Here is a 53,312-nt window from a genome sequence, read left to right as displayed (position 1 = left end):
AGCTACCATAATCAAATCATTTAACATTTTCAAACTTTTTCATCAAATGACTTGAATTTTATATAGTTAGCTCCTTTTTAGCTAAACATAATCGTTTTCGAACACATCACCTCCTTTTACATATCAAAAAAGACAGGTCATCATCCTGTCTTAAAACATCTTCCTTATTTTCCATCACCATAAAATATCATGAATCAATTAAAAAATTCCATCTAAAATGGAATCAGTATGTGCGCAATGAAACTGCATATAACGGTCACACAGGCAACAAAAACCAGGCCTTTTTGACGATAAGCGAAGTAAATACCCGCCAGTCCTCCAACCAAAGCACTGCCCATATGTCCAGTTGCATATAGAATGCTTGGAAATGTCAATGCCGATAAAACAGCATAAGGCACATAATATAGAAGCGAACGTATAAAACGTGAGTGGATTTCTTTTTTAAAAAACGTCAGTGGCAACATTCTTGGCAAATAGGTCATAACGGCCATCACAAAAACAGTCAGTAATAAATAGCTTGACATTAGACATTCTCCTCAATAGGGTAACGTAAAGCCCCATAGAAAGCTCCCAGTATTGTAGCCACAATCAATTGAAATCCACTAGATAATCCTTGAAACAAAGGCACTTCATACATGATTGTTGAAAGAATTGCTGCTATGACTACAACTTCTAATATAGCACGTGATTTGGCAGATGCTGGAACAATAATCGCTAAAAACATGCCATATAAAGCCAGCCCCATTGCATTTTGTAAAACAGGTGGCAAAATATTTGTCAGCGTTTCACCAACAAGTGTACCACTCGTCCATCCAATAATAGGTACCAAAATAAATCCTGCCATAAAAGAAAAAGATAATGTTCCATGTTCTAAAGATGCCAAACTAAATGTTTCATCAGTAATTCCAAAAGAAATCACCATTCTTTCCAGCGTTGACATCTTTTGATCAATCTTTTGACTTAAAGATAAAGACATTAAAAAATATCTTGCATTAATCATCAATAGTGTTAATGCAGTTTCCATATACGAAGCTTGAGCCAGCATCAAAGATACTCCTGCAAATTGCCCCGATGATGTTAAATTAGTCAATGAAATCAATGTTGCTAAACCAAATGGTAAACCACTTGAAGCAACAAAAACCCCAAAAGAAAAAGAAACTGGAAAATACCCCAAAGCAATCGGCAGAGATCTTCTACAGCCTCTTAAAAATTCCTCCATCAAATCCCCTCCATATATTCCTATGATACATGAATCAAAATTACTTATCAAACAAATTTTTTTCAATAAATTCGATAATGTCTTCTCTTGATGTTAATACCTGATAAAAAGATTTTCTTAAATCTAATCTTTGGATATCAACTGAACGAATATCACTCAATTGAATACGACAATGTGTTATATGTGTATCTGTTTTTATTTTAATATCCTTTTCAAATATAGGATTAGCAGGGGTTGAATCTTTTTTGATAGATGTACATGGAACAACAAGCATTTTATATCCCATATCTTTTAAAACATAGCACCAATGTCCATCCATAAGTTCTTTAGGGAAGCCTCGTCCAATATTGAAATATGCCAATTCATGAATATGTGGTCTTTTATGTACATGATAGAACGTCTGATTACAGTCGCCATCCTTAACCAAATGACAGTAAAAATACTCTAACTGACTGGTCTGATGTAATAATGCATAGCTATATTTTTCTACATCATAAACACCGGATTCTTCTAGTTTTTTTAATGATTTATTCATTTCCAGTAAATTATTACGTATACTCATAATAACCCTCCTATTATATATATACGCATATTTTTCTCATTTTTCTTTTTTTTAAACAAACTTTTTTTATTTCACATCAAATTTTTATATTTCATATATTATAATGGAAACATTTTTAAAATATGAAAACTATTCGATGATGTTTCATGTATAATAATATCTATTATTGATGAAGTTACAAAAGAAAAGCGCCAGGACTTTATACATATAAAGTTGACGAGGACCAGATTTATCGAAAGATTCGGCGGATGATCTGGAGGTATGATGCTACCTGAACAATGAGCAAAACTAATGAGTGATCATTAAACAAATATCATTAGGCATCACTTCATTCAATAATAAAAAATGAAATTGATGGAGGAAATTTTTTATGTGTGGAATTACTGCTTATTGTGGAAAAGGTGAAGCTTTGCCTTTTTTAATGCAAGGTTTATCTAAATTGGAGTATCGTGGTTATGACAGTGCAGGTGTCACAACACTTGAAAACAATCAGCTTATCACTGTCAAATGTAAAGGACGATTAGAAAATTTAGAAAACAAACTAAAAAATCAGCATCTAAGTGGACATGTGGGGATTGGACATACAAGATGGGCAACTCATGGTGTTCCTTCTAATCTTAATTCTCATCCTCATACCAATCAGGATGAAACAATTGCTTTAGTGCATAATGGGATTATTGAAAATTATCGTGAATTAAAAGATGAATTATTAAAAAAAGGATATCAGTTTCAATCTGATACAGATAGTGAAGTTGTTGTTCAACTTCTTGATAGTCTTTATGATGGCAATCTATTAGAAGCAACACAAAAAGTATTGGCTCAAATCAAAGGAAGCTATGCTTTGTGTATTCTTTCAACATTAGAACCAGAACACATCATTGTTGCAAAAAAGGACAGCCCTTTAATTATTGGGAAAACAAAAGATGGTTATGTTGGTGCTAGTGATATTCCAGCCTTATTAGAATATACAAAAGAAGTTTATTTTTTAGAAGATTATGAAATGGCTGTTTTATCAACTGATCATATTTCATTTTATGATCAACACGGACATCCGATTGAAAAACAAACAACAACTATTCCTTATGATTTAGAAGCAGCTAAAAAAGATGGTTATGATACTTTTATGTTGAAAGAAATTCATGAACAGCCTCATGTCATTGCTGAAACATTAAGAGGTCGTATCAATCACAATCACATTATTTTAGATGAATTAAAAGATATTGATTTTTCTCAGTTCAATAAAATCTATCTGGTTGCTTGTGGAACAGCTTATCATGCATCTATGTGTGGTGCTCATATTCTTAAAAAAGTATTAGACATTCCTGTTTTAAGCGAAGTTGCCAGTGAATTTCGTTATGATGATCCTTTTGTAGATGAAAAGACTTTAGCAATCTTTGTTTCTCAATCTGGAGAAACAGCTGATACCCTAGCCGCTTTACGTCTGGCAAAAGAAAAAAAGGCAACAACAATTGCTATTGCAAATGTATTAGGAAGTACAATTTCTCGTGATAGTGACTATGTTTTATATACATGTGCAGGTCCTGAGATTGCGGTAGCATCAACGAAGGCTTATACAACACAATTGGTTTTATTGATTCTGTTAGCTTATTATATTGCTCAACAACTTGGCAAGGACATCAACAAAGAAGTTATTCAACAATTAATGTCTATTCCTCAACATGTAGATACTATTTTAAAGGATGAAAATCTTTTTGCCCAGTATGCAAAAATGCTGGAAAATCAACATGATGCCTACTTTATTGGTAGAAATTTAGATTATGCCAGTGTCTTAGAAGGTGCTTTAAAATTAAAAGAAGTGTCATATGTCCATGCTGATGCTTATGTAGCCGGTGAATTAAAACATGGTCCTATTGCTTTAATAGAAAACGATTCTGTTGTTATTGCAGTAGCTACTCAACCACATATTGCACAAAAAACAATCAGCAATATTCAAGAAACAATGGCCAGAGGAGCACGTGTTATATTACTGACAACTCAAAATATGGAAGTGAAAAATGTTCAAAACGTATATGAACTTCCTGATATTGACCCTACTCTTCAGACAATATTGGTTGCTGTTCCTTTACAGCTTATTGCCTACTACACAGCATGCATTAAAGGTTGTGATGTTGATAAACCACGTAATCTTGCAAAATCTGTAACTGTCGAATAAAAAAACATCAGATTCAAATGAACCTTGTTATTTGGACATCCTCATAACAGAGGTTCATTTTTATGATTGATTTTGAAAAATAAATCTTTATTCTTCACAAGAAGTTATGAAATTGATATAATAATAATCGAGGTGATGAATCGTGGAAAAACGTGAACCAAAAGATTTAACAAATTATGATAAACGTTTTGAAGAAGATCCAAGCTCATTTAATGATTTTCAAGCTATGGATTATGTAAAAGAATTGAAAAATCAAGGTCGTACTGATGATGCAATTGAAGTAGGTAAGACTTTCTTGCAAGTTGGAGAAGGATTAAGTGGTTTTATTAATCATTATGGTTATGCACTTTATAATAAATACATTAATATTGATGACGATAAAATCAAAGAAAAAGAAGATTTATTTTTCTCTATTGTTGATGAAATCACAAACTTATGTAAACAAGAAAAATATTCTCCTTTAGAAGCGACAATCAATAAAGCTATGAAGTATGTCATGAATCAAAAACCTGTTCGTTATCAAAAATTATCTGAACTTTTAGATAAACTTGATGTTCAGACACTTAGCATTGAACCTTTTGTTAATAGTGCAGGTAAAGAATATGAATCAAAGAAAGAAAAATGGTATCGTTTAAAAGTTAGATGTTCTTATGAAATGGAAGATTATAAATCTTGTGTAGAATATGCAAACATGGCTTTTACACAACCTATTAAATGGCATTATAACAATTTAAATTGGGTTAAATACTATCGTGCATCTTCACTTGTACATTTAAAAAGATATGAAGAAGCTGAAAATGAATTCTTATCATTAGGAAACAAGATTCCAAACGTTGATTCATTCCAAGTGCTTTATGATTTATATATGAATACTGGTAAAGTGAAAGAAGCTTATACAAATCTTGTTTATAAATTCTTTAAAGCTGGATATAATCTTGATGAATTGGGATTATATGAAATGATTTTAGATATGGTGAAAACTGGTCAAAATCAGGAAGTAATTGATTTAGCAAATGCTTTTGTTTATCAGCTTAAAGCTGAAAATCAAAAAGATGTTTCTCAAAATTCAATTTCTGAACAATATCAAGATACGGATAGCAGCTCTTTATATGATCGCTTATATAATCAGTTAATGGAACATCTTGATGAATATATTGATCGTTTTGAAGGAAAAGTTGTTTATTACAATAAAGATAAAGAATTTGGTAGTATCGATCAAGATAATGATAGTGATGATCATTTATTCTTTAGACAATCTGATTATATTTATGATGAAATGGTTGAAAAATATGATGTTGTTGAATATAGCTTAATGAAAACATTTGATTTCAAAAAACAACAACCATCTTCAAAAGCCATTTTAATTAAAACTTTATATGAAGATATTCAATACTAAGCTATGCCCTGCATAGCTTTTTTTGTCACACAAAACTGTCTTTTTCATACTCTATAATGAGGTGAAAATGTGTTATCAATATTACAAGAAATGCCTGTTCTTATTTTTATCGGAGCTATTATTTTTAATTGGTTTTCTACCTTTTTAGGTGCTTCTTTGGTTTATTTCACAAATAAAGAAAATAAACATCTGGTCTCTATTGCTTTAGGAAGCAGTGCGGGTATTATGATTGCTGCTTCATTTTTTTCCTTAATTTTACCTGCAATGAACCTTTTAGAAAATATGAATAAATGGTATCTTATGATTATTCCATTTGGTTTTTTATGTGGTGTTGCATTTTTAGCTTTATGTGATCATTTCTTGCCACATAAACATATGATATCAGGTGAAATAGAAGGTGTTCAATCACGTTTTTCTAAGAATCAATTATTAATGCTTGCTATGACATTGCACAATATTCCTGAAGGCTTGGCTGTTGGCGTCGCTTTTGCCAGTGCGCATCAACAGTTTATTCCAGCATTGGTTCTTTCCATTGGAATAGGTATTCAGAATTTTCCTGAAGGGACTGCCATTGCACTCCCTATGCACCAATATGGAAAAAGTAAATTCATATCTATGATGTACGGACAATTTTCAGGGATTATTGAAATTCCTTCAGCCATCCTTGGATATATCTTTGCTTCTTTGATTCAAAATATTCTTCCATTTGCCTTAAGTTTTGCAGCTGGTGCTATGCTGTTTGTCTGTGTGGAAGATATGATCCCAGAAGCCTGTTGCCAACATCAGATTGATATAGGTGCTCTGTCTTGCATGATTGGCTTTGCAGTGATGATGATTTTAGATATGATGTTATCTTAATCACTCTATTTTTTACTATTTTAACAAATTTTATAAAAATAATTCGTTAAATACTTATTTTTATTTTATTTTTAAAAAAATGATTGACAAACAATTTTCATTTATTTATGATAAGTGATATATAAAACAAAAAGCAATGATGTGACGAAGTAAAAATTTCTGTGACATAAGAGATATGATGGCTGGTGCGAATCATACGAAAAGAAATTTTGAATACACCACGGAGCTATTACTTTGATAAGGGGTAATCGGGGACATAACGTTATTTATGTAAAGTTATTCAACTTATAAAGGTTATAATTGTGAGATTATAATAAATTGAGGTGGTACCGCGTTCACTCGCCCTCTTGGGACGGGTTTTTTTGTTTTATAATCTTAAAAATGAGGAGGAATAAAATATGATCAAAAAACTATCTGTATTATTATTGACAATGGGGTTGCTTTTAACAGGATGTGCCAGTGAAACAACTGGAACAAAAGAATTATCTGAAGTCAAGATTGGGGCTATACAGTTTGCACAACATCCTGCACTAGATAAAGCATATGAAGGATTTAAAGATACTTTAATCGAAGCTGGTGTCAAAGAAGAAAACATTGATTTTCAAAATGCCAGTGGTGATCCTTCCAACTGTCAGACAATTGCTGAAAAATTTGTCAATGATGGTGATGACTTGATTTATGCTATCGCAACTGATGCCTTACAGGCTGCTGCTAATAAAACAACTGATATTCCTATTGTAGGAGCTGCTGTTACTGATTTTGAAACAGCAGGTGTTGTCAAATCCAATGAAAAACCAGAAACAAATGTCACTGGAGCTAGTGATTTAAATCCAATCAAGGAACAATTAGAACTCTTAAAGACATTGATTCCTGATGCTAAGAAAATCGCAATTTTCTATTGTAGCGATGAAGCAAACTCCGTATATCAAGGAGAAATTGCTTTACAGGCTGCAAAAGATTTAGGACTAGAAGCCAGTGAAGTGACAGTATCTAATGATTCGAGTGCTATTCAACAGGTTGCACAATCTATGATTGGTCATTATGATGCTGTTTATATTCCAACTGACAATCTTCTTGCTTCTAATATGGCAACTGTTGCACAAGTAACAAATGAAAACAATCTGCCAGTGATCGTTGGTGAAGAAAGTATGTGTGAAAATGGTGGTCTTGCAACTTTGAGTTTAGATTACTATACTGTTGGTCAAAATGCTGGAAAACAGGCTTTAGCTATTCTTAATGGTGAAGCTCAAGTAGAAGAAACACCTATTACTTTTGTTGAAGGAAAAGACTGTCAATATTTTATTAATCAAAAAGTAGCTACTCAATTAGGTATTGATATTCCTACTGAACTGAATGCAACTATGATTGGAGAATAATTATGGCGATATTATTATCTTTACAGGGAGCCATTGGTCAAGGTATTTTATGGGGAATTATGGCTCTAGGTATTTATTTAACTTTTCGCATTTTAGATATTGCTGATTTATCAGTTGATGGCAGTTTTGCGACCGGAGGAGCCGTTTGTGCTGTTGCACTGGTCGCTGGTGTACATCCCTTAGTTGCCATCATTTTAGCAACACTGGCTGGTTTTTTAGCAGGATTTATAACAGGATTTTTGCATACCAAATGTCAAATGCCTGCCATTTTAGCTGGGATATTAACACAGCTTGCACTCTATTCTATTAATTTAAGAATCATGGGAAAAAGTAATATTCCATTATTACAGTCTTCGACGCTTTTTAAAGATTTAGCTAATGTCATTCCATTAACATCACAATGGACTACAATCTGTATCGGTCTTGTCTTTAGTTTCATTGTGGTGGCTGGTATTTACTGGTTTTTAGGAACCGAATTTGGTTCATGTTTAAGAGCAACTGGAAATAATGAAAATATGGTGAGAGCCAATGGTGTCAATACTGATACGATGAAACTTTTTGGTTTAATGTTAAGTAATGGACTTGTCGCTATGAGTGGTGCTTTGGTCACTCAACAACAAAGTGTAGCTGATGTCAAAATGGGAACAGGTGCCATTGTCATTGGTTTGGCTTCCATTGTCATTGGTGAAGTGATTTTTGGTAAAAAAGCTGGTTTTAAATTACGTTTAACATCTATTGTTGTGGGTTCTATTATCTATCGTATGATTGTAGCAATTGTTTTACAGATGGGATTAAATACAGATGATTTAAAGCTTTTAACGGCTTTGATTGTTGCCATTGCACTGACTGTTCCTGTCATTATTGATAAAAAGAAACGTTTAACAATGTATAAAAAATTAACAGGAAAGGAATTTGAAAATCATGCTTAAATTAGAAAAAGTTTCTAAATCTTTCCATGTTGGAACTCCAAATGAAAAATGTGTCATTAACAAACTAGATTTAGAACTCAAACAGGGAGATTTTGTGACTGTGATAGGTGGCAATGGTGCTGGGAAAAGTACCCTTTTAAACCTTATTGCTGGGGTTTATCCTATTGATTGTGGAATCATGACTTTAGATGGTCAAGATATATCTTTATCGCCTGAATATCAGCGTGCCAAATTCATTGGGCGTGTTTTTCAAGATCCTATGATGGGTACGGCTTCTGATATGCAAATTATTGAAAATCTGGCGATGGCTGCACGTCGTGGTCAAAAACGTAGTTTACACTGGGGTGTAACAAAAAAAGAAAAAGAAGAATACTATGAAATTGTTAAAGCATTAGGGTTAGGCTTAGAAGACCGTTTAACAACGAAAGTTGGCTTATTATCAGGTGGACAGCGTCAAGCCTTAACACTTTTAATGGCTACGCTCAATAAACCTAAGCTGTTATTACTGGATGAGCATACTGCGGCATTAGATCCTGCTACCAGTACAAAAGTTTTAACTCTGACAAAGCAGATCGTGACTGAGCAACATTTAACTGCCATGATGGTTACACATAATATGAAAGATGCCATAGATATTGGAAATCGTCTTATTATGATGTATGATGGTCGTATTATTTATGATGTTCAGGGTGAAGAGAAAAAACAATTAACTGTGAATGATTTGCTTAAGAAATTTGAAGAAGCCATTGGTGAAGAATTTGTCAATGATAGAATGTTATTAGGCTAGTTATCTAGCCTTTTTTTAATGACAAATAAACGTTCTTTTTCCACAACACAATAAAAAACCTCATGATAATCATGAATTCCAGCTTCTTTCAACTTTTTAATCAACCAATTTTCATCACGATTCATTAACTGCAAGATTTCATAATTAATTTGACCATCACTAATAATGGCTGCTGGTGCTTTCACTTCACTGTTTTTCGTTTCAATCACAGATAACTGACCATCTGTTTCTAACACTGCAAAGTCAACTTCTGATAAAGAGCCAATCCCCTGCTCTCTTAAATGATGACAAAGATCATCAACACTATATTTTAATGAAGCCATTTTCTTTTGATTCAGTTTTCCTTGAAAGACAATAAAGGTTGGATGTCCTTCTACCATTTTTTTAAAAAATGGACTCTTTAATGAAATCAGCGTAAATAGCTTATCCATAAAAACAATGACTAAAACTGCAAGTGCTGCCTGTAAAAAGTTAACATTTTCATTTCCAATTGAAATTGTCATCAATTCACTAATAATTAAAAATACAATTAAATCTGAAACACTGAGTTTACTCATTTCTTTTTTACCTAAAAAACGAATCATCAAGACAAGTAAAATATACGTTCCAAAACTTTCTATAAAGATTTCTATATATTTCATAAAAGAAAACTCCTTTGCATACAGTATATTAGGAGGAAACCATGAAACAAACACTACGTACTTATATTTATACATGTTTAATTTTTCTTATTCCTTTTATACTTATCTCTCTTATTCTTTCCCTTTTATCTTATTTCATGCAAATCAATCATTTATTTATTCAAATCATTCTGCAAGTATTCGCTTATATGACACTTATTATTGCAGCGTTATATTTGACATCACATTTACCTGATCATCGCATGAAACACTGTTTATTCTTTTCTCTCTTGTATTTTTTAATAAGCTTATGCCTTCATCTTGATGATATTCAATATGTTCATTTGATTTTCAAGTCATGCATATTTTTATTGATTGGCTTTTTTAAAGAAATCAAAACACGTACGATTGCATAAAAAAAGGAACTTATCTGAAATGAATCCAAATTCAATCATAAAGATTCACTTCAGGACAGTTCCTTTTTAAAATAATAATAAGCATGAAAAGAATACTGCTACTACTATTAATATGACATAAGGTATACGTACTAAACAAGCCAACGCTGTATTTTTCTTTAAATCATTAACCATAGAATCTTCTAATACTCCTACAAACAATGTTGCTGCAGCAATATTAAAGAAATTTAATGGTCCCAAATAAAGTTCCAGTGTACTCATAGGAAGAATAAAAGCATAGATGCCGTTGACAACAACAACAATGATTAAAAAGACAACCCACAATGTTAACACTGTTCGATTAAATTGACGACTTTCTTGCATATGATCACCACCTACTTCTTTGCCATAATTATTATATACTATTTTCATAAAAATAACAAACATACAAACGTTTCACTATAAAATTATTGGATTTTTTATTAAATTCCCCTATAATATAAGAAAGAAATATGAAAAATTGAAAGTGAGGGGTTGTCAATGATACATATTGTCTTATGCTGTGCAGCTGCCATGTCAACAAGCTTATTGGTAGAAAAAATGAAAAGAGAAGCGGATTACCAAGGAATTCGTGTTGATATAAGAGCTGTTGGAGTTCATGATGTTCATCAGGCTACAGATGCCAATATCATTTTATTAGCTCCACAAGTGAAATATATTAAAAAACAATTACAAAAAGCTTTACCAGATATACCAATTATGGATATTTCTATGCGTGATTATGGAACAATGAATGGTAAAAACGTATTCCAAAATGCTATGGCAATGATTGAACAAAATAAATCGGATGAGATGGGATAACCATCTTTTTTTATTGAAATAAAAAAAAGATGATGTCAGTACATCATCTAAGCCATATATTCAATCTTTAAAATTTTGACTTCATATGGTTCAGCCACCCCGACTGAAACAATTTCATTGACACCATGATCAAGAATAGCTTTTGCTAGAGGTGATTCATTTGAAATTTTACCATTTAATGGATCTGTTTCAAATGTCCCAACAATTGTAAAAGTTTCTTCTTGAGCATCTGCTTCAGATAAATCTAAAATTGTAACAGTAGCACCAGGTTTCGCAACTGTGCTATCTAATTGTGATTCATCAATAATTTGCACATGTAGTAACATTTGATCAATTTCTTTGATTCTCGCTTCAATATGTGCCTGTTTATCTCTAGCCGCATCATAATCAGCATTTTCTGACAAGTCACCTTGAGAACGTGCTAATTGCAACTCTTCAATAACTTTTGGTCTTTCAACATTAATTAATTGTTCTTTTTCCTGTTTTAATTTTTCAACCCCACTTTGGGTTAATAAAACTGCATCATGATCCATATCTATTCACCTCGCAGACTATACTATAACATAAATACCTTGAAAATACTAGCATTTCTCATGTAAATTTTCATTATTCATCGACAATACTTTTAATCTTTGTCATCAATAAATCAACAGCAACATGATTACTTCCACCCTCTGGAATGATAATATGTGCATATTTTTTAGATGGCTCTATAAACTGTTCATGCATTGGTCTAACAGTCTTTAAATACTGTTGACATACTGAGTCCAAACTTCTTCCTCTTTCTTCAATATCACGTCTTAAACGTCGAATAAAGCGAATATCACTATCAGTATCTACATAAACCAAAATATCACAAAGTTCCCTTACAGTCGGTTCAGCCAAAACAAAGATTCCTTCCAAAATAATAACATCGCGACCTTCAATCACTTCTGTGACTTGACTACGTGTATGTAAAGTATAATCATATGTTGGTTTTTCTATACGTTCTTTATTCTTCAACTTCTTTAAATGCATGACTAATAAATCTGTATCAAAAGCCAGTGGATGATCATAATTTGTTTTTACACGTTGTTCAAAAGTGAGATGACTCTGATCTTTATAATAGTCATCTTGTCTGATAATTTTGACTTTGTGATGTCCTTTAAAATAATCATAAAGCTGCTTTGCGATAGACGTCTTCCCCGATGCACTTCCTCCTGCTATTCCAATAATAACGGCTTGCTCTCTCATACATTTCTCACCTTTCTTCCCATATCATTGCTTAAAACCTGATAAGGTATTTCTACATAAAGAATTTCCATTGGATGATTAGCTACATCAATCTCTTCCATATCTTCATTATAAAGTTTTTTGACAGTAAAGCAAAGATTATCATGATGAGGTGAGAAAACTTCAATCTGATCACCGATTTTAAAATAGTTTCTCTGTTCAATCTTAGCCAGCTTTGTTTCTTTATCATAATCTACAATACGCATAACAAATTCCTGTGTTGGATGTTCATCACGCATATTAAACAACTGTTCATTGACAGTAGGATGTTCATAATAAAAACCATGACAGAAAGCACGATTGGCTGCTTTCAACAATTCTTTTTCAAAATAATCACTTTGTTGGAAATGATCAGGATCTTCACAATAGGTATCTATTAATTTACGATAAGTCGATACGACTGTCGCAATATAATGAACTGATTTCATTCTTCCTTCAATCTTAAATGAATCTACTCCCAGCTCAATAAGCTCTCCAATATGTGCAACAAGTGACATATCTTTGCTGGACATACTAAATGGCATATCATTTTCCTGATTAACCAATTCACCATCCTGATACAAGTCATAATACCAGCGACAAGACTGTGAACAACCGCCACGATTGGCATCACGTCGACTTAAATAATTAGAAAGCATACATCTTCCTGAATAATGGATACACATGGCTCCATGAATAAAATATTCGATATCCACATCAACTTTATCCATAATACGTTTTAAATCATCATACGTCACTTCACGCCCTAAGACAACACGATCCATTCCCATATTCTGATAAAAAGAAATCGCCTGACTATTTAAAGTCGAAAGCTGTGTAGACACATGAACTTCCAAACCAAGTTTCATATCTTTAGCTATTTTCATGATATATGGGTCTGCCACAATAATAGCTGTTACCCCTATCTCATCTAATTTTTTTAAATAATCTTTTAACCCCTCTAAATTATCCTGATGTAAAATAATATTACAAGTGACATGAATATGCGCTCCATACTTTTTCGCAAATTCTACACCTTCTTGAATATCTTCTAACGAAAAGTTTGAAGCCTGAGAACGTAACGAAAATTCTTTTCCACCTACAAATACAGCATCAGCCCCATACATAATAGCCACCTTTAATTTTTCTAAGTTTCCTGCTGGCGCAAGCAACTCTGGCTTTTTTATAATTTTTCTTTTTCCATTAATGATTTGACTGATTTTTCTCATGATCCATCTTCCTTACATCTTCTAATTTATAAACTGTCTGGTCAAATAAAAAGCCACGATCAATAGGTGTTTTTAACTGATAAAGAAGTTGCATATAAGCTTTGACATCTCTATCATAAGTCTGTTTTTCAAAGCTCTTTAAAGCATCACTATATAACGAAACAACTTCAATAGCCTCTTCATCACTCATCATCAAAGTTTCAATGTATAAATATTCAAAACTTTGAATTTGATTCAATAAATCTAACATATATAATCTTGTCTTTGAAAAAATATGTGTTCCTCTTTCATTTTCATAAATATGAAAAACATAATCTGAATTTCGTGGTTGAATAGTTAAACGTGTCTGACTCTTATGATCAAAAGCCAATCCTGATGCTTCCTGATAATTTGTCAATAAAGCACGTTTACTCGCTGCAATATATTCTACACCATGAACTTGTAGCATCAATGGCATGTGAACTTGCTGATGAATTGATAACTGCTCTTCTAATGGAATGACACGTGCCAGTTGAGCACTTGTCACACCTTGTTGCTTTAAGACATTTAATGTCATAGCATTGGTATTTAATGTTTCTGGGGCATACATCATATCAAAGTGATATCCCTTATTTTTCACAATCTGTAAAACACCAAAATCTTGGAATAAAATGCCATGTATTGCCATCTTTGATAAAGCATCTATATAAGCTTCAACTGCTTCAATTTCATGTTCATCATATAAAGCATTCACTGCCACATAAAATGAGCACTGTGGGTATTGTTTCACCATTTGAGATATATCATCTAATGAAAAATAAGAGGGAGCATAGAAAGAATATTGGCCACCTAATATAAAACAATCAATACCCATAGATACATAGTCATAAAGTCTTTCTTTATGATTGAGTGATATTATTAATTTCATTGTTCATCCTTTCTTCGAATTACACAGATTCCATCACCAACTGCATAATATTCAACATCATATGCATCATGTTGAAAAATCCAGTCCTTGAATCTTTTGATTTTTTTAACTAACTGTCGTGTATTACGATTTTTAATATGATCAATATCAAAAATCATACCATGAAAATCTAAATTATCAACAATAATGATTCCATTTTTTTTCACAAAAGGAACATATTTTTCAAAAAACTTCTGATACTGAGCCTTAGCAGCATCAATAAACAAACAATCATAAGGAGCGAATTGAAGTTTATCTGTTTGAAAAGTTAAAGCATCATCATGATGAATTGTAATTCTTTTTTCTAATCCATGTTCATGAATATGCCTTACAGCTTCTAAATAACGCTGTTCATCAAGTTCAATGGTTTCTACACATAAATGTTCAACATGTGTTGTCATCATCATCGCTGAATAACCAATAGCAGAACCTATTTCCAGACATGATGTTGCTTTTCTTTCTTGAAGTTGTTCAATCAAAAAGAGGATTCCCTCTTTTTGCATAACTGGTATATTTCTTTTTAATGCATCCTGTTCTAATTCTTCTAATGTCATCATATTAATACCATCTATTCTCCTCTACTATTTTCTGGTGCTCCTTATAAGTACGACTATAAATCACTGTACCATCTTCTTTTGCAAAGAAGTAATAGTAATCATGATGTTCATATTGAATACATGCTTCTATTGTGACTTTAGAGATTGTACTAATAGGTCCTACTGGTAATCCAGTATATTTATATGTATTATATCGAGAGTCAATTTGTGTATGTGAAACACTCACATCAACTCCAGTTCTTTGCCATGCATAATTCACTGTAATGTCACTTTGTAATAACATATCTTTATTTAAACGATTGATAAAAACACCTGCAATTTTAGGACGATCTTCATCAAATAATGATTCTCTTTCTACAATAGAAGCAAATGTTAAAAACTGATGTGGTGTCCAACCTAATTTTTCAATATCATCCTTATATTCAGATAAACGCTCATCCATCATATCTAATGCGAGTTTTGTCATACTTTTTAAATCAGGTTCCTGTTCTGTAATATAATAAGTTTCAGGATAGAGATAACCTTCCAATGGATATAAAATATCTTTATCTAAAATACTTTCATCTAGAAACCAGTATTCTTCAATTAATGACTGTAAATATTCCTGATCATCCCACTGCTTAATCACTTCATCAGCAGATATATTTAAAATTTCAGCAAAACTTTCAGCAACTTCTGGAATCGTTGTTCCTTCCTTAATTGTCAATTTAGACGACAATATATACTTAAAGTCTGGATTTTCAATAATAGAGAAAATCTCAGATAATGACATATTTTTATTGAGTACATATGTATTGGCCTGTAAACGATCATAGTGATTTAATTTGAGAAAAATCTGACCACATAATTTATTGTTCACAAGTCCAGCATCTTCTAAAGTATTAAGCATCTGTGAAGCTGTTGAACCTTGTTCAATGGTTACAATCACTTCTTCATCTTTTGATGAAGATGCAGAAATACCCCAATTATAGAAAACAATTATACCAATCATACAAGCAATAATGATGCCACCAACAATATAAATGATTTTTTTATTCTTCATAAAATATCCTCCATCATTTATTTATTATAGGTTATTTGACAGGATTTATCAACTTTCCTTCTTTTTTTATCATCATAGATAAAAAAAGAGCATAAAATGCTCTTATACACCTCTTCCTTCAATTAAGCAAACAGGCTCACTCACCATATAACTAAAATGTGTTTCAAAAAGAACACCTTTTGATTCACCACGTCTGACTTCAAACGATTCAATTGAACCACCTTTTTGAGAAGCCACAACAATATATTTATCAATCACAAGAATCATACTTACAGGTTTTTCATCTGTATCAGTGTTATCTACAGCTGTCAACATTCCTGTAGCCAGATCCACTTCAAAAGTTGTCACAGAGTCATGTCCACAGTTTGATACAAATAAGTAATCACCTTTTTCATTAATGAGAATATCACCAGCAGTATTTTGACCAATATATTCATCTGTTGGGTAAGTCTTGACTGTCTGAACAAAAGTAAATACGCCATCTTCATAACGATAAACATGAATTTCACTTGTTAATTCACTTAGAACATATGCAAATTGTCCATCTGGTGAAAAAATAATTTTCTTTGGTCCTGAACCAGGTTTCACTTTAAATGTTAATTCATCATTACGCTGAAGTCTTCCTTTTTCACCAATATCATAAAGAACAATTTCATCTGTTCCTAAATCACAAACAACTATCCATTTTTGATCAGGTGTAGCCTCAATAAAACAAGGATGGGCTTCATTTTGACGTTTCTCATCTACGCTACTTCCCTGATGTTTAATTGTTTGTACAACTTTGACAATTTTTTGTTTCAATATTGGAATCACAACAACTTCACTGTTGTAGTAATCCACAGCATAGGCACATGTACGATCTTCATTAACATAACTGTCTACATATGTCTTTCCATGATCTGTTGATTTACCAGCTAAACCAAATTGTAGATCCATTGAAGCATATTGCCATAAACCGCCATCAGTTGGTCTCCCTGTATTATTTTTATAACATACATAGATAAAACGTTCACGTTTAGAAATGGCTATTGGATTCGCTAATGATTTATAAAATTTCTTTTTTAAAATCTCACCATTATCAATATCTATATGAAAAACATAAATTCCTCTAGTTAAATCATTACCATAACTTCCTACAAAAATTGGCTTTACTTTTCGTTTCTTAAAAAACAATCCCATTTTTATCCTCCTTAATAAAGAAAGGTAACTTTCGTTACCTCCTGATACTAATCCATGTCTTGAGAGTTCTCATCTTCTTCATCTTCAGCCATAAAGCTATTGAAGACTTCTTCAATCATATCCCATTCATCAGGTGTTTCAATTGGATATAAATTCCCATCATCATCATAAATAGATGAATAGACTTGAGCATCCTCATCATTTGCATCATAATATAAAACATATTTTTTTCCTGTATCTTCACTATCAAAAGTAAAGAGTACATCAAATTCTAATTCATTACCGTCATCATCAATGACTTGTATTTTATTAACGTCCATGACTATCTCCTTTGACCATCTAAGTATCCTTGTAAAATTTGTACAGCTGCCATTTTATCAATAACTTTTTTTCTTTTTTTGCGTGAAACATCAGCAAAAATCAATTGATTCTGTGCCATAACAGTTGTTAATCTTTCATCAACCAAAACAACCTCGACATCCATCATCTTTTCCAGCCTCTGTTTAAAAGCCATTGAAATTTGTGCTCTTTCCCCTAAATCCCCATTCATATGTTTGGGTAGACCAAGCACAATTGTATGAATATGATGTTCTTCAACAATCTGTTGAATATGTTTGGCAGCATCCTTATAGTTATTTTCTTCAAAACGATAGGTTTCTACACCATGGGCAAGCATACCAAGAGCATCACTCATCGCAATGCCGCAAGTTCTCGAACCTAAATCTAATCCTAATATTTTTTCCACTATTTAGACTCCAAATAAAATTTAACAAGTTCTTCAATAATTTCATCACGATCAATCTGTTGAATAATTGAACGAGCCCCTTTATGACTTGAAATATATGCAGGATCATTAGAAATCAAGTATCCTGCAATTTGATGAACTGCATTATATCCTCTTTCATCTAAAGCATTAGCAACTGTCATTAAATGAGAATGGATAACTTCTCTTTTAATTTCTTCAGAATTAAATAGACGTGTTTGAGTAAAATCTTTTCCCATTTATACGACCTCCCATCTATATAATCTATATTACACTAAATCATTGCAAATTGCTAGTAAAACTTAGAATTGCGCTTTGATTTGTGAGATAGCTTCATCCATATGTGAGCGATCAGCACATCCTCCTTGAGCAAAGTCTGGTTTTCCACCACCACGACCAGCAGTCACCTGATTGATTGTCTTGATCATCTCTCCTGCTTTATATCCAGCTTGAACCATAGATTTTGTTAATCCTACAAAATAAGATATCTTACCTTCATATTCATTGACCATAATCACAAAACCATGCTGTAACTGATCACGAAGGTCAAAAGCCATTTGTTTAGCTAAAGCAACTTCTTTAGATTCTTGAACATATAAGAATTGTACACCATTTAAATCAACAATATTTTTAGATTGTTCCTTTGCAGATAAAGCATTGATCTGATCTAAATATTGATCTCTTTCTTTTTTGATTTCATTAGTTTCTTCAATGAAATGTGTGACTTTTTCAATAGTTTCATTCTTATTTTTAATCTTTAATAAGTCTTGAACTTGATTTAAAAGTGTTTCACTATTTTTAAATGCCTGATAAGCCTGTAATGATGTAACAGCTTCAATACGTCTTACACCAGAACCTACACTTTCTTCACTGACAATTTTAAAGATTCCAATTTCAATACTATTAGAAACATGACATCCACCACATAATTCCTTAGAATAATCACCAACACTGACAACACGCACTTCATCACCATATTTTTCATCAAATAAAGCCATAGCACCTGATTGCATTGCATCATCTTTACTCATTAACTGAATATCAACATTCAATCCATTGAAGATTTGTTCATTAACCTGATCTTCAACTTGTTGTAATTGTTCTAAAGTCATTTTTTGAGGATGAGTAAAGTCAAAACGTAATCTTTGATCATCTACATATGATCCAGCCTGTGAAACATGTTCTCCTAATACATTCTTTAAAGCTTTTTGTAAAAGATGTGTTGCTGTATGATTATGAGTAATAAATGCACGTTTTCTTGTATCAACATATAAAGTTAATACATCTCCAACACGAATTTCACCGTTTTTAACGTTAACTATGTGTAAATGTTGTTGATGAGGTGCTTTATGAACATCTTTAACTTCAATTTCTGTAGAATCATTAGACATGATTCCTGTATCAGCACATTGTCCACCCATTTCAGCATAGAAAGTTGTCTGATCTAAAATGATTTCACCTTGGCTATCAATCACATCACATTTCACACCCTCTTGGAATGTTGCAATGACTTTCGCCTGAATTGGTGTTGGATTATAAATGAATGTAGATGGGGCATCAAATGCCATTAAATCAGGCTTTTGTGATGACATAGATTCTAAATCACCACGGGCATTACGTGCACGTTCCTGTTGTGCTTTCATTTCTGCTTTGAAACCTTCTTCGTCCACTTCAAAACCAGACTCTTCAGCAATTTCCACAGTTAATTCTAATGGGAAACCATATGTATCATATAATTTAAAAGCATCTTGACCATTTAATAAATGATTTTGGCTTTTTTGTAACATCTGATTTAATAGTTTTTCTCCATTAGATAATGTCTTATGAAAAGCTTCTTCTTCTTTTTTAACTAAACCACTTACATATTCCACTTTAGCAGGTAGATAATCATAGAAATCTTTCATGATATCCGCAACCACACCAACAAGTTCATACATAAATGAATGATCAATACCAATCTTTTTACCATAACGTACTGCACGTCTTAAAATTCTTCTTAACACATAACCACGTCCAGCATTATCAAATAATGCACCATCGCTTAATGCAAAAGTCACAGTACGAATATGATCGGCAATCACACGATAAGCCATTTTATTTTCTTGATATGGAACCTTTGCAAGCTTTTCAGTCGCATGGATAATTGGTAAGAATAAATCAGTATCAAAGTTTGTTTCTCCCTCTTGAATAATGCTGACTAATCTTTCTAATCCCATTCCTGTATCAATATTTTTTTGTGGTAATTCTTTATATTCTTTACGATCAATAGCTGGATTGCAGTCATATTGTGAAAAGACAACATTCCATACTTCAATGTAACGATCATTTTCCATTTCATCAAAGAATAGTTTTTCTCCTAATCCTTCTGGATCATATTTTTCTCCACGATCATAGAAAATTTCTGAATCTGGTCCCCCTGGACCTTCTCCGATTTCCCAGAAATTATCATCTGTTTTTAAAATATGACTTGGATCAACATGACAAACTTCTGTCCAGATACGATAAGCTTCTTCATCATCAGTATAAACACTGATATAAAGTTTATCCTTATCAAAACCAATCCATTCAGGACTTGTTAAAAACTCCCATGCAAAAGGAATCGCTTCTGCCTTAAAGTAATCTCCAATTGAGAAGTTTCCTAACATTTCAAAGAAAGTATGGTGTCTTGCTGTTTTCCCAACATTTTCAATATCATTTGTACGAATTGATTTTTGTGCATTCGCAATACGATTACATGCTGGCTTTTCTGTTCCATCAAAATATTTTTTTAATGCTGCAACCCCTGCATTGATCCATAATAATGTTGGATCATTATGTGGGATTAATGATGCTCCAGGTTCAATCATATGTCCTTTTGATTTAAAAAAATCCAAAAACATTTGTCTGACCTGATTACCTGTTAATTGTTTCATGATTTTCCTCCTTTTAATAAAAAAAGTCATTCCTGAAAAGGAACGACTATCATCGCGGTACCATCCTCATTCATAATGAATACTCATTATGCTCTTTGATCGTTAACGCCGATTTACGTTGATGTTTGCATCACTCTTAGAAGGTAGCTTTCTTTACAAGTATCCAGGAATTTTCACCAGCCATTCCCTCTCTTCAAGATCACTTATAAATACTTTTCTTCTTCAACGATTTGACTTTGATATTATACTTAATTTTTAATGAAAAATCAATCATTTTTAAAAATAAGGTGAATCCTCGATTCACCTTATCTCAATTACATATCACGACGTCTTCTTATAACCATATATGCGATTGCTACAAGAGAAATTCCTGCACCTAATGCATAAATCATGATTGGAGAAGAATCCCCAGTCTTCACTTCTGTAGATTCTGTTGTCTTATCAGGTGTTGTTTCTGTTGGTTTATCAGGTTTTACATCCACAACAATATCTGGACCCTTAAAATCATCAGTTGGTTTATTATTATCATTATCACCAGGATTCACAGGATCTGTTGGATTAGTTGGATCTGTCGGATCAGTTGGGTCTGTTGGATCACTATCATCTAAAACCGTTACTTTTATAGTCTTTGTTGTTGTTTTAGTACCACGATTATCAACAGTACAATCAGTAATTGAATATGTCACTGTATATACACCAGCTTTATTAACATCAACATTACTTTCAACTTTTAAACGATCAATGATATTTCCCCAATCATTGACATTCCATTCTCTATCAGAAACTTCAACATAGTCATAAGGATCAAATTCATCTCCAACATGAATAGTCACATCTTCAGCTTTAATAACTGGAGCATCATTTTTATACCATACAGTTATTGTTACATCACCTTGCATAGTACCTACTTCATTTTCAATACCTTCAACTCTATCAATATGGTATCCCTTAAGTCCTAATTTAGAAGCTGATTGGCTTACGTCATAATCTTCACCTATTGTAAATTCATGAATACGTGCTTCTCTTAATTCTTCACCAGTATCTGCATCTTTATAGTTAATAGTTACTGTACCTGTACCAGTTTGTTCAGACCATACTAATGCAAATGGACTGAATCCAGAGCGATCAACTGTAAATTTAATACCATATTCAGTTTTGTCAATTTCCATTGGTTCAAGTTCACAATCCTTAATAGCCTGTTCAACGTCTTCCTGACCAGTAATACCATATTCACGATGTAAATCTTTGTAGTGAACTAATTTAAAGTCTGTATCTTTATTAGTTCCTTCAGGATATGGTAAATACACTGTTGTTCCATTACTTGCAGAAACCCAAGCATTTCCATTATAAGCATCAACTAAATCTAAGTAATGGAAATCAAAATGAACTAATGTACCTAATTCATCTTCCATTTCTAAGAATTCTTTTGCTTTATTTTCCATCAATTCTTGACGATTATCGCCTTCTTCTGTCAATAGAGAATCATCTAATAATTGAATACCAGCAGCTTCAACTTGACGATTTTCATCATTATTTGTATAGAATTTTGGATTTGTACCATTTGCAATAGCTGCTGCATGTTCTACTTCTGAAGTTATTTCATTTTCCTGTACCAATGGATGAGTAGTTGTCCCTGAAATTGCTCCTCTTTTATCAGAAGTATGACGTACAATTAAAGAACCACCTTCATCACTAAGATTTACTATATTACCATTAACAAGTACATCTTCGTCTTTAAGATCATTCTTCCAAGAAAGTGTAGCAGTGTATTCTCCTGCTTTTCTATCATGTGTAACTACTTTACCATCTTCATCAGTATATGTAACTTCAAGATTATCCATCAACTGATCAATTAATCGTCCATTGTCAGTAGACATTTCTTGTCCTTTGATTGTCAAAGATTTAAGTTCACCACTATAATTAACATCAACAGAATTAATTATTGTGAAATCAGGGAATCCACCATTATCATATGCTTCATCACCTTGTCCACCACCAGTATAAACAGTAATATCATCTGGATTTAAAGTGTATTCATTATTATTGAAAAGCATGACTGCATAGGCTTGATTTGCTGTAAGATTCTTAAGAGTAATAGGAATCTGATCAACATTTTCAACTTCTTCAATTGTCACATCAGCATTTTCTTGAGGAGTACCATCATCATTGACAGGCATATATACTACATATAATCCTGTTTTCTTTGGTGTTGATGTTGGATCAAGTTCAAAAGAAAATTCCGTTGTTGATGGTTGAACCCAAAGAACATTAGATCCTACTTGAGACCATCCAACATATCGTTCATTAACTTCCGCTGCAAGTGCATTTTGCGCTTCTGATGTAGCACGTCCTAAATTGACATCTGCATATCCTTCTGGAAGAATCACAGTTCCGGCACTTACACTAATTCCTCGTTTTTCACCAAGAACATTCGAACTGATATGCGTATATTCATAGCCTGCTTCTCCATCTCGTTCTGCTACTGCGTAACCACCTGATGCAGAGATTTGAGAACTACCTGAACCATTTCCAGTGATTGTTCCGCCATTCAATTCAACAAGTGATTTACCTTCAACCGTATAAGAAATACCATAGCTACCATTATCGGCAATGGTTCCACCATTCATAATAAATGTAACGCTTCTCCAGTCAGTTTTACCACTCACTTGTACACCATAACTTGAATTACGTGCAATTTCTCCACCATTCATAACAACTAATGAACTGTTATTTACACGGATTCCTAAACCAGTATTGTCAACAATATGAGCCGTTGATTCAATCATACATTCTGGTCGTCCACCACCTTGGTTTGCCATATAAATCATACCTTTAGATGCTTTATTATTTCGAATCGTACCACGAATGACATAATGTGAACCATTATTTGAATAGATCAATCCACCGGCATTAGTTGTTTGACAATTTTCAATAACACCATTTTCACCCAATTCAATTAAACCATACCAAGAACGATATAACCAAGATTCACCAGAATTACAATCAGAGATAATACCATCTAATAAAATTTTATGTGTATAACGTTCATCATTAGTTAAATCATCAAAATGTACAACTGGGATACCATCAACCTTTGAAATATGTGATCCTTTATCTGCAGTAAAATTACAATATTGTGACCAAATGGCACTATTGTTACCAGCAAATTCACCTGTAACATTATTGATTTTACTTGTACTTGTTAATGTGGCTTCACCACCAGAACGCAAATGAACAGCAATACCATTTTGTCCGTGCCATGCAGCATCAGTTCCAGCAATATTTTGAATCGTTCCACCGATATTAGCTATACCACTATCAACAAAGACAGCTCGACCATTCATGGTTGCATCATTAATTCCACCAATGATACCACCCTTCATATTAAGTGTACCACCTTGTAACCATATAGCTCCACCAGGCCCAAAACTTCCAGTTTTACCTTTTTCTCGAGTGATAGTTGTGTCATCTATAATCTGACTACCTTCTTCCATAACTAGCACACCACTAGCTAAACGTACAGCAGACATACCACCATAGTTTTTAAGTACTGCACCATTACCTAATGTAATAGTTCCAACACCATTATAAGTTGCTATGATACCATCTTGAACGATGTCTGTATTTTGAACTTCTTTACTACCAACTGTAGTATGTCCATCACCTTCTGAATCTGCTTGAATAAAATAACTACCTTCTTTTTTACCAGCATCATCAAGAACAATATTCGTTAATGTTAATGATGCTGTACCTGTTCCATCTGTACTATCTACTTCTATTAATGCAGGATTATATGTAGAACGTGCTGCATCTTGAATCTGACCAAAATCATCTCCACGTGTTAAAGTATATGGTCCCCCATTACCACTTGTAATCGTAAGATCTTTACCATAATAACGTGCACTACTGTACATAGTTAAATCAGACATAACATAAATAGTTCCACCATCTTTAGCCACATCTACAGCCTTTGCTAAAGTTGCGACCGGAGATTCTTGTGTCCCAGCACCTGTTTCATCATTTCCATTTTTTGAAACATAAACAACATCTAAAGAATCTTTATCGGCAGCTTTAGAAGTAACATCTGCTTTTTGAGTAGGTGTTGTTTTTTCAACTGTTGGCTGTTGTTGAGTTGTTGTTTCCGGAGCTGTTGGTTGTTGCTGAACTGTTGTTTCTGAGGCAGATGCTTCTTGATCATCTACTTCTGATTCAACAATTTCAGTAACTTCAACAGTCACTTTTTCTTCTTTGACTTCCTGTGTTTCACTATCAGTATATGAAATAGTGAAAACATAAGTATTATTTCGATCAACACTATATGTATATTGTGTTAAATCTTCAACCGTTATAGATTCATCAGGATAAACAACTTGATTGACAACAATATCTTCATCAACATTGAGTTGAATCTGAACATTTGATGAATCTTCATTTGCTATTTTTTCTACACTATAAAAGCTTTCTCCCACTTCAGCATAAACTTTATTTGGAAGTGCTTGTGTAGAATAACCAAATATCATAAATAATACTAATATAAAGCATAGTAATTTCTTTTGCATAATAGCTTTTCAACTCCTTTTACTCAAAATAAAATTTCAATAAATGGATCTATTATTTTTTCATATACTTATTTGATAGAAAGAAGATTGACTTAGTCCATATATTCTTTCAATATCATCATAGATATCATAAACATAAAGTACAGATAGATACATTCGTATCAAGAAAGTTTGACAAGGATCATAAAAACTTTTTTAAAATACGATCATCCATTTATTGTTTGACAAATAAGATACAATTGATTTATAACCAATATTTATCACCCCAACAAATATATCTAACATTGACTATATTCTTCATTCATTCGCTTTTAGAAAGAAGCACTATTGATCAACTTCATCCATAATAGGATAAAGAATATGTAAAAACTCCAATGCACTTCTAAACATTTTTGTTTTATTCTTTTGAATCCAGGTAATTTCCCCTTGCCAAGAATAATTTTGTCTATACATGATTTTAACCAAAAAATTATTTTTCGTATTTTCCAAATTCATAAAAGATGTTTTCAAGTTTTCTTCCATGATTTGAGAATCTATAGTTTTATATTCTAATTGATTCATCATCTTTCGATGTCTTATATTAAATGTTCTATATTTGACATTACACTTTGGCACATGACAATCTTGCATAATTTGATCCATTGTCAAAATTAATTCTGTCAAACCATGAAATCCAACACTATTCTTTAAATAAGGGCAATAAAGATAACCTATGATATTTTCATTTTCACAAGGTGATAGTGATATTGTAAAATAGATATATCGTTCCTTATAACTCATAGACAAATTCACACCCCCTTCTCACTAAAGAACGAAAAAGTAGACAAAAAGTTCGCAAGAAAAAGACTGTTTTTCCCACGGATTCTTCCTTGTTTTTATTATAAATAAAAAGAATGAAAAAGCCTACTTTTTTAATCAAATGTTTAAAAAACACTGCACCGTGTGACCAACAATGTGACCAAATCATAAAAAAAATGGAATATAAGTTCTATATTTCAAACATTAACAAGAAAAATATCACTTCAATCAATCAGATTAAACATAATAAAAAGAAAGGTTCATTGAGTTTTTACCTTTCTTTATTATTGATGAAATAATCTGTTAATATATTTTCTTCTTATATTCAATATCCACTATACCATTATAAACATAAGTTTTTATCAATGATAATCTTGTTTCCTGATCAAAATCTTCAAATAAGCGTGTTCCTTTTCCAATTAATGTTGGAATCATAGAAATATGATATTCATCAATCATATTAGCCTGAATTAAAGGTGTAATCAATTGTTGACCACCACAAATCCAAATATCTTTTCCAGAATCCTGTTTTTTTGAACTAATGAACAAATATCTTCAGATGTGACAATGACATGATCTGATGATAACTGAGTCAAAGATGATAAAACATAAATCTTTAATCCTTGACGAATCCAATATTGATTGACTTTCTTTTCTATCATACGACAAGCTGTTTCACTCATAATGACACTATCAACATGTTTTAATAAACGATGATAACTTTCTGTTTTTTCATCTGTAGGATTATCACCATGTAACCAATCTATACGTCCATGTTGATCTGTGATATATCCATCTCAACTCATTGCGATATACAAAATGACTTTTCTCACTATCATCCCTACTTTCTTTTTATTTTTTATGGTGATATGGGTAAATCCATTGAATAGTTTGAATCAGATAAGGTTCACATAGTAAGACAATAAATGTTGTCGTCATATTATAAAATGTATGCATATTGGCTATTTGATGGAGGGGTGATAATGGTGTCCATCCTGCAATCCAATCGGCGAGAGGAATCATTTGTGAAATAATTAAAAAACTGATAGCTCCTACAACATTAAAAAGAAAATGAAACAATGCTAGACGTTTCCCATTACGCGATCCTTTTAAAGAAGCAAGAAAACCTGTTATACATGTTCCTAAATCAAAACCTAGAATCAGATAAACAGCCTGATGAAAAGAAATCAACTGTTTAGAAGCGAGAATTTGTAAAATACCAATAGACGCTGATGAACTTTGAATTAAAGCTGTAAACAACATACCGATACAAACACCCCATATTGGATTTTGAATATGCATTAAAGCACTCACAAATGTGGATGAGTGTTGTAGGGGCAACATGGATTGAGCCATCATTTCAAGTCCCATAAATAATAGTCCTAAAGCCATCATCACTTGTCCACATAAATGCTTAATGCCATGACTTATCAGATATAAACATACGCCTACAAAGGCTAACAATGGCGCAAACATGCCAATATCTAAAGCAATCATCTGTCCTGTTATGGTTGTCCCAATATTAGCTCCCATCATAACCCAGATAGTTCTTTTTAATGACATAATATGGGCATTTAAAAAACCAATGAGAATAACACTCATAGCAGATGAACTTTGAATCAGGCATGTCAACAAAGTCCCTACACCAATAGCTTTCCACTTATGATTGGTCAGTTTTAATAAAAAGATTTCTAATCTTTCTCCCAGTCCTTCTGTTAATCCTTCTGATAACAGTTCCATGCCAAACAGAAATAATGCCAATCCTCCTAACAGTCCTAAATAATGAGAAATCGTCATGGCTTCACACCCCTTTATTATCATATATGATAACAAAGAAAAAATTTGTAAAATCTTTATCGGTTTTCATGCTGCATAATTCTCTTAATATCATCACCAATACGTAAATTCTTGAAAAGTTCCCCAATAAAAACGACATATGACAATAATAGTGGCGAAAAAATCATACCAATCAGACCAAAAAGATCTCCAAAGAAAGTCAATGCTATTAAAAGAAGAATAGGATGTAAATGAATGCCTTTAGAAAATAAATAAGGTTGTAAATAAGAAGATTCTAAATATTGTAAAACCATAATCACAATAAGAGATGCATAACCAAGATGCTGGTCAATAAAGAATTCATAAATAACAACTGGTATGCCACCAATATAAGGTCCTACATAAGGAATGAGATTTGTAAGTGATAAAAATAATGCAATCCAAACTGCAAAATTCTGATTTATAAAAAAGAAAGGAATAAAGCACATCAAAAAGAAGAAGAAAAAATCTAAAATCATTGATTTCATAAACTGATATGTTGTGAGTTTTAATTTTTTTAATGTCTGCATACATATACCTTGTTTTTCAAAAGGAAGATAGACAATGGCTTTTTCAATTAAATGAAGATTATCATAAGATAAATAAAATGAAATGCCTAATGCTATAAAAATATTTCCAACCCAGTAAATGACTGTCTGTGTCCAACCATTAAACATATCTATAAAATAATCAATGACCTGATATTCTTCTAAAAAACGAATAAAAGTAGAAAAAATAGGATTGACCATAATCTGACTATCACAGATACGATGATAAAAAATAAGACACTGATCTAATAAATAAGGGATTAAAAAATAACAGCTTAAAATAAAAAACAATGAAAAAGATAAATATAAGTGTGTTACAACAACTTTTCTAGAAAGGCGATCACTGGTAAAATAATCAATCAGGGGATCAATAAGAAAATGAAAAAACAATGCAATAATAACAGGAAAAATCAATTGAAAAATATAAATTAATAATGATCCTATACGAAATAAAGTATAAACATAATAAAGTAAAATAGCACAAATACAAAAAATGATGAGAGAACGTGCGATATTGTTTCTTTTCATTTCAACCTCCACGACAAGAAAAGGACTACAATGAGTCCTTTTGTACTTCTTAAAGTTGTTCCTTAATCGCTTTTTTGGCTTTATGAACAGTATGTTCGATGTTATCGGCACATGGCATATCACTCATCATAATCATTGCCGCAGCAACAATTCCTGCCGAGAAAAAAGCAACAGCTAATTTTGACATGATTATTCACTCCTTTAAAAGTACAATCTTAGTATGTCCTGATTATTCAAAATCATACAAAGAAATTTCCGGAGTTTCGTTCATTCTTGAAATCAATGTCGTTTTCCTTCGATCATCTTGTTCTCGACCAATTCCATATTGAAAAGCCTGATGATTTCCTAAAAACCATAAAGATTGTTTTGCTCGTGTTAATCCTGTATAAATCAGATTCTTTTTCAACATAATATAATAGTCTTTTAAAACAGGCATAATGACAATTTTAAATTCATTTCCCTGTGATTTATGTACACTCATGCAATAAGCATGTGTCAATGTATAAAATTCCTGTGGCGTATATTCAACAATAGTTCCATCAAAATCAACAATCATCATATCTGATAAATATTCAAAATTATCTTTATAACAGATTTCTACCAATGTTCCTATATCGCCATTAAAAACATTATCTTCAATACGATTTTTTAACTGTAAAATCTTATCGCCTTCTCTAAATAAACGTTTACCCACACGCAGTTCATTTTTAAATCCATCTTGAGGATTAAATAATTCCTGTAGACAATCATTTAAAGCATCAATACCAGCAACACCATTATACATTGGTGCTAAAACTTGTATATCATGCACATCATAGCCATCTTCTAATGCTTTTGTGACTAATACACGTACATACTTGACAACATCATAGGCGGCACATGTTTGAAAATGAATATCCTGATACTTTGAAAATAAAGTTTCATCATATTGATTATTGCGAATACTATGGGCTAATTGAACAATACCACTCTCTTTGGATTGACGATATATATGATGTAAAGCAATGGTTGGGATACGCTGACAACTGATGAGATCATTTAAAACACGACCAGGTGCCACAGATGGCAATTGCTGATCATCTCCAATCAAAAGAATCTGACTGACTTTTTGACAAGCTAACAAAAGATGTGAAAACAATAAAGAATCGACCATTGAAAACTCATCAATGATCAATAAATCCACATCTAATGGATTTTTCTCATTAATCGCAAAAGTATTTGTATGTAAATCCCATTTCAATAAACGATGAATGGTACAAGCTTCCACTCCTGTCACTTCAGTCAAACGTTTAGCTGCTCTACCAGTTGGTGCAACAACAGCTAATTTTTGATCAGGATTTAAACGCTGATAGATTTTAATCATAGCATTGACAATCGTTGTTTTTCCAGTTCCTGGTCCTCCGGTAATAATCATAGCTGACTGTTTTAAAAAGAGTGTCATCGCTTCTTTTTGAAAATGATCATATTGAATAGATAACTCTGTTTCTAAATCTGCAATAATGGTATCAATTTCCTGCTGATCATATTCATACAAAGGCGCATGAAGCCATTTTTGAAAGATTTTTGATATTTGTATTTCACTTTGATATAAATCATAAGGATAATAGCGTTCATCTTCCTGAATAATTTTACGTTGTTCAAGAACATCCTGCAAAGCTGTTTCAAAACTTTCATCATCAATTTGAGGAATATAGCGATGAAATCTTTTCACGATAGCCTCAAAGTTATGATATGTACTTCCATCTTGAAAACAGGCTTCTTTTAAAGCATAAACAATAGCTGCCTGAATACGATGATGATCATGTTGATCAACACCTATTTTCAATGCCAGATCATCTGCCGTTTTAAAACCAATTCCATCAATATCATCAATTAACTGATAAGGATTATTCTGTAAGATATCCAATGTTTTTTCCTGATAGACAGCTTGAATTAAAGCCAGATGACGTGTCGAAATACCATGTCCCATGAAAAACATCAAAACTTCCTGATCGAAATCCTGGGAATTTAACACACTCGCAATCGTTTCACGTTTGGTTTCATTCATACCACGAACACGATCTAAAACATGCTTATCTTCTTTAATCTTACTTAATGCATCTTGACCTAAAGCTTCCACAATAGCACTGGCTTGTTTTTCACCAATTCCTTTAAATAAAGGACTAGATAAATAGCGAATGATTTCACTTTCCTCATTCGCTAAAACAATCTCATAAGATTGAATCTGAAATTGTTTCCCATATTTAGGATGAATGACATAATCACCCTGAAAATGATATTTATCCTGTAGATTTACATAACTCATATAACCCGTTGCTAGAATTGGTTTATCTTCCTGTTCACTATCAATCAGACAGACAATAAACTTTGTATCCTCACTATAAAACCTAATACGTTTAATAATTCCCGTATATTCTAACATTATAAGTATGTAATCTCCTTATCATCTTTATACACTTTATCAATCGTTCCTCCACCAAGACAAACATCACCCTGATAAAAGACTGCTGCCTGACCAGGCGTTACAGCTTTGACAGGTTGTTTGAATGTCACATAAAGTGTTGTTTCATCAACAAAATGAATCGAAACTTCATTATCTTTTTGACGATATCTAAATTTGGCTGTGCAATCATATTCTCCCGATGGTTTTTGACTACCGATCCAATTGACATCCGTAATCAAAGCACCTTCGCTCATTAACCATTGATTCTGATCTCCTTGGCACACATATAAAATATTATCATCATACTTTTTACCCACAACAAACCAGGCATCACCTGGACCACCAATACCTAAACCCTTACGTTGTCCAATTGTATAATACATAATGCCCTGATGTTCACCGACAACTTGACCAGTTTCAATATCTACCATCTTTCCAGCTTTGGCTGGAATATAATTTTTCAAGAACTCTCTAAAATCTCTTTCTCCAATAAAACAGATTCCTGTACTGTCTTTTTTATGAGCCACTGGCAAGTTTAAATCTTCTGCCAATTGTCTGACTTCTGGTTTGGTCATATTTCCAATCGGAAATAATGAAGACTGTAGTTGAGATTGATTTAACTGACATAAAAAATATGTCTGATCTTTATTAGAATCAATGCCTCTTAACATGATAGAATCTTGTCCATCATGATGTTCCACACGTGCATAATGTCCTGTCGCAATATAATCGGCCTCAATAGATTTGGCATAATCTAAAAAAGCTTTAAATTTAATATGTTTATTGCATAAAATATCAGGATTAGGCGTTCTCCCTTTGGCATACTCTTCTAAAAAATATGTAAAAACATGATCCCAATATTCCTTAATAAAATCAACACGTCTTAATTCTATTCCTAAATGCTCAGCGACCTTTTTTGCATCATTATAATCTTTTTCCTGTGGACAGATATCATCGTCATTTGTCGGATTTCCTAAAATATCATTATTTAATGATGAATCCCAGTTACGCATAAAAACGCCAATAACTTCATAACCTTGTTGCTTTAAAACATAAGCTGCAACTGCACTATCTACACCACCACTTAAACCTAATACAACTCTTTGTTTCATAGACGCCTCCTTCTTGCATATTCTATCATTTTCTTCAACAATTATAAAGTAAAAATAATGGAATACTCATATAAAAATAAAACTGATAAAGAGCACCTCACTCTTTATCAGTTGTCATATTATTTTAATTTTGACATTGGAAGCATGGCTGCACCAATAGCACCACAATCTTCTAATTCTCTTTCTAAAATAGGAATATGTCCTCTCATACCAACATGAATTTTCGCATTGAATTGTTCAACAAGTTGATCATAGAAGTATTTTTTAGATTTCATAACCCCTCCACCTAATACAAAACAATGTGGATCAACAGTATGAGCAATATCTGCTAACATAGTAGCAAGTTCACTGACACATTCATCAACGATACCTTTTGCTTTGATATCACCTTCATCAGCTAATCTGAAAACATCTCCAGCATGATTGACACGATCTTCACCTAAGATTTCTTTTCCTTTACGTGTAATAGCTGTACCACTAGCTTCACCTTCTACAGCTCCAGGGTTTAAACCACCGAATTTATATCCGTTGTTTTTCACAATAATATTTCCAACTTCTCCAGCATGTCCTCTTCCACCAGAAACAAGTTGACCATTCACAACAAAAGCCCCACCAATTCCAGTTGAAATTGTCACATAATAACATGTTGGTTTCCCTTTACCAGCACCTAATAAAGCTTCTGCTAATCCAGCAACATTAGCATCATTATCAATAAATACAGGTAAGTTAAAACGACTTGAAAGTTTTTCACAAATAGGATAATTTTCAAATCCAGGTAAATTTGTTGCCATAATCATGACACCACGTTCAGTATCTACAGGTCCAGGAACACCAATTCCAATCCCCTGAACATTATTGATACCACCACAAATTGAATAATCTAAACTTTCAATTTGTCTTATAATTTTTGAACAAACATAATCTGGTCCATTTTCTCTTTCTGTTGCATCTTTGACTTCACTATATGATTGTCCATTTTCATCAACCAAAAGAGTACGTACGTTTGTTCCACCTAAATCAATCCCAATATAATATTTCATCTTAGTTCTCCTTCCTTGATTTATATTTATTATACAATAAAATCAACTGTTTTCATAGATTCTTTTCATGAAACAATGCATTTTTCAAAACTTCTAAGTTTTGTGGTAATGGACATGTTATGACATAATCCTGTAAGTATTTTAAAGAACCTATCGGTTTAACAAAACAGATGGAATAGGCATGTAAAAATTGATTTTGAAAATGATAAGTCTTTTTCAAATAACGATTCAATTCAAAATCTCCATATTTACTATCTCCAATCACTGGATGTCCAACACTTGATAAATGCAGACGAATCTGATGGGTTCTTCCTGTAATGATTTTAACTTTCAATAAAGAATATTTTTGATTAGATTTAATGTTTTCAACAAGCGTATGCATCTTTAAAGCCCCTTCAGTTGAAGGTGATACCATTCTTGCAAGTGAGCGATCGCTATCTTTTTTCATATATCCAATCAACTCACCACTAGGCATATAACCTTTACAGATTGTCAGATATGTCTTGTCAATGCAATGACGTTTTTTCATCATCTCATTTAAATCCTGCAAAGCACGCATCGTTTTTCCAAAAATCACAATGCCACTGGTATTGCGATCGAGACGATGGACTGGTCCAGGAGTAAATCCTAATGTCTGTTGAGGATCATATTCTCCTTTTTGATGTAAATAAGTTAAAACCTGATTTGATAATGTATTGACATCTTCATGAATATCTTCATGAACCAGCAAGCCAGCTGGTTTATTGACAATCAATACATTGTCATCTTCATATAAAACATCAAAAGTAATTGGTAAATCAAAGATACTTTGAGGTTTTGTGAGCTCTAAAAAGCGATCTTCATATAAAAATAATTCTACCTGATCCCCTTTTTTTAAAATATAGTTTTCTTTCACCCTGACACCATTAACTTTCACATCTTTTTTTCTTAACATTTTATAAATCAGCTGTGGCGGTGCCTGACATAATAATTTCTTTAAATATTTATCTATTCTTTGGTTTTCATAATTTTCATCTATCATTAAAGTTTTCATTTCATCACCATTTTCATTCTATCAAAATTTCTTAAAAAAATACACAATTTTATTTGAAAGCCTTTACATCTCTTAAAACTCTGTTATAATTATTTATGTTAAGTGGTTGTCACTTAAACATACCCCCCCTATTATCACCCTAACGTGTAAATAATAGAGATAGAAGAAAGTATGCTCCCCCGCATACTTTCTTTTTCTATTTTATGTTATAATATGGAGGAGGTGAAAAATCATGGAAAAAGAGATTCAAAGAACACTTATTTATGATGGTAAAATTATGCAAGTCACAAGAGAAGAAGTCGAATTAGAAAATGGTGAACATGCCTATCGTGAAGTTGTTTATCATCATGGTGGTGTTTGTATCTTAGCTGTTAAAGATCATCAAATCATTCTTGTGAAACAATTTAGATATCCTAATCGTATTCAAACTATTGAAGTGCCTGCTGGAAAGTTAGAAAAAGATGAAGATCCACAAGATTGTGCCTTTCGTGAATTAGAAGAAGAAACAAACAATCGTGCTCGTGATATGAAATTTATTATGAAGGTTTTACCTTCTCCAGGCTATACAAGCGAATGGCTTTATCTTTATGAAGCGATTGATTTTGAAGAAGTCAATGATGCTTTAGCTGGTGATGATGATGAGTTTATTGATATTATCAAGCTGGATATTGATGAAGCTTATCAAAAAGTATTAGACGGTGAAATCGTTGATGCAAAAACAGTCATTGCGATTATGTATGCCTATCAAAAAGATCATCAATGATAAAGTGGTAAAGCCACTTTTTTCTTTTATAAACAAAAAAACTATTCCTTGATGGAATAGTTATCATTTTATATTGGCGGTCTGGACGGGGCTCGAACCCGCGACCTCCGCCGTGACAGGGCGGCATTCTAACCAACTGAACTACCAGACCAATATAACAACTGCCAAGGGTTTACATAAATGGCGGAGACAGAGGGATTTGAACCCTCGCGCCAGTTTCCCGACCTACACCCTTAGCAGGGGCGCCTCTTCAGCCTCTTGAGTATGTCTCCTTCAGTTGCCTAACTATAATAACATACCTTTTTAAAGATTTCAATACTAAAATGAAAAAACTTTATACAAAAAAAGAGTTAGCGAACTAACTCTATTTATTAAAGAATTGTGGTAAATAATCTTTATGTGCTTCTAATAATTCATCAATCACAATATTAGCAATTTCATCACTTGGACATAATGGATTCATATTTAAAGCTGTCACTGCTAAATCACGATCACCTTTGATGGCTGCTTCAATAACTAAACGTTCAAATGTTTTCATCATATGAACATATCCACTAATTGGTAATCTTAAATCTCCTGTTGCGATAGGTTGTGGACCATCTGCAGTAATACGACAAGCCACTTCTACTGCACTATCCATTGGTAAATCAGCAATAGCGCCATTGTTTCTGACATCTACATATTGAATATCACCTTTATTTGTATAGATAGAAGCAATTAAATTACATGCTGCATCAGAATATTTAGCACCTCCACGCATTGCTAATTGTTCTGGTTTTTCCTGAAGTTCTTCATGACTATATAATTCAAATAATTCTTCTTCAGTCTTGCTGACAACTTCTCCACGAACTGTTCCTGTTTTCAATTGTTCTAATTCTTCTTCTAATTGTTCTTTTGTATAGAAATAGTAATTATGATATGGACAAGGAATGGCTTTTAATCCTTTGATAAATGATGGAGAGTATGGTAAAGATACGAAGTTTTTCATTTGAATTGTATCTTCAGGTTTCAAATATGCATATTTATGCAATAATTCATCAAAACGTGAAACCCCATCAACAAAAACATCAGTTGCAAAAATAAAGTGGTTAACCCCTTGAACTTCCATTGTCACTTGACTTTCATCAACATTTAACATTTTTGCAAAACCAGCAACCATATTCACTGGAACATTACAAAGTCCAATGGCTTTTTTAAAGTTTGTATAGCGTAAAATAGCTTCAGTCACCATTCCAGCTGGATTTGTAAAGTTGATTAACCATGCATTTGGACATAACTCTTCAATATCTTTAACAATATCTAAAATCACAGGAATTGTACGGAAAGCTTTGAACATTCCTCCAGCTCCATTTGTTTCTTGTCCAATTAAACCATGGCTTAATGGAATTCTTTCATCTAACACACGCGCTGGTAAACGTCCAATACGCATTTGTGTTGTGACAAAGTCTGCATCTTTCAAAGCTTCACGACGATCATAACTTAAAATGACTTTCATTGGTAAGCCTGCTTTTTTAACCATACGCTTTGCCAACGCGCCTACTGTTTCTAATTTTTCACGTCCTGCTTCAATATCTACTAACCATAATTCTCTTACTGGTAAATGATCATATCTTTTAATAAATCCTTCTACTAATTCTGGAGTATAACTGCTTCCTCCACCAATTGTTACAATTTTAACACCATCTTTATTCATTTTGAGCACCTCTTTCTTCTTGATGATTTCATTATAAAATAATTATTTAAAAAAGCAATGCAATGAATTGTTAACTATACCGGTATAATTTAGAATGTGATATACTCTCTTTAAGGAGTTGATCAATATGACCAAATATGAACGTTTAGCTCAATCATTAGAACAAGATATCATGCAACAGATTTATAAACAGGGAGAACGTCTGCCTTCGATTGGAACTATGGCTAAAAAACAAGGATGTAGTAAAGAAACAGTGATCAAAGCTTATCAATTATTAATTCATCAACATTTGATTTATGCCAAAGCACAAAGTGGCTATTATGTACTTGGTTCCCCTATCTTACCAATATCCAATACAAAAGAATTTTCACTAGAAACAGGGAATCCTGCAATCAAAGCAACATCTTTAGAAGATGCCAAACATTGCTTATCTTTAGCTATTGAAGAATATAGGGAATCTTCATTGAACCTGTCTTTACAAGGTGTTCAATCTTTACGCCAGACTTTAGCCGACTTCTTTTTTGACATGGGCATTTATACTCAAGAAAGTTCTATCTATCTGATTCAAGGTGTCACACAAATGTTATCTTTTTTATCGGCTATTGATTTTCCTAATCAGCATACATATATTCTGATTGAAGAGCCAACATATAGTTATTATGTTCAATTTTTAAAATCTCAATCATTGCCTGTTTTGACAATTGCCCGTGATGAAAATGGTATTGATTTAACTCAATTACAATATCTCTTTCAACATTATGACATTAAATTCTTTTATACCATTCCACGTAATCACAACCCCTTTAGGAACAACTTATTCTACCTCTATGCGTCAAAAAATTGCGCAACTGGCTTTAAAGTATAACGTCTATATTATTGAAGATGATTACTTTGGACATTGTTCATCAACATCACATTATTTACCACTCTATTATTATATGGAAGGACAAAACTGTATTTATCTAACAAGCTTTTCAAAAACAATTCCTTATTTACGTATTGGTGCTGCGATTATTCATAAAGACTTTAAAAACACATTTGAAAAATTGAGTCATCAATCCTACTATTATTCTTATCAATTACCATCATTAATTTCTCAAGCCACTTTAGAATCCTACATTAAAAGCTCACTTTATAAAAAACAAACTCAGCAACTACAAAATCATTTAAAAAAAGATTATCAGATTATCAAAAAAGTCACTCAAAACTGGGATTCACAACTGATTCAAGTGATTTCCAGCTATTCTGGTTACTATTTAACCATTCAATGTCTTGTTGATATCAATCTTGATTTATTTCAAACCAGACTCCAACAAAAACATATCAAAATTGCCCGTAATGAAAGATGTTTTTATGATCCTTCCCATTTTCATCCTTCGATTCGTTTAAGTCTGGCAAGAATTGATAGTCATGATTTAAAAGAAGCTTTACAAATCTTTTATCAAGTTTTTTTAGACATGTTATAAAAATTTCTTTTTCTTAAATAAAACAATCAATCCAATCACAACAATACAGCTTAATACAATCACAGCTGGATAACCATATATACTTTTTAATTCAGGCATATTTTCAAAATTCATCCCATACCATCCTGCAATTAAAGTCAATGGCATAAAGATCGTTGTGACAACAGTAAAAAATTGCATTGTTTTATTCAGTTTATAGTCTTCTCTAGACTGATGAGCACTATGAGCCTGATTCAAGATTTCTCTTAACATTTCTACATTTTTTGATAAACGCTCAATACGACGTGTAAAGATTTCAAAATATCTTGAATCATCATCTTCAAAAATATGATGATGATTCATTTCTAAATCTTCACCTATCGTCATGAAGTTTTCATAATAATTTTGTAATAACAGCAATTCTTTATTTAACTGTCTTAACTGATTTGTAAAATGCATGGAATCTTCTTCTTGTGTTTCTAGTTCCTCAATTTCATTTTGAAGTTCTTCAAGATACTGATAATCAGCAGCGAGAAGATCACTTAAAAAATAATAAACAAGTCTTGTAATAGAAGCTTCTTTTTGTAAAACATAATCACTGGATGATTGAAAAACCTGATTGATGTGATGATCTTCATCATCAATCACAACAACCAAAAATATATTTTTAAAGATAAATAACGCCAATGAATCTTTCTTTACAAAAATATCTCTTGCATTAATCAAATGAACCAAACCAAAATAATAATGATATGCTGGAATAATCATATTTTGATGAAATAATGAAGGATCTTCTAAACGTTGAATAGCAGCTTCATCAATGCCAAACTCCTGATAACAGGACTTGAGTTCTTCTAAATCCATCATCGCAATATAACGATGTTCCTCTTGAATATCATGAATATTAACAATTTCTTTTTGATGATCAACCTGATAAATCATAACTTTCCTCCTAACAAAAAAGAAATAGAGTTTCCCCCCCTATTTCTTTGTATCAATTAAATCTAATAAATCTTGTACTGTTGTAATTTTCAACAATTCATCATCTTGAAACTCAACACCAATTTCTTCTTCTAATTCAAAGACTAAATCAACCAAATCCAATGAATCAATACCTAAATCTTTAAAAGAAGATTCTTTTGTTAATTCCTGACCTTTTAATTTAGATGATAATCTCTCTTTTATTTTATCAAAATAATCCATTCCTTATTCACCTCATTTTCATTATAATCATATCTTTTAGAAAACACAATCTCTTTTCTTACATAAAAGCTTCTTTATGATTCAAAACATAATTCAAACTCAACATTTCTAAATCTTCTTTTAACTGCAAAAATTCCTGATCCAATAAATCAAACAACCATGAAACTTCACTATAATCCAAGTTTTTCAATTCTTCTATTCTTAATTGTTGATTCTCGGGTACAATTCCTTCATGAAAAATACCATTGCCTCTATCCAAAATCAAAGCAGTACGTTTGGCATTCATTTCTAGTAATGCTTCCACTGTTTCATTAGCATAATTTCCTGATGGCTCTTTGTAATAGGTTTCTATACCACCACTACCCATCATCAAAACAAAAGTCTGACAGAGATAGAAAACTCTTTCGATTCCATTCAATTCATTTAATAAATCCCCGTTTTCACACTTTTGAGAAATCACATTATATAAATCTATGACAATTTGACTATCATCTTCTCTAGATACAATCTCACTGGCCTGTAAAGTCAAATCATCTAATACATCTTCTACTGTTGGCATATTCACACCTCCTATCTCTATTTTATACTTTTTGAGTGAAAAAGTATATAATATCCCTTTATCTTTCCTATAAACATAAGCTATAATAAATGCATGGAAAAAGAAATCTTAAAAATATTAAAACAACACCAAAATGAATATATTTCTGGACAAGATATTTGTGAAAGTTTAAATGTGTCACGTATGACAATATCAACATGTATAAAAAAATTAAAAGAGAAAGGATATCATATTTTATCATCGACAAAAAAAGGATATTGTTTAACTGACGATAATGATGTGATCTTGATTGATCATATCAAAGCACGGCTTCCTGATTTTTTTAAGAACATTGAGTATTTTGATGATATTGATTCAACCAATGATTATTTAAAAAGATCACCTCATCAACAGGGAGATATTGTCATTGCCCAATCACAGACAAAAGGAAAAGGAAGAAATGGAAAAAGCTTTCATTCCCCTCAACAAAAAGGGATTTATTTATCTTTTGTCTTAAAACCAGATCTAACCATTTATGATTCTTTAAAAATCACTGCATGCCTAGCTGTATCGCTAGTCAAAACGATTGAAAAAAATTATCCTGTTTATCCTCAAATCAAATGGGTTAATGATATTATGATTCAGGATTTAAAGGTTGCAGGAATTTTATGTGAAGCGAGTCTTGAAATGAATACAGCTCGTATTGAAAATATGATTGTCGGTATTGGTATCAATGTTCATTCTTATACAATGCCTGATGAACTACAAAATATTGCAGGCTGTATTGAAGACTTTTGTACAACAAAAGTTTCTCGTGAACAGCTCATTATAGATTTTTTTCATATTTTCTATCAAGATTATCAAAACTTACAGACATCTTCATTTCTTGATTTTTATCGTCAGCATTCTTATATTTTACATCAAAATATTACCGTCTATGAAAATAATCAGACCTATACAGCTTATGTTTTAGATATTCATGATGATGCATCATTAAAGATTCAAACTGAAAAAGGCATCAGTCAGCTTTGTTCTGGAGAAGTTTCTATACGAAAAAAAACATCGTCGTAACGATGTTTTTTTATGGCTTTAAATAAGTTTCAATATGTTCCTGATTCAAATCTTCTCCAATGACAATCACAATATCCTGTCCATCAGATATAGGTTGTAAAGAGATATGATCTTGAGTGGCATTCAATTCCATCCATTGTTGATTTTCAGATATAAATCCTTTGATACGAAAAACATGTCCACATGACAAATCATGAAAAATAGAATCAATAGCTTTCTTGAATTCTGTCTGATTCAAACGATTATTCATAAAATATAATGATGTATATGCTTTTTGATAATCAATCTCATGTTTCATATAATCACTCAACACATAACTTTTATTCATAAAACTTTGGAAATCTTCGTCCGTCCATTGCATCCAATGTGTATCAAAATCCGTTTCTTGAAGCACTCTTTGACATTGTACATCATAAAGAGATTGTTGAATGAAATGAATTGTCTGCTTCACTTCTTCCAAACTGGCTTCCTGATAATGACTCAATAAAATACATCCTGCATGAGCAACTTGAGAAGCTAATAAAAAACGTGAAGTCTTTGATAAATGCTGTTCAATTTGAGCATTGACAACAGCAAAAACATTTCCTATTTCATACCAGTTTTCTAAAGGTTCTTCATGTAAGACATCAAAGAATTCATCAACATCATATATACCAGATGGTTCAACCAAAAGATAATCATATTTTAACATGCCCATTGAAATGAGTTTAGTCTTGAAACGTCTTTGATGCGTTTGGCGATCACAACCACCCGCAATCATTTCTAAATCACATTGTGTACCTAATGATTCCTGTAAAAGCATCATATCCACATTGACAGCGCCAAAGTCATTTTCAATGATACCCACTTTATATCCCTGCTTCACCAGATAACTGGCATAATGTTTAATAAATGTAGTCTTTCCTGAACCTAAAAAACCAGTAATTAAATCTACCTTTGTCAAATTACCATCTCCCTTCATTTATGGAATTATCTTTTATAAACATGTTCAAATGAGTGTCATAAAAAGAAGCTCATTAATTATTGATTCTATCTGTATTTAATCAGTTTAATGAATATCTCCATCAAAAATCATAATACCACTTTTCATGAATCTATTGAATTATAATCATACTTAAACATTGATAAGTTGAATAACTTGTCTATAACATCATATAGACTTGTGATTATATGGCGTATTTTAACATATTTTTTAATATTCTACTACTTTCATGATCATGAAAAAAGAGGGAATGGACATGTTCCCTCTATACGTTTATTCATTTGTTCCCATACTCATCGTTTCAGGCAATGTACTTCCACCATCAATAACAAACTGTGAACCAGTGATATAACTTGACTCATCACTACCTAAAAATGCAAATAATTCTCCAACTTCTATTGGTTTGGCAAGTCTTCCCATTGGAACGCCTTTGGCAATATCAGCAATTGCACTTTCTGGATCATCTGGATTTGATTCTACTGCCATCTTTTCAACCATTGGTGTTCTGGCATAACCAAGTTGTGAACAGTTCACACGAATATGACGGCTGGCATATTCAACCGCTAGACATTTTGTTAAACCAACCAAAGCAGCTTTTGTCATAGCATAAGCTGCTTCTCCTGCATCAGCCACAATATCTCCAGTCACGGAAGAAGCAATCACAATACTTCCTTTCCCTTGTTTTAACATATAAGGAATGACTGCCTGACAAGTATTCCATACACCTTTGATATTGACATCAATATGAAAATCTCTCATTTCATCACTCATTTGTTCAAATGGTGCTAAGCGACAAACTCCAGCATTACAGCAGGCAATATTCACTTCTCCAAATGTATCCACTGTCGTTTGAACTGCTTCTTTCATTTGATTTTTATCAGCAACATTACCCACATAAGTGATGATATCACCATGATATTGATCACGTAGCTTTTGAGCTGTCTGTTCAACATCTTTTGATAAATCAACCATACAGATTTTAGCTCCATATTTCACATAGGCTTCTGCAATACCTTCACCCAATCCAGCAGCAGCTCCTGTAATGATTGCAACTTTTCCATCTCATTTTCCCATAAATTCATGTCTCCTTTATTATTATCTATATCTTTATTGTAATCCTTTTGAACATAACACTCAAACATTTCATGTCTGATTTATATTTTCTATATCCAGTCGCTTCATATATTGAAGCGGAACCTTTTTCACGAGCCAGATATAATTAGCTGAAAGATAAAAAATAATGCCATCCTGATACATTTGTTTCGCATCAATTTGATAGATAACAGGTTCTCCATGTCTTTTTCCTACTTTTATAGCTGTTTCAACATCAGTCGATAAATGAACATAAAGTCGCGATTTAGAAATCAAACCTTGCTGTTGAATAGAAGATACATACTTTTTAGCTGTTCCATGATATAAAATATCAGGTGGCACTGCATGTTTGAATTCAATATCAATAGGTATAGAATGACCCTGATTAGCGCGAATCAAAGTATGATCTTCATTAAAAGCATATCTTTGTTTTGAATCAGTGCGAACAATCTCTTCTAATATCTCTCGTTGAAATTGTGGATATCTTTTTTGAATACCTTTGATTAATTCATCTACATGTGCCCAGCCATGTTCATCTAAGGTTATCCCTGCCTGTTCAGGATGATGACGTAACAGTAATGCCATGTAACGACTTATAGGTGTCAATTTCATATTTACTTAAACCCTCCTGACTTTCTTTTTGAAATGCTGTTCATAAATATAGCGATATCTTGCTACATCTTTTTCAACATAACAGAATTTATTGATGATATCGTTTAAATTGAATTTTGATTTCAAATTTATTATACAAGAAAATCATATTTCTTAATAATATTTTCTATGAAGCATTAATAAATAATGATATGAATAAAGTCATTTGATGAATGTATTTGAAAATTAATTTGAAATATGATAAAGTTTAGACATTCTTGATTAAAATCAGGAGAAGGGAGAAAAAATGGAAAAATTATTTAAATTGAAAGAAAATGGAACGACTGTTTCAACAGAAGTGATGGCTGGAATTACAACATTCTTTGCGATGGCTTATATTATTGCAGTCAATCCAAATACATTATCACAAGCTGGAATGGAATGGGGAGCTGTCTTCTTAGCTACAATTATTTCTGCAGTGGTTGGAACTTTAATTATGGGACTTGTAGCAAATGTTCCTTATGCTCAAGCACCTGGAATGGGATTGAATGCATTTTTCGTTTATACAGTATGTTTTCAATTACAATTCACATGGCAACAAGCCTTATCAATGGTTTTTATTTGTGGTTTGATTAATATTTTTATTACTGTTACAAAGATCAGAAAAATCATTATTAAGGCTATTCCACAATCTTTACAAAATGCTATTGGTGGTGGAATTGGTGTCTTTATTGCTTATTTAGGTTTCTTAAATGTTGGTTTTATCACATTTGATAGTGGTGTTCCTGCCATTGCCACATTAAATCAACCTGTTTTATGGATTTTCTTAATCGGATTGGTTTTAGCAGTTATTTTAACATTAAAAAATGTGAAAGGTGGTATTTTAATTGCGATTATTGTCACAACTATCTTAGGTATTCCTTTTGGTGTGACAACAACAACAGATACTGTTAGCTTTAGTGAAGCATTAAGTGCTTTACCTTCAACATTTGGTGTTATTTTTACTTCTGAAGGTTTACCTTCATTATTTAGCGATATGTCTCGTTTACCTTTAGTTTTAATTACTATTTTTGCATTTAGTATGTCAGATACTTTTGATACAATTGGTACATTTATTGGAACGGGTAGACGTAGTGGTATTTTCTCTGAAGAAGATGAAAAAGCATTAGAAACAAGTAGTGGATTCAGTTCTAAAATGGATAAAGCATTGTTTGCAGATGCAACTGCAACATCTATTGGTGCTATTTTTGGAACTTCAAATACAACAACTTATGTAGAAAGTGCTGCAGGTATTGGAGCTGGTGGTCGTACAGGGTTAACATCTGTTGTCACAGCCATCTGCTTTGCTTTAAGTGCCTTTTTAGCAACTTTTGTCAGTGCCATTCCTTCAGCTGCAACAGCACCAGCATTAATTATTGTTGGGTGTATGATGGTTTCATCATTTGCTGAAATTGACTGGTCAAATTTAGAAGATGCGATTCCAGCTTTCTTTGCAGGTATCTTTATGGCTCTTTGTTATAGTATTTCTTATGGTATTGCCAGTGCCTTTATTTTCTATTGTTTAATTAAAATCTTTAAGAAACAAGCCAAAGATATTCACCCTATTATTGCTGGTGTTGCATTATTATTTATCTTAAACTTTGTCTTACTTGCGATTATTTAATACAAAAAATTCAGGAGTTGACTCATCAGAGCAACTCCTTTTTCATAGAAATATTTAGCTATTATATTTGAGACGAATATATTGAACAAGTTCTTCGTATTGATGTTTTAATAAAAACGGATTATCTAATAGTTGTTCTATAAGTTCTTTGGCTTCTAATTGAGAATGATTTTTGATAATCATGTCTACCTGTGCTTTATATTCATTGAGATCCTTAATAATATAATAAGAATGTGATAATCTTATTTTTTTCATGACCTCTTTGATAACACAGATATCTTCTAATGAATCCATAATCTTTTTCAAATCATCATATTGAATACATTCATAAATACCCATATCATATATATCAACAGTATCGTTTTCATCATCATGATAAAATTCTCTTGTCTGATCGTTTTCGACATAATATATTTTATTATTAATTTGTTTAACAACACTTTCAACATAGGCATTATATTTTTTCAAGGCATTTTGTATATCTTTTTGTGAAGCCTCCTGATTGATAAGCTTTTGATAAATGGAATAAGGAATTTCATGATATGTGATATGAGCATGAAGATAGTCATTATACCTTTTTTGTAGAGCATCAGGCTTTGATGTAAAAGAAAGTTTATAAAAATAATCATCGAGCTTTGGTAAGTGAGGCTCAACATCATCAATATTGCTGTAACCCATCCATAAAAGAACATTTGTTATTTTGGGGGTAAAAATTGCATCATGATGTTTTAACAAACTTTTGTGATCAGCCAAGAAAAAGTCTTGAAAAATGCTAGATACAATACTTTTTAATGCAAAACCTTGCTTATCATAGACAAATGTGATAGGACTCTTTTTTTGCATGAAATGCAACTCTAAATGATAAGAAAAATTCTGATTCAGAAACTGACAATATGCATCAATAATTTCTTTAACAAGCTTATGAGCCATATTTCTTATTTTATAAAGTTCATCATTTTTCATGACTTGTCTTAAATCACGTAAAGTATGAATATTTGCTCTTTTCAGGCAATTGTAACTACGGACACTTAATCCTAGTTCTTCAATAGGTGTATGAAGCAATTCATAAGGTATATTTTCATCAGATGACTGATAAACATAGCCTTTTGCTTTTAATAGAGTATATAATAATGAATCCGGATGTAACTGTTCTTTTAAAACAAGTTCTTTGATTTCATCTTCTATGATCTTTTTAAAATCCATGCAATGATGAATGTCATGAAATTGAGAAAAGTTTTTATAATTTCCATAATCACGTGATGATGGATAGAATTGTAAAAATCGTAATGGATCCATATCTAAATATTGAGCCATTTGACAATAGTCGTGACATTCTTCTTGACCAATGCCGTAATAATACTGGTTATCAATAGATGAGCAAGACACAGCTTCTTTTTGTTGAGAAGTCAAATGAATATCTTCATGATTATATATGCTGACATAGGCATCATATCCATCCATAGCTACTATTTCATAACTGTGATTTAATAATTCTTTAATATAATATCTCATAGTCTTCCTCCTACATAGCAAATAATTCTTTTAAATCTTCTGTTGATAATGAAGAAATATTTCCATCACTGTTTTCTACAAACATGTCTGCGAGCTCTTTTTTCTTAGCCTGTAAAATTTGAATTTTTTCTTCAATACTCTCTTTCATAATCAATTGATGAACCATAACATTATGATATTGTCCAATGCGATAAGCTCGGTCAGTCGCCTGATTTTGAGCAGAAATGTTCCACCATGGATCATAGTGGATAACAGCCTGTGCCTGTGTCAGATTAAGTCCTGTTCCTCCTGCTTTTAAAGAAATCAAAAAGACATCAGCCTCACCCTCTTGAAAACGCTGTACAAGTTCTCGCCTTGTTTCCTTAGAAGTTCCACCAGTTAAGATAAAATAACGAATGCCATTTAATTTTAGTTCTTCTTCCATCAAATCGAAGACTTTTGTAAAAGATGAAAATAATAAGACTTGTTGATGGTTGGCTTTATAATTACAAATCAAATCCATACAAGCTTTCATCTTAGATGAACTTTGATAAATATTATCATATATCATTCTGGGTTCACAGCAGATTTGTCTTAGTTTTGTCAACATTGATAAAATCACAATCTTATCAACTTTTTCCATTTGAAATATTTCTTGAAGCTGAGTATTAATTTGAGCAAGATTGGCAAAATACAATTCACTTTCCTGTTGTGTAAAAGGAATCAATTGTGTTTTTTCTATCTTATCAGGCAATTCTAATAAGACATCTTTTTTGTTTCTTCTTAAAATAAATGGTGAAACTATTTTTTGAAGTTGTTGAATTTTCTTTTGGTCTTGGTTTTTAGCAATATCTGTTTCAAATTTCTTTTGAAAATAATGGTAATTATATAAATACTGTGGCATTAAAAAATCAAAGACTGACCATAATTCAGCTAGTGAATTTTCTATAGGTGTTCCTGACAGTGCTAATTTATGCAGAGCATGGAGTTGTTTAACAGATGTTGCATTTTTAGTTTTCTGGTTTTTGATATATTGAGATTCATCAAGAATCACGTATTCAAACTCAATAGCATCATATAGTTCTATATCACGACGTATATAATCATAAGAAGTGACATAAAGATGTTTGTCATGAATATTATGTATCATCATTTCTCTTGTTTTCGCATCCGATACAATGCATGTCACTGGTAAAGTTTGAGAAAACTTATGAACTTCATCTTCCCAATTATAAATTAACGAAGAAGGACACACAACTAAGCTTGGTTTATCTGTTTCCAATTGATCCAATAAAGCAATGACTTGTAACGTTTTACCAAGTCCCATATCATCAGCCAATACTCCATTAAATCCCAATTCATAAAGTGTTCGTAACCATTGATAGCCTTCTTTTTGATAATCTCTCAATAGTTGATTATAATAGGATGTTAAAGGATAGACATATTGTATATGTTGATGGAATTGTTGAATGAGTTTTTGAAAGGATTCATCTCGTTCAATTTGTATATGTTGTAATTCTGTTGCATTATTATCCAATGCAAATACACGATTTTTATTTAAAGTCAGACTTCCATTTTGAATATCATTCGCATTGATATGATATTCATCCATAAATTTTGATAATTCTTCCAAATCAGGTGATTCAAGATAAAGAAGTTCACCACTTTTTAAACGATGAAATTTCTTTTTGCGACGGTATTTCGACAAAACTTCAGCAATTTCCATTTGTGGAATTTGAGTACTTTTCATATCTAAAGATATAAGATCATGATCAACTTTAACACCTACCTGAATATGATAATGTACCGGTTGACCAATCTTCTTTAATGCTTCGGAAATATATATTTCACTATATTGTTGGAGAAATTCAATACCTGTATGCATAAATTCATATGTTTTTTCATCATAACTATCAAAGTAAACACAACCATTTTTTTCATCAATTTGATGACATTGTTGACGTAAATATGCTTCAACAATATCCTGATCAATTGTTGTAATTGTGTCGTTTTGAAATGCATGAATATGATTCTGATTTTCATCTTCATAGTAAATTTTAAAATAAATCTGTTCATTTTCATTGATATCACCATATATTTTAATGAATGTATATGGTGATTGAATGAGTTCAAAATCACATTCTAAGTCAAAAGAATTTTGCATGGGTGCCCATATATATTTATAAAAATCATGGAGGTCTTCTTCTTTAATAAACATTGGATTTTCAAATAAATCGAGTAAAATATCAAACGATTTTTCATTTAAATCCATTTGAATACGTTGAATCTTTGTCAGTTGTTTAAAAGTAGATATAAAATAAATATACTGTTTTCCAAAATAAAATTGATTTTCATCAATAATTTTAAGTACATAATATTCTTGTTCTTTAACTAAACTAGCTTTTATCGTATAGTCAATATCTTTAAAAAGACAGTGGACTAACCCTAATTCTTTATAGACATCATAAAAATCATCAAGAAATTCACTACGAATATAGACATATCTACCAAAATTTAAAGAACTACGAAAACTAAAGAAATAATTTTCAGGATTAACTTTATTCATTGCAATTTTAGCACGTTCAAGAAATGCAATCTGTTTTAAAGCTTCATCTGTAAAAGATTCACGTGTATGTACAAACTGTAAATATTTACCATACTTCACTTGATCTTTATTTTCTATATGTTCTAAAAATTCATCAACATCTTTAATAATATATTTTTTAGCATTACCAATCTTATATTCTAAATATAAATCACCATCTTCGTTATGAAAAAAAGGTGTTAATTGATATTGTTCATGAGAAATTGATGAACTCACCTGATTATGATAATATTCTTTATTCTGTTTAATCAAATCATTTGTTTCTAAAGCTCTAAAAGCATAAGCACGCTGAAGTTGTTGTTGGCGATGTTCTTCTTGACGCTTTTTTTCTTCTTCAACTTGAGAATTGACATAATGGTATGGAAAAGATGGAATTTCCAGTTGATTTAACTTCAATAAAACTGCTCCAATATGAGCACATGGACTACCATCACGGCACCAGATACATTCACAATTGTAATCCATCAAACTGTACTCATCGTCAAAAGAAAAAGAACATTGAAACTCTTCACTTCTAACTCTCACAACAGCATCAACATGATAGCCATTTTCAGATTGTTTAAGATCAATGCTTAAAACATTGTCATAACAATCATAACTTTTGGCGATAGATATATTATTGGGATTAGAAAATAAAGTTAATAAATTAAAATCAGTTTTCATAAATGAATTCTCCTTATATGTGCTCATTATATCATATTTTGTCATAATAAAAAGAGCCATATCATGACTCTTTGAAAATGTCGTCATTACAGATTTACAATTTCTTGTTCTAACTTACAATTGTGCTTTAACATATAATTGATGACTTCTAAATGATATTTTTCCTGTAATTTTTCTAATCGACGTCTATCATTTTGCGTTAAGGATTTACAATAGGCCTGATATCGCTGTAATGTGGGAATATCCATACCAAGCATCTCAAAAGGAATCTGTGTTTTTTCTTTTAAATGATAATAGATATAAAATCCTCCTGCATCAATATCACCAAAATGATAAAACTTTAGATGGGGATAAAGCACATATATTTTTGTCAGCAACGAACGTCTTAAAGCATTATGATAACCACCTAAGTAAATCACAAGTGTATTATCTAAAACAGTATCATAAAATGAAGTCAGATTTTCAATGGTCAAAACATTCTGATTTTGAATATCCAAGATATGTAGCTGTTCTATATTTTCACTCATCAAAGAGAAAGGACTTTTTAAACGACCTAAATCAATAACTTGACCATTGAGTTCAATGACCATGCGTCCCCTTAAATAGAGAAAACCAGGATTTTTCATAATATTGAAATAAGCAAAAGCTTCATCTTCATCCGCAAAACTTTCCGGACAGTAATCAAATAAAATATGTAATAAACGTGTTTTGATAACTTCTAAACGTTTAGAATCTTTTAAAACTGCCAAAGAAAACTTTCTTAATGAGATTTCATGACTTTGTAAAGGCAAAGCTTTCAAAACTGTAAAAATATCCTTAATTTCCAAAATATCATCAAGATTCAAATAGCGATAAACTGACTGAAACAAAGAAAGCTTTTTTAACATATCGATACGAAAAGTCTCCAACCATTCATATGAAAATGTTGTCTGTTCCAATAGCTGAATAACAGTCTTTCTTGTTTCTAAAGAGAAAGTTCGATTCGCATATTGATAGGCTTTTTCAATATTCGTTAAAGAAAGTTCAATATCATCAATACCATCTAGATTAATTGAGAGAACTACAATATGTAATTCTCTTAAATCATGAAGTGCTTCATCAATCATTAAACGTTCATGATAATAATCACTGTTATCATACTTAGGAAACAGTTTACGCACTGGTATATGAATACGTAAATGTTTATTTGAGCCTTGTTTAGACAAAACACTGCGTTCATATTTATCCAACAAATGATTTAAAACCAATTTTCCATATTTATTCATGAATAATTTCCTCGACAAAAGAATGATCTCCAGATTTGATAATCGCGAGTGTCGTATCAACATAAGGCATAATTGTACTGGCTCTATCAGGTGGAACTGCAATAATAATCTGAACATTGAGTTCATTATAAAATTTCATCATAGACTGAATTCTTGTTTCATCCATATTATTAAATGCTTCATCAAATAAAACAACACATCCTGAATCTTCCTGATATCGTTGCTTAATAAGCTGTTCAAAGCTTGAAGCAATCACAACATAAAATGGTGTCTGTGTCTCTCCACCTGATTTTTCACGATTGACCTTAGAAAATTTGGTAAAATCACCATTTTCATGAGTTATCTTGATATCATAATCAAGATATTCACGATAGTCTGTATATTTTCTGAGTAACTTTTCTCCACTTTCATTATCATCTAATAAAGCAATTTGCTTAAACAATTCATCCATAACATGTCGATTTTCTTGTGATAACGTCGTAACAAATAAATTGTCGCTGTTATATTGCTGGTTTGTACTGATGATATCATAATATTGTCGATATTCTGGTCGACGACTTGGATTAACTTCAAATTCATAGTGATCTCCATTAAAGTTTTTATTTTTTAATCCTTTATTCAGTTCCTGAATGTCTTTTTTAGCCTGTTGAATCTTTTCGTAAAGTCTTGAAATAAATGATTCCTGAAAAGACATTTCACACTTCATGCGTGCTTGACGGACATCTTCCTGTCGCTTCACAATTTCGATATCTCTCAACTGATAATACATCGTTAAATAAGAATCAATGTTTTCAACACTTTCTTCATAACCCATTTTAGCTTCATGATTAAAGGAACGCATATGATATTCTACATCTTTTTCATCTTTGACAACTTGTGCATTATCCTCATTGATACGTGATTGCAGCTGATGATTAATTGCCTGATACTGATATCTGCCATAACGTTTTTGATAACGTTGTTTGATCTTTTCAACTTCCGGCTCAAGTGTTTCAGGAAGTGGTGGTAAAGATGACAAAGTCTGTTCTAAAGATTCTAAAGACTTCTGATTATTTTCTAAACTGACTGTTTCATAGCTATATTGATTTTGTTTGTCTGTCAGCTGATTTTGAACTGTTTTCAATTCTTTTTGAAGCTGTTCAAGTTGGAACATCAAAGTCATAATGGAATCATCTTCTTCAATCTCACTTAAGCGTGTTTTTAAATCCTGAATTTGTTTTTCAAGCAGACGATAATCATCAATAATATAGAAATTTCTAACAAGATCGCTGATATGTGACTGTTCAATCCAATGGACAATTCTTGATGCATCCTGT

General features: G+C 32.0%; 50 protein-coding genes, 2 tRNA genes, 1 pseudogene and 2 other annotated features (1 of these 55 only partly in view). Of the genes and pseudogenes, 13 read left to right on the top strand and 40 right to left on the bottom strand.

Going from position 1 to position 53,312, the window contains the following annotated elements:
* Positions 1-212: 212 nt before the first annotated feature.
* Genes ACESR5_RS04710 through ACESR5_RS04700 form a run of 3 tightly spaced genes read right to left on the bottom strand, consistent with a single transcriptional unit; the run spans position 213 to position 1,781 of the window.
* Positions 213-524 carry an AzlD domain-containing protein gene (locus tag ACESR5_RS04710; RefSeq protein ID WP_087243166.1) on the bottom strand — a complete coding sequence of 104 codons (312 nt, stop codon included), beginning with the start codon at positions 522-524 and terminating at the stop codon, positions 213-215.
* Positions 524-1,219: an AzlC family ABC transporter permease gene (locus ACESR5_RS04705; protein WP_087243165.1), complete on the bottom strand. Its 696-nt coding sequence runs from the start codon at positions 1,217-1,219 to the stop codon at positions 524-526. The genes ACESR5_RS04710 and ACESR5_RS04705 overlap by 1 nt, the downstream gene beginning before the upstream one ends.
* Before the next feature lie 40 nt (positions 1,220-1,259).
* Entirely contained in the window at positions 1,260-1,781 is a 522-nt protein-coding gene (locus tag ACESR5_RS04700; protein ID WP_087243164.1) for a hypothetical protein, read from the bottom strand.
* A 370-nt stretch (positions 1,782-2,151) separates the two neighbouring features.
* Between ACESR5_RS04700 and glmS the strand changes: the two genes are divergently transcribed.
* The 6 genes from glmS to ACESR5_RS04670 all read left to right on the top strand — a co-directional run bounded on the left by glmS (position 2,152) and on the right by ACESR5_RS04670 (position 9,300).
* Positions 2,152-3,954, top strand: a complete 1,803-nt coding sequence (glmS, locus tag ACESR5_RS04695; RefSeq protein ID WP_087935855.1) for a glutamine--fructose-6-phosphate transaminase (isomerizing) — start codon at positions 2,152-2,154, stop codon at positions 3,952-3,954.
* Positions 3,955-4,096: 142 nt separating this feature from the next.
* Positions 4,097-5,350, top strand: coding sequence for a hypothetical protein (locus ACESR5_RS04690; protein WP_087297159.1), 1,254 nt, complete (start codon positions 4,097-4,099; stop codon positions 5,348-5,350).
* Positions 5,351-5,419: 69 nt separating this feature from the next.
* Positions 5,420-6,208 (top strand): ZIP family metal transporter, encoded by a 789-nt coding sequence (locus ACESR5_RS04685; protein WP_087243161.1) that lies wholly within the window; start codon positions 5,420-5,422, stop codon positions 6,206-6,208.
* A gap of 127 nt (positions 6,209-6,335) precedes the next feature.
* Positions 6,336-6,558, top strand: a binding site (T-box leader).
* Positions 6,559-6,606: 48 nt separating this feature from the next.
* Positions 6,607-7,584, top strand: coding sequence for an ABC transporter substrate-binding protein (locus tag ACESR5_RS04680; protein WP_224762543.1), 978 nt, complete (start codon positions 6,607-6,609; stop codon positions 7,582-7,584).
* Between the two features lie 2 nt (positions 7,585-7,586).
* Entirely contained in the window at positions 7,587-8,513 is a 927-nt protein-coding gene (locus ACESR5_RS04675) for an ABC transporter permease (protein WP_373154480.1), read from the top strand.
* Positions 8,506-9,300 carry an ABC transporter ATP-binding protein gene (locus tag ACESR5_RS04670; protein WP_087243159.1) on the top strand — a complete coding sequence of 265 codons (795 nt, stop codon included), beginning with the start codon at positions 8,506-8,508 and terminating at the stop codon, positions 9,298-9,300. The genes ACESR5_RS04675 and ACESR5_RS04670 overlap by 8 nt, the downstream gene beginning before the upstream one ends.
* Here ACESR5_RS04670 and ACESR5_RS04665 read toward each other — a convergent pair.
* Positions 9,297-9,941 (bottom strand): DUF421 domain-containing protein, encoded by a 645-nt coding sequence (locus ACESR5_RS04665; protein WP_087243158.1) that lies wholly within the window; start codon positions 9,939-9,941, stop codon positions 9,297-9,299. The two genes, ACESR5_RS04670 and ACESR5_RS04665, sit on opposite strands and share 4 nt — an antisense overlap.
* Before the next feature lie 41 nt (positions 9,942-9,982).
* Here ACESR5_RS04665 and ACESR5_RS04660 point away from each other — a divergent pair, with 41 nt between their 5' ends.
* The gene (locus ACESR5_RS04660; RefSeq protein WP_087243157.1) at positions 9,983-10,336 is read left to right on the top strand and encodes a DUF3792 domain-containing protein; all 354 of its coding nucleotides are present in this window, start codon (positions 9,983-9,985) and stop codon (positions 10,334-10,336) included.
* Between the two features lie 66 nt (positions 10,337-10,402).
* Here the strand turns inward: ACESR5_RS04660 and ACESR5_RS04655 are convergent, their stop codons facing one another.
* Entirely contained in the window at positions 10,403-10,699 is a 297-nt protein-coding gene (locus tag ACESR5_RS04655; protein WP_087297163.1) for a hypothetical protein, read from the bottom strand.
* Positions 10,700-10,855: 156 nt separating this feature from the next.
* Here ACESR5_RS04655 and ACESR5_RS04650 point away from each other — a divergent pair, with 156 nt between their 5' ends.
* Positions 10,856-11,176: a PTS sugar transporter subunit IIB gene (locus tag ACESR5_RS04650; RefSeq protein ID WP_373154478.1), complete on the top strand. Its 321-nt coding sequence runs from the start codon at positions 10,856-10,858 to the stop codon at positions 11,174-11,176.
* A 47-nt stretch (positions 11,177-11,223) separates the two neighbouring features.
* Here ACESR5_RS04650 and greA read toward each other — a convergent pair whose 3' ends face one another.
* The 22 genes from greA to ACESR5_RS04540 all read right to left on the bottom strand — a co-directional run bounded on the left by greA (position 11,224) and on the right by ACESR5_RS04540 (position 34,931).
* Positions 11,224-11,709: a transcription elongation factor GreA gene (gene greA / locus ACESR5_RS04645; protein WP_087243154.1), complete on the bottom strand. Its 486-nt coding sequence runs from the start codon at positions 11,707-11,709 to the stop codon at positions 11,224-11,226.
* Positions 11,710-11,782: 73 nt separating this feature from the next.
* Complete coding sequence (gene udk, locus ACESR5_RS04640) at positions 11,783-12,409, bottom strand: uridine kinase (protein WP_087243153.1); 627 nt, start codon at positions 12,407-12,409, stop codon at positions 11,783-11,785.
* Positions 12,406-13,656 carry a U32 family peptidase gene (locus ACESR5_RS04635; RefSeq protein WP_087243152.1) on the bottom strand — a complete coding sequence of 417 codons (1,251 nt, stop codon included), beginning with the start codon at positions 13,654-13,656 and terminating at the stop codon, positions 12,406-12,408. The genes udk and ACESR5_RS04635 overlap by 4 nt, the downstream gene beginning before the upstream one ends.
* Positions 13,631-14,563 (bottom strand): peptidase U32 family protein, encoded by a 933-nt coding sequence (locus ACESR5_RS04630; RefSeq protein ID WP_373154476.1) that lies wholly within the window; start codon positions 14,561-14,563, stop codon positions 13,631-13,633. Before ACESR5_RS04630 ends, ACESR5_RS04635 begins: the two co-directional genes overlap by 26 nt.
* Complete coding sequence (locus ACESR5_RS04625) at positions 14,560-15,159, bottom strand: O-methyltransferase (protein WP_087243150.1); 600 nt, start codon at positions 15,157-15,159, stop codon at positions 14,560-14,562. The genes ACESR5_RS04630 and ACESR5_RS04625 overlap by 4 nt, the downstream gene beginning before the upstream one ends.
* 1 nt (position 15,160) lies before the next feature.
* A complete protein-coding gene (mltG, locus tag ACESR5_RS04620; protein ID WP_087243149.1) occupies positions 15,161-16,201 on the bottom strand; it encodes an endolytic transglycosylase MltG in 1,041 nt (346 codons plus the stop codon).
* 102 nt (positions 16,202-16,303) lie between these two features.
* The gene (locus ACESR5_RS04615) at positions 16,304-17,380 is read right to left on the bottom strand and encodes a lactonase family protein (RefSeq protein ID WP_373154474.1); all 1,077 of its coding nucleotides are present in this window, start codon (positions 17,378-17,380) and stop codon (positions 16,304-16,306) included.
* Positions 17,381-17,427: 47 nt separating this feature from the next.
* Positions 17,428-17,700 carry a DUF1292 domain-containing protein gene (locus ACESR5_RS04610; protein ID WP_087297170.1) on the bottom strand — a complete coding sequence of 91 codons (273 nt, stop codon included), beginning with the start codon at positions 17,698-17,700 and terminating at the stop codon, positions 17,428-17,430.
* Positions 17,701-17,702: 2 nt separating this feature from the next.
* Positions 17,703-18,125: a Holliday junction resolvase RuvX gene (gene ruvX / locus ACESR5_RS04605; protein ID WP_087243146.1), complete on the bottom strand. Its 423-nt coding sequence runs from the start codon at positions 18,123-18,125 to the stop codon at positions 17,703-17,705.
* Entirely contained in the window at positions 18,125-18,382 is a 258-nt protein-coding gene (locus ACESR5_RS04600; protein WP_087243145.1) for an IreB family regulatory phosphoprotein, read from the bottom strand. The genes ruvX and ACESR5_RS04600 overlap by 1 nt, the downstream gene beginning before the upstream one ends.
* Positions 18,383-18,445: 63 nt before the next feature.
* Positions 18,446-21,055: an alanine--tRNA ligase gene (gene alaS / locus ACESR5_RS04595; RefSeq protein ID WP_373154472.1), complete on the bottom strand. Its 2,610-nt coding sequence runs from the start codon at positions 21,053-21,055 to the stop codon at positions 18,446-18,448.
* Between the two features lie 35 nt (positions 21,056-21,090).
* Positions 21,091-21,290, bottom strand: a binding site (T-box leader).
* A 79-nt stretch (positions 21,291-21,369) separates the two neighbouring features.
* Entirely contained in the window at positions 21,370-25,614 is a 4,245-nt protein-coding gene (locus ACESR5_RS04590; RefSeq protein WP_373154471.1) for an immunoglobulin-like domain-containing protein, read from the bottom strand.
* Positions 25,615-25,938: 324 nt separating this feature from the next.
* Complete coding sequence (locus ACESR5_RS04585) at positions 25,939-26,394, bottom strand: hypothetical protein (protein ID WP_373154469.1); 456 nt, start codon at positions 26,392-26,394, stop codon at positions 25,939-25,941.
* Positions 26,395-26,715: 321 nt separating this feature from the next.
* The gene (locus ACESR5_RS04580) at positions 26,716-26,898 is read right to left on the bottom strand and encodes a dihydrofolate reductase family protein (protein ID WP_373154468.1); all 183 of its coding nucleotides are present in this window, start codon (positions 26,896-26,898) and stop codon (positions 26,716-26,718) included.
* Complete coding sequence (locus ACESR5_RS04575) at positions 26,895-27,095, bottom strand: hypothetical protein (RefSeq protein WP_373154467.1); 201 nt, start codon at positions 27,093-27,095, stop codon at positions 26,895-26,897. The genes ACESR5_RS04580 and ACESR5_RS04575 overlap by 4 nt, the downstream gene beginning before the upstream one ends.
* Before the next feature lie 169 nt (positions 27,096-27,264).
* On the bottom strand, positions 27,265-28,209 hold the full coding sequence (locus ACESR5_RS04570; protein ID WP_373154466.1) for a Na/Pi cotransporter family protein: 945 nt from the start codon (positions 28,207-28,209) through the stop codon (positions 27,265-27,267).
* Between the two features lie 56 nt (positions 28,210-28,265).
* The gene (locus ACESR5_RS04565; protein WP_289527105.1) at positions 28,266-29,303 is read right to left on the bottom strand and encodes an AI-2E family transporter; all 1,038 of its coding nucleotides are present in this window, start codon (positions 29,301-29,303) and stop codon (positions 28,266-28,268) included.
* A 49-nt stretch (positions 29,304-29,352) separates the two neighbouring features.
* Entirely contained in the window at positions 29,353-29,490 is a 138-nt protein-coding gene (locus ACESR5_RS04560) for a hypothetical protein (RefSeq protein WP_158093958.1), read from the bottom strand.
* A gap of 42 nt (positions 29,491-29,532) precedes the next feature.
* Entirely contained in the window at positions 29,533-31,725 is a 2,193-nt protein-coding gene (locus ACESR5_RS04555) for an ATP-dependent RecD-like DNA helicase (RefSeq protein WP_373154464.1), read from the bottom strand.
* A complete protein-coding gene (mnmA, locus tag ACESR5_RS04550) occupies positions 31,725-32,858 on the bottom strand; it encodes a tRNA 2-thiouridine(34) synthase MnmA (RefSeq protein WP_168081422.1) in 1,134 nt (377 codons plus the stop codon). The genes ACESR5_RS04555 and mnmA overlap by 1 nt, the downstream gene beginning before the upstream one ends.
* A gap of 119 nt (positions 32,859-32,977) precedes the next feature.
* Complete coding sequence (locus ACESR5_RS04545; RefSeq protein ID WP_129737011.1) at positions 32,978-33,898, bottom strand: ROK family protein; 921 nt, start codon at positions 33,896-33,898, stop codon at positions 32,978-32,980.
* A gap of 52 nt (positions 33,899-33,950) precedes the next feature.
* Positions 33,951-34,931 carry an RluA family pseudouridine synthase gene (locus tag ACESR5_RS04540; protein WP_373154462.1) on the bottom strand — a complete coding sequence of 327 codons (981 nt, stop codon included), beginning with the start codon at positions 34,929-34,931 and terminating at the stop codon, positions 33,951-33,953.
* Positions 34,932-35,163: 232 nt separating this feature from the next.
* Here ACESR5_RS04540 and ACESR5_RS04535 point away from each other — a divergent pair, with 232 nt between their 5' ends.
* Positions 35,164-35,694, top strand: coding sequence for an NUDIX hydrolase (locus ACESR5_RS04535; RefSeq protein ID WP_129737009.1), 531 nt, complete (start codon positions 35,164-35,166; stop codon positions 35,692-35,694).
* A gap of 74 nt (positions 35,695-35,768) precedes the next feature.
* Here ACESR5_RS04535 and ACESR5_RS04530 read toward each other — a convergent pair.
* From ACESR5_RS04530 to ACESR5_RS04520, 3 genes are all read right to left on the bottom strand, one after another.
* Positions 35,769-35,845: transfer RNA gene (locus ACESR5_RS04530), tRNA-Asp, on the bottom strand.
* Positions 35,846-35,875: 30 nt separating this feature from the next.
* Positions 35,876-35,966: transfer RNA gene (locus ACESR5_RS04525), tRNA-Ser, on the bottom strand.
* Positions 35,967-36,058: 92 nt separating this feature from the next.
* Entirely contained in the window at positions 36,059-37,387 is a 1,329-nt protein-coding gene (locus ACESR5_RS04520) for a 6-phospho-beta-glucosidase (protein WP_087243135.1), read from the bottom strand.
* Positions 37,388-37,514: 127 nt separating this feature from the next.
* Between ACESR5_RS04520 and ACESR5_RS04515 the strand changes: the two genes are divergently transcribed.
* Together ACESR5_RS04515 and ACESR5_RS04510 are read left to right on the top strand one after the other, a co-directional pair.
* Positions 37,515-38,252 carry an aminotransferase class I/II-fold pyridoxal phosphate-dependent enzyme gene (locus ACESR5_RS04515; protein WP_373154460.1) on the top strand — a complete coding sequence of 246 codons (738 nt, stop codon included), beginning with the start codon at positions 37,515-37,517 and terminating at the stop codon, positions 38,250-38,252.
* Positions 38,215-38,853, top strand: a complete 639-nt coding sequence (locus ACESR5_RS04510) for an aminotransferase class I/II-fold pyridoxal phosphate-dependent enzyme (protein WP_373154458.1) — start codon at positions 38,215-38,217, stop codon at positions 38,851-38,853. Before ACESR5_RS04515 ends, ACESR5_RS04510 begins: the two co-directional genes overlap by 38 nt.
* Here the strand turns inward: ACESR5_RS04510 and ACESR5_RS04505 are convergent.
* The 3 genes from ACESR5_RS04505 to ACESR5_RS04495 are packed head-to-tail and all read right to left on the bottom strand — an operon-like array spanning position 38,848 to position 40,594.
* Complete coding sequence (locus tag ACESR5_RS04505; RefSeq protein WP_087243133.1) at positions 38,848-39,774, bottom strand: CorA family divalent cation transporter; 927 nt, start codon at positions 39,772-39,774, stop codon at positions 38,848-38,850. The genes ACESR5_RS04510 and ACESR5_RS04505 overlap by 6 nt on opposite strands.
* A 39-nt stretch (positions 39,775-39,813) precedes the next feature.
* On the bottom strand, positions 39,814-40,035 hold the full coding sequence (locus ACESR5_RS04500; RefSeq protein ID WP_087243132.1) for an acyl carrier protein: 222 nt from the start codon (positions 40,033-40,035) through the stop codon (positions 39,814-39,816).
* A gap of 58 nt (positions 40,036-40,093) precedes the next feature.
* Positions 40,094-40,594 (bottom strand): DUF4375 domain-containing protein, encoded by a 501-nt coding sequence (locus tag ACESR5_RS04495; RefSeq protein ID WP_373154456.1) that lies wholly within the window; start codon positions 40,592-40,594, stop codon positions 40,094-40,096.
* Positions 40,595-40,687: 93 nt separating this feature from the next.
* Between ACESR5_RS04495 and ACESR5_RS04490 the strand changes: the two genes are divergently transcribed.
* On the top strand, positions 40,688-41,644 hold the full coding sequence (locus ACESR5_RS04490) for a biotin--[acetyl-CoA-carboxylase] ligase (RefSeq protein WP_373154454.1): 957 nt from the start codon (positions 40,688-40,690) through the stop codon (positions 41,642-41,644).
* A gap of 10 nt (positions 41,645-41,654) precedes the next feature.
* On the opposite strand, the gene ACESR5_RS04485 is transcribed toward ACESR5_RS04490, so the two are convergent.
* The 3 genes and pseudogenes from ACESR5_RS04485 to ACESR5_RS04475 form a co-directional block, all read right to left on the bottom strand.
* The gene (locus tag ACESR5_RS04485; RefSeq protein ID WP_087297473.1) at positions 41,655-42,587 is read right to left on the bottom strand and encodes a GTP-binding protein; all 933 of its coding nucleotides are present in this window, start codon (positions 42,585-42,587) and stop codon (positions 41,655-41,657) included.
* A 312-nt stretch (positions 42,588-42,899) separates the two neighbouring features.
* Positions 42,900-43,676, bottom strand: a pseudogene (ucpA, locus tag ACESR5_RS04480) (SDR family oxidoreductase UcpA); the annotation flags it as partial.
* 93 nt (positions 43,677-43,769) lie between these two features.
* The gene (locus ACESR5_RS04475) at positions 43,770-44,330 is read right to left on the bottom strand and encodes an RNA 2'-phosphotransferase (RefSeq protein ID WP_373154452.1); all 561 of its coding nucleotides are present in this window, start codon (positions 44,328-44,330) and stop codon (positions 43,770-43,772) included.
* Positions 44,331-44,616: 286 nt separating this feature from the next.
* On the opposite strand from ACESR5_RS04475, the gene ACESR5_RS04470 reads away from it, so the two are divergent.
* Complete coding sequence (locus ACESR5_RS04470; RefSeq protein ID WP_373154451.1) at positions 44,617-45,972, top strand: NCS2 family permease; 1,356 nt, start codon at positions 44,617-44,619, stop codon at positions 45,970-45,972.
* Between the two features lie 54 nt (positions 45,973-46,026).
* Here the strand turns inward: ACESR5_RS04470 and ACESR5_RS04465 are convergent, their stop codons facing one another.
* The 4 genes from ACESR5_RS04465 to ACESR5_RS04450 all read right to left on the bottom strand — a co-directional run.
* Positions 46,027-47,484, bottom strand: coding sequence for a DNA-directed RNA polymerase subunit alpha C-terminal domain-containing protein (locus ACESR5_RS04465; RefSeq protein WP_373154450.1), 1,458 nt, complete (start codon positions 47,482-47,484; stop codon positions 46,027-46,029).
* A 10-nt stretch (positions 47,485-47,494) separates the two neighbouring features.
* Positions 47,495-50,731 carry an SNF2-related protein gene (locus ACESR5_RS04460; protein ID WP_373154449.1) on the bottom strand — a complete coding sequence of 1,079 codons (3,237 nt, stop codon included), beginning with the start codon at positions 50,729-50,731 and terminating at the stop codon, positions 47,495-47,497.
* Between the two features lie 86 nt (positions 50,732-50,817).
* Entirely contained in the window at positions 50,818-51,996 is a 1,179-nt protein-coding gene (locus ACESR5_RS04455) for a Wadjet anti-phage system protein JetD domain-containing protein (RefSeq protein WP_373154447.1), read from the bottom strand.
* Positions 51,989-53,312, bottom strand: the 3' portion of a protein-coding gene (locus ACESR5_RS04450) for an ATP-binding protein (RefSeq protein ID WP_373154446.1). It continues 1,889 nt past the right edge of the window; the window shows 1,324 of its 3,213 coding nt (coding positions 1,890-3,213); its start codon lies beyond the right edge, outside the window; its stop codon occupies positions 51,989-51,991. The genes ACESR5_RS04455 and ACESR5_RS04450 overlap by 8 nt, the downstream gene beginning before the upstream one ends.

It is taken from the genome of Clostridium sp. AUH-JLR23 (assembly GCF_964238065.1).
GTDB classification, from domain to species: domain Bacteria; phylum Bacillota_I; class Bacilli_A; order Erysipelotrichales; family Coprobacillaceae; genus Allocoprobacillus; species Allocoprobacillus merdigallinarum.
This window is presented reverse-complemented; position numbering and strand designations above follow the sequence as displayed.

Bases quoted from the DNA above. Each gene is read 5' to 3' on its own strand.
- ACESR5_RS04710 (WP_087243166.1), bottom strand. From the start codon at position 524: ATGTCAAGCTATTTATTACTGACTGTTTTTGTGATGGCCGTTATGACC.
- ACESR5_RS04705 (WP_087243165.1), bottom strand. From the start codon at position 1,219: ATGGAGGAATTTTTAAGAGGCTGTAGAAGATCTCTGCCGATTGCTTTG.
- ACESR5_RS04700 (WP_087243164.1), bottom strand. From the start codon at position 1,781: ATGAGTATACGTAATAATTTACTGGAAATGAATAAATCATTAAAAAAA.
- glmS (WP_087935855.1), top strand. From the start codon at position 2,152: ATGTGTGGAATTACTGCTTATTGTGGAAAAGGTGAAGCTTTGCCTTTT.
- ACESR5_RS04680 (WP_224762543.1), top strand. From the start codon at position 6,607: ATGATCAAAAAACTATCTGTATTATTATTGACAATGGGGTTGCTTTTA.
- ACESR5_RS04675 (WP_373154480.1), top strand. From the start codon at position 7,587: ATGGCGATATTATTATCTTTACAGGGAGCCATTGGTCAAGGTATTTTA.
- ACESR5_RS04670 (WP_087243159.1), top strand. From the start codon at position 8,506: ATGCTTAAATTAGAAAAAGTTTCTAAATCTTTCCATGTTGGAACTCCA.
- ACESR5_RS04665 (WP_087243158.1), bottom strand. From the start codon at position 9,941: ATGAAATATATAGAAATCTTTATAGAAAGTTTTGGAACGTATATTTTA.
- ACESR5_RS04660 (WP_087243157.1), top strand. From the start codon at position 9,983: ATGAAACAAACACTACGTACTTATATTTATACATGTTTAATTTTTCTT.
- ACESR5_RS04655 (WP_087297163.1), bottom strand. From the start codon at position 10,699: ATGCAAGAAAGTCGTCAATTTAATCGAACAGTGTTAACATTGTGGGTT.
- ACESR5_RS04650 (WP_373154478.1), top strand. From the start codon at position 10,856: ATGATACATATTGTCTTATGCTGTGCAGCTGCCATGTCAACAAGCTTA.
- greA (WP_087243154.1), bottom strand. From the start codon at position 11,709: ATGGATCATGATGCAGTTTTATTAACCCAAAGTGGGGTTGAAAAATTA.
- udk (WP_087243153.1), bottom strand. From the start codon at position 12,409: ATGAGAGAGCAAGCCGTTATTATTGGAATAGCAGGAGGAAGTGCATCG.
- ACESR5_RS04635 (WP_087243152.1), bottom strand. From the start codon at position 13,656: ATGAGAAAAATCAGTCAAATCATTAATGGAAAAAGAAAAATTATAAAA.
- ACESR5_RS04630 (WP_373154476.1), bottom strand. From the start codon at position 14,563: ATGAAATTAATAATATCACTCAATCATAAAGAAAGACTTTATGACTAT.
- ACESR5_RS04625 (WP_087243150.1), bottom strand. From the start codon at position 15,159: ATGATGACATTAGAAGAATTAGAACAGGATGCATTAAAAAGAAATATA.
- mltG (WP_087243149.1), bottom strand. From the start codon at position 16,201: ATGAAGAATAAAAAAATCATTTATATTGTTGGTGGCATCATTATTGCT.
- ACESR5_RS04615 (WP_373154474.1), bottom strand. From the start codon at position 17,380: ATGGGATTGTTTTTTAAGAAACGAAAAGTAAAGCCAATTTTTGTAGGA.
- ACESR5_RS04610 (WP_087297170.1), bottom strand. From the start codon at position 17,700: ATGGACGTTAATAAAATACAAGTCATTGATGATGACGGTAATGAATTA.
- ACESR5_RS04600 (WP_087243145.1), bottom strand. From the start codon at position 18,382: ATGGGAAAAGATTTTACTCAAACACGTCTATTTAATTCTGAAGAAATT.
- alaS (WP_373154472.1), bottom strand. From the start codon at position 21,055: ATGAAACAATTAACAGGTAATCAGGTCAGACAAATGTTTTTGGATTTT.
- ACESR5_RS04590 (WP_373154471.1), bottom strand. From the start codon at position 25,614: ATGCAAAAGAAATTACTATGCTTTATATTAGTATTATTTATGATATTT.
- ACESR5_RS04585 (WP_373154469.1), bottom strand. From the start codon at position 26,394: ATGAGTTATAAGGAACGATATATCTATTTTACAATATCACTATCACCT.
- ACESR5_RS04575 (WP_373154467.1), bottom strand. From the start codon at position 27,095: ATGAGTGAAACAGCTTGTCGTATGATAGAAAAGAAAGTCAATCAATAT.
- ACESR5_RS04570 (WP_373154466.1), bottom strand. From the start codon at position 28,209: ATGACGATTTCTCATTATTTAGGACTGTTAGGAGGATTGGCATTATTT.
- ACESR5_RS04565 (WP_289527105.1), bottom strand. From the start codon at position 29,303: ATGAAAAGAAACAATATCGCACGTTCTCTCATCATTTTTTGTATTTGT.
- ACESR5_RS04560 (WP_158093958.1), bottom strand. From the start codon at position 29,490: ATGTCAAAATTAGCTGTTGCTTTTTTCTCGGCAGGAATTGTTGCTGCG.
- ACESR5_RS04555 (WP_373154464.1), bottom strand. From the start codon at position 31,725: ATGTTAGAATATACGGGAATTATTAAACGTATTAGGTTTTATAGTGAG.
- mnmA (WP_168081422.1), bottom strand. From the start codon at position 32,858: ATGAAACAAAGAGTTGTATTAGGTTTAAGTGGTGGTGTAGATAGTGCA.
- ACESR5_RS04545 (WP_129737011.1), bottom strand. From the start codon at position 33,898: ATGAAATATTATATTGGGATTGATTTAGGTGGAACAAACGTACGTACT.
- ACESR5_RS04540 (WP_373154462.1), bottom strand. From the start codon at position 34,931: ATGAAAACTTTAATGATAGATGAAAATTATGAAAACCAAAGAATAGAT.
- ACESR5_RS04535 (WP_129737009.1), top strand. From the start codon at position 35,164: ATGGAAAAAGAGATTCAAAGAACACTTATTTATGATGGTAAAATTATG.
- ACESR5_RS04520 (WP_087243135.1), bottom strand. From the start codon at position 37,387: ATGAATAAAGATGGTGTTAAAATTGTAACAATTGGTGGAGGAAGCAGT.
- ACESR5_RS04515 (WP_373154460.1), top strand. From the start codon at position 37,515: ATGACCAAATATGAACGTTTAGCTCAATCATTAGAACAAGATATCATG.
- ACESR5_RS04510 (WP_373154458.1), top strand. From the start codon at position 38,215: ATGCGTCAAAAAATTGCGCAACTGGCTTTAAAGTATAACGTCTATATT.
- ACESR5_RS04505 (WP_087243133.1), bottom strand. From the start codon at position 39,774: ATGATTTATCAGGTTGATCATCAAAAAGAAATTGTTAATATTCATGAT.
- ACESR5_RS04500 (WP_087243132.1), bottom strand. From the start codon at position 40,035: ATGGATTATTTTGATAAAATAAAAGAGAGATTATCATCTAAATTAAAA.
- ACESR5_RS04495 (WP_373154456.1), bottom strand. From the start codon at position 40,594: ATGCCAACAGTAGAAGATGTATTAGATGATTTGACTTTACAGGCCAGT.
- ACESR5_RS04490 (WP_373154454.1), top strand. From the start codon at position 40,688: ATGGAAAAAGAAATCTTAAAAATATTAAAACAACACCAAAATGAATAT.
- ACESR5_RS04475 (WP_373154452.1), bottom strand. From the start codon at position 44,330: ATGAAATTGACACCTATAAGTCGTTACATGGCATTACTGTTACGTCAT.
- ACESR5_RS04470 (WP_373154451.1), top strand. From the start codon at position 44,617: ATGGAAAAATTATTTAAATTGAAAGAAAATGGAACGACTGTTTCAACA.
- ACESR5_RS04465 (WP_373154450.1), bottom strand. From the start codon at position 47,484: ATGAGATATTATATTAAAGAATTATTAAATCACAGTTATGAAATAGTA.
- ACESR5_RS04460 (WP_373154449.1), bottom strand. From the start codon at position 50,731: ATGAAAACTGATTTTAATTTATTAACTTTATTTTCTAATCCCAATAAT.
- ACESR5_RS04455 (WP_373154447.1), bottom strand. From the start codon at position 51,996: ATGAATAAATATGGAAAATTGGTTTTAAATCATTTGTTGGATAAATAT.